The 48,023-nt window shown below is 71.5% G+C and carries 45 protein-coding genes and 1 pseudogene; 34 read left to right on the forward strand and 12 right to left on the reverse strand.

Annotation, left to right across the window (positions count from 1 at the left end; translation table 11 throughout):
- Positions 1-139 precede the first annotated feature (139 nt).
- Complete coding sequence (locus ABZW18_RS24425) at positions 140-343, reverse strand: hypothetical protein (protein ID WP_356190954.1); 204 nt, start codon at positions 341-343, stop codon at positions 140-142.
- Between the two features lie 242 nt (positions 344-585).
- On the opposite strand from ABZW18_RS24425, the gene ABZW18_RS24430 reads away from it, so the two are divergent.
- The 4 genes from ABZW18_RS24430 (at position 586) to ABZW18_RS24445 (ending at position 4,820) form a co-directional block, all read left to right on the forward strand.
- On the forward strand, positions 586-1,845 hold the full coding sequence (locus tag ABZW18_RS24430) for an NYN domain-containing protein (protein ID WP_356190957.1): 1,260 nt from the start codon (positions 586-588) through the stop codon (positions 1,843-1,845).
- 336 nt (positions 1,846-2,181) lie between these two features.
- The gene (locus tag ABZW18_RS24435) at positions 2,182-3,186 is read left to right on the forward strand and encodes an ABC transporter ATP-binding protein (protein ID WP_356191049.1); all 1,005 of its coding nucleotides are present in this window, start codon (positions 2,182-2,184) and stop codon (positions 3,184-3,186) included.
- Positions 3,187-3,303: 117 nt separating this feature from the next.
- Positions 3,304-4,152 carry an ABC transporter permease gene (locus ABZW18_RS24440; protein ID WP_356190960.1) on the forward strand — a complete coding sequence of 283 codons (849 nt, stop codon included), beginning with the start codon at positions 3,304-3,306 and terminating at the stop codon, positions 4,150-4,152.
- 71 nt (positions 4,153-4,223) lie between these two features.
- Complete coding sequence (locus tag ABZW18_RS24445) at positions 4,224-4,820, forward strand: DUF2567 domain-containing protein (protein WP_356191051.1); 597 nt, start codon at positions 4,224-4,226, stop codon at positions 4,818-4,820.
- Between the two features lie 491 nt (positions 4,821-5,311).
- Here the strand turns inward: ABZW18_RS24445 and ybaK are convergent, their stop codons facing one another.
- The 4 genes from ybaK to ABZW18_RS24465 form a co-directional block, all read right to left on the reverse strand.
- Complete coding sequence (gene ybaK / locus ABZW18_RS24450; protein WP_356190962.1) at positions 5,312-5,848, reverse strand: Cys-tRNA(Pro) deacylase; 537 nt, start codon at positions 5,846-5,848, stop codon at positions 5,312-5,314.
- A 17-nt stretch (positions 5,849-5,865) separates the two neighbouring features.
- Positions 5,866-6,603, reverse strand: a complete 738-nt coding sequence (locus ABZW18_RS24455) for an LON peptidase substrate-binding domain-containing protein (RefSeq protein ID WP_356190965.1) — start codon at positions 6,601-6,603, stop codon at positions 5,866-5,868.
- A gap of 11 nt (positions 6,604-6,614) precedes the next feature.
- Positions 6,615-7,745 (reverse strand): hypothetical protein, encoded by a 1,131-nt coding sequence (locus ABZW18_RS24460; protein ID WP_356190968.1) that lies wholly within the window; start codon positions 7,743-7,745, stop codon positions 6,615-6,617.
- Positions 7,746-8,184: 439 nt separating this feature from the next.
- Complete coding sequence (locus ABZW18_RS24465) at positions 8,185-9,786, reverse strand: oxidoreductase (RefSeq protein ID WP_356190970.1); 1,602 nt, start codon at positions 9,784-9,786, stop codon at positions 8,185-8,187.
- Between the two features lie 180 nt (positions 9,787-9,966).
- Here ABZW18_RS24465 and hisD point away from each other — a divergent pair.
- The 11 genes and pseudogenes from hisD to ABZW18_RS24520 all read left to right on the forward strand — a co-directional run.
- Positions 9,967-11,274 (forward strand): annotated as a pseudogene (gene hisD / locus ABZW18_RS24470) (histidinol dehydrogenase); the annotation flags it as partial.
- Positions 11,275-11,418: 144 nt separating this feature from the next.
- Positions 11,419-12,522 carry a histidinol-phosphate transaminase gene (locus tag ABZW18_RS24475; protein WP_356190973.1) on the forward strand — a complete coding sequence of 368 codons (1,104 nt, stop codon included), beginning with the start codon at positions 11,419-11,421 and terminating at the stop codon, positions 12,520-12,522.
- 5 nt (positions 12,523-12,527) lie between these two features.
- On the forward strand, positions 12,528-13,121 hold the full coding sequence (gene hisB, locus ABZW18_RS24480; protein WP_356191053.1) for an imidazoleglycerol-phosphate dehydratase HisB: 594 nt from the start codon (positions 12,528-12,530) through the stop codon (positions 13,119-13,121).
- Positions 13,118-13,285 (forward strand): hypothetical protein, encoded by a 168-nt coding sequence (locus tag ABZW18_RS24485; protein ID WP_356190975.1) that lies wholly within the window; start codon positions 13,118-13,120, stop codon positions 13,283-13,285. The genes hisB and ABZW18_RS24485 overlap by 4 nt, the downstream gene beginning before the upstream one ends.
- Positions 13,282-13,926, forward strand: a complete 645-nt coding sequence (gene hisH, locus ABZW18_RS24490; protein ID WP_356190977.1) for an imidazole glycerol phosphate synthase subunit HisH — start codon at positions 13,282-13,284, stop codon at positions 13,924-13,926. Before ABZW18_RS24485 ends, hisH begins: the two co-directional genes overlap by 4 nt.
- Positions 13,927-13,939: 13 nt before the next feature.
- Entirely contained in the window at positions 13,940-14,671 is a 732-nt protein-coding gene (gene priA / locus ABZW18_RS24495; protein ID WP_356190979.1) for a bifunctional 1-(5-phosphoribosyl)-5-((5-phosphoribosylamino)methylideneamino)imidazole-4-carboxamide isomerase/phosphoribosylanthranilate isomerase PriA, read from the forward strand.
- Positions 14,668-15,075 carry a RidA family protein gene (locus tag ABZW18_RS24500; RefSeq protein WP_356190982.1) on the forward strand — a complete coding sequence of 136 codons (408 nt, stop codon included), beginning with the start codon at positions 14,668-14,670 and terminating at the stop codon, positions 15,073-15,075. The genes priA and ABZW18_RS24500 overlap by 4 nt, the downstream gene beginning before the upstream one ends.
- Positions 15,072-15,842, forward strand: a complete 771-nt coding sequence (gene hisF / locus ABZW18_RS24505; RefSeq protein ID WP_356190985.1) for an imidazole glycerol phosphate synthase subunit HisF — start codon at positions 15,072-15,074, stop codon at positions 15,840-15,842. Before ABZW18_RS24500 ends, hisF begins: the two co-directional genes overlap by 4 nt.
- 282 nt (positions 15,843-16,124) lie before the next feature.
- Complete coding sequence (locus ABZW18_RS24510; protein WP_356191055.1) at positions 16,125-17,378, forward strand: helix-turn-helix domain-containing protein; 1,254 nt, start codon at positions 16,125-16,127, stop codon at positions 17,376-17,378.
- A 129-nt stretch (positions 17,379-17,507) separates the two neighbouring features.
- Positions 17,508-17,747, forward strand: coding sequence for a hypothetical protein (locus tag ABZW18_RS24515; RefSeq protein ID WP_356190987.1), 240 nt, complete (start codon positions 17,508-17,510; stop codon positions 17,745-17,747).
- Positions 17,744-19,351, forward strand: coding sequence for a cation acetate symporter (locus ABZW18_RS24520; RefSeq protein ID WP_356190990.1), 1,608 nt, complete (start codon positions 17,744-17,746; stop codon positions 19,349-19,351). The genes ABZW18_RS24515 and ABZW18_RS24520 overlap by 4 nt, the downstream gene beginning before the upstream one ends.
- Positions 19,352-19,449: 98 nt before the next feature.
- Here ABZW18_RS24520 and ABZW18_RS24525 read toward each other — a convergent pair whose 3' ends face one another.
- Positions 19,450-20,088, reverse strand: coding sequence for a TIGR03085 family metal-binding protein (locus ABZW18_RS24525; RefSeq protein WP_356190991.1), 639 nt, complete (start codon positions 20,086-20,088; stop codon positions 19,450-19,452).
- A gap of 59 nt (positions 20,089-20,147) precedes the next feature.
- Entirely contained in the window at positions 20,148-21,017 is an 870-nt protein-coding gene (locus ABZW18_RS24530; RefSeq protein WP_356190994.1) for a hypothetical protein, read from the reverse strand.
- A 154-nt stretch (positions 21,018-21,171) separates the two neighbouring features.
- On the opposite strand from ABZW18_RS24530, the gene hisI reads away from it, so the two are divergent.
- From hisI to ABZW18_RS24595, 13 genes are all read left to right on the forward strand, one after another.
- Positions 21,172-21,543 (forward strand): phosphoribosyl-AMP cyclohydrolase, encoded by a 372-nt coding sequence (gene hisI / locus ABZW18_RS24535; protein ID WP_356190996.1) that lies wholly within the window; start codon positions 21,172-21,174, stop codon positions 21,541-21,543.
- A gap of 35 nt (positions 21,544-21,578) precedes the next feature.
- Positions 21,579-23,117: an anthranilate synthase component I gene (locus tag ABZW18_RS24540; protein ID WP_356190999.1), complete on the forward strand. Its 1,539-nt coding sequence runs from the start codon at positions 21,579-21,581 to the stop codon at positions 23,115-23,117.
- A 115-nt stretch (positions 23,118-23,232) separates the two neighbouring features.
- On the forward strand, positions 23,233-23,868 hold the full coding sequence (locus tag ABZW18_RS24545) for a TIGR02234 family membrane protein (RefSeq protein ID WP_356191002.1): 636 nt from the start codon (positions 23,233-23,235) through the stop codon (positions 23,866-23,868).
- Between the two features lie 132 nt (positions 23,869-24,000).
- Entirely contained in the window at positions 24,001-24,234 is a 234-nt protein-coding gene (locus tag ABZW18_RS24550) for an HGxxPAAW family protein (RefSeq protein WP_356191004.1), read from the forward strand.
- Positions 24,235-24,386: 152 nt separating this feature from the next.
- Positions 24,387-24,821 carry a DUF2752 domain-containing protein gene (locus ABZW18_RS24555; RefSeq protein WP_356191007.1) on the forward strand — a complete coding sequence of 145 codons (435 nt, stop codon included), beginning with the start codon at positions 24,387-24,389 and terminating at the stop codon, positions 24,819-24,821.
- Positions 24,822-25,002: 181 nt separating this feature from the next.
- Positions 25,003-25,812 carry an indole-3-glycerol phosphate synthase TrpC gene (trpC, locus tag ABZW18_RS24560; protein WP_356191009.1) on the forward strand — a complete coding sequence of 270 codons (810 nt, stop codon included), beginning with the start codon at positions 25,003-25,005 and terminating at the stop codon, positions 25,810-25,812.
- 452 nt (positions 25,813-26,264) lie between these two features.
- Positions 26,265-27,530, forward strand: a complete 1,266-nt coding sequence (trpB, locus tag ABZW18_RS24565) for a tryptophan synthase subunit beta (RefSeq protein ID WP_356191011.1) — start codon at positions 26,265-26,267, stop codon at positions 27,528-27,530.
- The gene (trpA, locus tag ABZW18_RS24570) at positions 27,530-28,345 is read left to right on the forward strand and encodes a tryptophan synthase subunit alpha (RefSeq protein WP_356191013.1); all 816 of its coding nucleotides are present in this window, start codon (positions 27,530-27,532) and stop codon (positions 28,343-28,345) included. Before trpB ends, trpA begins: the two co-directional genes overlap by 1 nt.
- A gap of 70 nt (positions 28,346-28,415) precedes the next feature.
- The gene (locus ABZW18_RS24575; RefSeq protein WP_356191016.1) at positions 28,416-29,195 is read left to right on the forward strand and encodes a thioredoxin domain-containing protein; all 780 of its coding nucleotides are present in this window, start codon (positions 28,416-28,418) and stop codon (positions 29,193-29,195) included.
- A gap of 84 nt (positions 29,196-29,279) precedes the next feature.
- Positions 29,280-30,338: a prolipoprotein diacylglyceryl transferase gene (lgt, locus tag ABZW18_RS24580; RefSeq protein ID WP_356191018.1), complete on the forward strand. Its 1,059-nt coding sequence runs from the start codon at positions 29,280-29,282 to the stop codon at positions 30,336-30,338.
- Positions 30,339-30,608: 270 nt separating this feature from the next.
- Positions 30,609-31,340, forward strand: coding sequence for a VIT1/CCC1 transporter family protein (locus ABZW18_RS24585; RefSeq protein ID WP_356191020.1), 732 nt, complete (start codon positions 30,609-30,611; stop codon positions 31,338-31,340).
- A 301-nt stretch (positions 31,341-31,641) separates the two neighbouring features.
- Positions 31,642-36,282 carry a glutamate synthase large subunit gene (gltB, locus tag ABZW18_RS24590; RefSeq protein WP_356191022.1) on the forward strand — a complete coding sequence of 1,547 codons (4,641 nt, stop codon included), beginning with the start codon at positions 31,642-31,644 and terminating at the stop codon, positions 36,280-36,282.
- The gene (locus ABZW18_RS24595) at positions 36,275-37,735 is read left to right on the forward strand and encodes a glutamate synthase subunit beta (RefSeq protein WP_356191025.1); all 1,461 of its coding nucleotides are present in this window, start codon (positions 36,275-36,277) and stop codon (positions 37,733-37,735) included. The genes gltB and ABZW18_RS24595 overlap by 8 nt, the downstream gene beginning before the upstream one ends.
- 137 nt (positions 37,736-37,872) lie before the next feature.
- Here ABZW18_RS24595 and ABZW18_RS24600 read toward each other — a convergent pair whose 3' ends face one another.
- From ABZW18_RS24600 to ABZW18_RS24615, 4 genes are all read right to left on the reverse strand, one after another.
- A complete protein-coding gene (locus tag ABZW18_RS24600) occupies positions 37,873-38,331 on the reverse strand; it encodes a hypothetical protein (protein WP_356191028.1) in 459 nt (152 codons plus the stop codon).
- Positions 38,332-38,414: 83 nt separating this feature from the next.
- Entirely contained in the window at positions 38,415-38,852 is a 438-nt protein-coding gene (locus ABZW18_RS24605) for a CBS domain-containing protein (RefSeq protein WP_356191030.1), read from the reverse strand.
- Entirely contained in the window at positions 38,831-39,301 is a 471-nt protein-coding gene (locus ABZW18_RS24610) for an SRPBCC family protein (protein WP_356191032.1), read from the reverse strand. The genes ABZW18_RS24605 and ABZW18_RS24610 overlap by 22 nt, the downstream gene beginning before the upstream one ends.
- A gap of 108 nt (positions 39,302-39,409) precedes the next feature.
- Positions 39,410-40,309, reverse strand: coding sequence for a hypothetical protein (locus tag ABZW18_RS24615; protein ID WP_356191034.1), 900 nt, complete (start codon positions 40,307-40,309; stop codon positions 39,410-39,412).
- Positions 40,310-40,551: 242 nt separating this feature from the next.
- Between ABZW18_RS24615 and ABZW18_RS24620 the strand changes: the two genes are divergently transcribed.
- Both ABZW18_RS24620 and ABZW18_RS24625 read left to right on the forward strand, forming a co-directional pair.
- Entirely contained in the window at positions 40,552-41,352 is an 801-nt protein-coding gene (locus tag ABZW18_RS24620) for a serine protease (protein ID WP_356191036.1), read from the forward strand.
- A 283-nt stretch (positions 41,353-41,635) separates the two neighbouring features.
- Positions 41,636-41,959: a chorismate mutase gene (locus ABZW18_RS24625; protein ID WP_356191038.1), complete on the forward strand. Its 324-nt coding sequence runs from the start codon at positions 41,636-41,638 to the stop codon at positions 41,957-41,959.
- 44 nt (positions 41,960-42,003) lie between these two features.
- Here ABZW18_RS24625 and ABZW18_RS24630 read toward each other — a convergent pair whose 3' ends face one another.
- Complete coding sequence (locus ABZW18_RS24630) at positions 42,004-42,141, reverse strand: hypothetical protein (RefSeq protein ID WP_356191039.1); 138 nt, start codon at positions 42,139-42,141, stop codon at positions 42,004-42,006.
- 174 nt (positions 42,142-42,315) lie between these two features.
- Between ABZW18_RS24630 and ABZW18_RS24635 the strand changes: the two genes are divergently transcribed.
- The 4 genes from ABZW18_RS24635 to ABZW18_RS24650 form a co-directional block, all read left to right on the forward strand.
- Positions 42,316-42,822, forward strand: a complete 507-nt coding sequence (locus ABZW18_RS24635; RefSeq protein ID WP_356191041.1) for a cupin domain-containing protein — start codon at positions 42,316-42,318, stop codon at positions 42,820-42,822.
- 137 nt (positions 42,823-42,959) lie between these two features.
- Complete coding sequence (gene pepN, locus ABZW18_RS24640) at positions 42,960-45,473, forward strand: aminopeptidase N (protein WP_356191043.1); 2,514 nt, start codon at positions 42,960-42,962, stop codon at positions 45,471-45,473.
- A 359-nt stretch (positions 45,474-45,832) separates the two neighbouring features.
- Positions 45,833-47,254, forward strand: coding sequence for a pyridoxal-dependent decarboxylase (locus tag ABZW18_RS24645; protein ID WP_356191045.1), 1,422 nt, complete (start codon positions 45,833-45,835; stop codon positions 47,252-47,254).
- Positions 47,251-48,023 (forward strand): SidA/IucD/PvdA family monooxygenase (locus tag ABZW18_RS24650; protein WP_356191047.1); only part of this gene is annotated, 773 nt, incomplete at its 3' end. The genes ABZW18_RS24645 and ABZW18_RS24650, both read left to right, overlap by 4 nt.

The raw sequence follows: 48,023 nt of genomic DNA on the forward strand, positions 1-48,023 counted from the left end.
GTGATGGGCGCGGGTCGCCGGGGGGCGGGGGCCGGCGCCCCCCGCGGCAGGGCCGCGGGGGGGGCGGCGGGGTTTTCGGACCGGGGGGGGGGGGCCCGGTACCGGGCGCGCCCCTCCTTCGCGCGGTGGCTTCCGTCGGTCAGTTGTGGCCGAACCGCTTCTGGTGCTTGCGGGCGACATCGCGCGGGCTGACCTGGGTCGGTGACTGCGGCGCCTGAGGTGACTGCGGTGACTGCGGCGTGCCCTGGGGCTGCATCGGCGAGCTCTTCGCCTGCTCCTCGCTGCGCTCTGCGGAGCTGCGGGGCCGCTGCTGACTGCGATCTCGGTTCTTGTTCTTTGCCATGATCGTGCCTCCTATGGCGGGAACTCGGGCCGCTACGCGAATCAACGCTCGCATGAGGCGACAATGAACGCATTTCGGGTAATTACCCTGAGTGAGAAGGGTGGCTGCGGCCAGCGGCCCGTATCCGCCACGCCGATGATCGAGTTCCGACTGATAACCCCCGTACGGTCGGGCAGACTCGAAGAAAACCCGAAGCAAAAACCGTTCCGGGGGCGACGGACTTCACGAAAGAGGGTGCGAACGTGGACCGCTGCGTCGTCCTGGTGGATGCCGGCTACCTGTTGGGCGCCGCGGCGAGTCTGCTCGCCGGAGAACCCGCCCGCTCCCGCATCAGCGTCGACCACGCCGCGCTCATCCAGGGGCTCAGGGAGCGCGCCGAGGCCGACACCGAGCGCCCCCTGTTGCGTATTTACTGGTTCGACGGGGCTCCGGACCGCGTGCCACAGCCGGAGCACCGGCGGCTGCGCGTCATGCCACGCGTCACTGTCCGGCTCGGCGCTCTGACCCGCAGCGACGGGCGGTGGGCGCAGAAGGGCGTCGACGCGGCGATGCACGCCGAGCTCACCGAACTCGCCCGCAACCGCGCCTGTTCCGACATCGTTCTGGTCACCGGCGACGGCGATCTGCTGCCCGGTCTGATGGACGCCAAGGAGCACGGTGTCGCCGTGCATCTGTGGGCCGTGCAGGCCGCCGACGGCGACTACAACCAGTCCGAGGACCTCGTCGCCGAGGCCGACGAGCGCCGGGTGCTCGACCGCGAGTGGATCGTCCGTGCCGTACGGGCCAAGGACCTCGTCGGGGCCTGCGCGCCGCGACCGGAGATCGCGGCCATCCTCTCGGCCCCACTGCCGGAGTCGGCGGTTCCCGGCGCGGGCCGGGCCACGACAGTGAGCCCCCCGTCGGCCAATGGCTCCGCGGCCACGACCGAGGTGCCCGCGCCTGCCGACGCCGGCCCCGGCACCTCCGAGAGCGCCGGTCCCAGAGGCGTGCCGACCCCGAAGGATCTCGCCGGCCTCGGCCGTGCGCACGCCGGTCCGGGCATGCCGGGACCGCAGCAGACGGCCGCCGGTGCCACCCTTCGCTGGTCCTCGGACAAGGGCTGGGTCGAGCGGAGCGGCCCGGCGGAGCCGTCCGAGACGGCGGCCCTGCCCACCCTCGCCCAGCTCACCAGTGCGGAGCAGCGCTGGGCGGACCGGGAGGAGGACATCACGGCGGTGAGCGGCGACCCCTTCGAGGTGGGCCAGGTCTTCGCCCGGCGCTGGACCGAGCGGCTGTCCTCCCCGGCCCACCTCCAGCACCTCTCCACGGAGTACCCGCGCATTCCGCACCGCATCGACGGCGAGCTGCTGCGCTATGCGGCACGCTTCGGCCTTCTCGCGCACAAGGACGACCAGATCGACGAGCACGACCGCTATGCGATCCGCGCCGGATTCTGGCGCGAGGTCGACTCCCGTACGGCCTCGGACCGGTCCCCGGCCGGGGACCCGACGAGCAAGTCCTGAGTGCCGTTGCCGGCCCCGGAGCCCGGAGCCACGCTCCGCCCGCCGCGGGCGGCTGCCGGGCGCAGCGCGGACGAGCGGAACAAGCGGACGCCCCGACGAGCTGGATGAACCCGGCCGGCCCGGCATGAGGCCGTACGGAGCGGCCGGGCCGCGCAGCGCGGACGGGCGGCCTTCCAGGGCCGGACGAGCGGCCCCGCGAGTCCGGGCGGGAGCCCGGGAAGCCCGCCCCTTGGCCGGGCGGAGCCGGGCCGGATCCGCCCCCGAGGGCCGGGGGGCGGCGCCGGACGCGTACCCTCGTAGCTCGTGAGCACGGGCACAGCGCAGGCGGGGCACGGCATGGGAGCCGGAGCGGCGGAAGCCGCGGCCGCGTGCGCCGTACGTGACCTGGTCAAGACCTACCCAGCGGCCCGCGCCCGCCGCGGCGCCGAGCCCGCGCCGGCCGTCCGCGCAAGCGACGGCATCAGCCTCGAGGTGCGGCGCGGCGAGATCTTCGGACTGCTCGGCCCGAACGGAGCCGGGAAGTCCACTCTCGTCCGCCAGCTCACCGGACTGATGCGGCCCGACTCCGGCACCGTCCGCGTACTGGGCCACGATCTCGTACGGCACCCGGAGCGGGCGGCGCGCCTGGTCGGCTTCCTCGGCCAGGAGTCCACCGCCCTCGACGAGCTGACCGTCTCCCTCGCCGCCGAGACCACCGGGCGGCTGCGCGGCCTCGATGCCCGCACGGCACGCGCCGAACGCGATGCGGTCCTCGACGAGCTGGGGCTGACGGAGATCGCCGGACGGCCCCTCAAAAAACTCTCCGGCGGGCAGCGGCGGCTCGCCTGCTTCGCAGCTGCGCTGGTCGGCGACCGGCCCGTGCTCGTCCTGGACGAGCCGACGACCGGCATGGACCCCGTCGCCCGGCGGGCCGTCTGGGAAGCCGTGGACCGGCGACGCAGCGAGCGCGGTGCGACCGTACTGCTCGTCACCCACAACGTCATCGAGGCGGAGACCGTCCTGGACCGGGTCGCGGTGCTGGAGCGCGGCCGGGTCATCGCCTGCGACACCCCGAGCGGGCTGAAAGCCCTCGTCGCAGGCGAGGTGCGGCTCGAACTGGTCTGGCGCGACCAGGCGCCGCTCGACGTGCCCGAGGTCGCGGCGCTGCGCGCGTCCGCCCGGGAGTCGGGCCGCCGCTGGGTGCTGCGGCTCGCCCCGGAGGAGGCCCGGGCGGCGGTCGCCGCCGTCACCGGCGGGTCGGCCTTCGCGGCGCTCGACGACTTCACGCTCACCACGCCCAGCCTGGAAGAGGTCTATCTGGCCCTCGGCGGGCGTGCCGAAGGGCTGGTGAAGAGTGACTGATCGCCCGCTGATCCTCGCGGACGCCCCGCGAAGATCCGCCGGACGGGCCCCGGGCCGTACCGGACGAGCGTCCCGCCGTGCCGACCGCCGGCACGTACCGAACAGGAGCAGCGCAACGTGAGTGTCGTGCCCGCGGAGGTGGTGTCCGGGAGGCTCCGGGTCGAGGCCGGTCCCGACGGCGGGGCCCGTTCGTGGTCCGCGGACGACGGAGCCGCCCCGCTCGCGCCCCGGGCCCGTCTGCTGCCCGCGCTGGCCGCCGTCTACCGGGCCCAGCTGTCGCGGGCCCGGGTCGCCCGTATCCCGCTGCTCTTCGTCGCGACCTTCCAGAGCGTCGGGATCATGGTGCTGATGCGCGGTGTCGTCGACGGTGGCGACGAGGCGCGGGCCGTCGTCGCCGGGTCGAGCGTGCTCGTGGTGGCCTTCGTCGCGCTCAACCTGCTGGCCCAGTACTTCGGCCAACTGCGCGCGAGCGGCGGGCTCGACCACTACGCCACTCTGCCGGTGCCGCCCGCGGCGGTGGTGCTCGGAGCGGCGGGCGCGTACGCCTCCTTCACCGTGCCCGGCACGGTCGTCACGGCCGTCGTGGGCAGCATGCTCTACGGGCTGCCGCTGGCGAATCTCTGGGTTCTGGCGGCCGTCGTCCCGCTCGCGGGTGCGGCGCTCGCCGGTCTCGGCGCGGCTCTCGGCCTGCTCGCCCCCCGCCAGGAACTCGCCACGCTGCTCGGCCAGTTGGGCATGTCCGCGGCGCTGCTGCTGGGCGTGCTGCCTGCCGCGCATTTGCCCGGCCCGGTGTCCTGGGCGCGCGACCTGCTGCCGTCCACGTACGGGGTCGAGGCGCTCGCTCGCAGCTTCGGCCCGCGGCCCGACTGGGCAGCGGTCGGCGGCGATCTGGCGGTCTGCGCGGCCGTGGGTGTGGCCTCGCTGGCGGTCGCCACGTGGGCGTACCGTCGGGCGGCCGTCCGATGACGCGCCCGCACCGGCGTCCTGCTGACCCCGGCACCCCGCGGGCCTGGCACGATGGCGGGGTGACCGCACCGATGACTCCGCATGAGCAGCCTTCGCACGACCCCTGGCAGAAGCCGCCCGCCGGCGGCGGCCACGCGGATCCCGGTACGTACGACGGACCCGGGCTGCGGATCGAGCTGCGGCAGGCGGCGCTGGTGGCGGTGGGCGTAACCGTCGCGGGTGTGCTGCTGGGGCTGCTGTGGCTGTGGCTGGCTCCCCGCGTCCCGCTGGTCTCGGACGGCAAGGCCGTCTACTTCAAGAACTCCGAGGGCGAGGAAGCGGCCGGTGCCGACGGCACGTTCGTGCTGCTCGCGCTGGGCTTCGGTGCTCTGACCGCGCTGGTGGTCTTCCTGTTCTTCCGGCGCGGAGGCGTCGCGCTGGTGGTGGGAATGGTGGTCGGCGGTCTGCTCGCCTCGCTGGTGGCGTGGCGGTTGGGCGTGTGGCTCGGTCCGACACAGGACGTGGCCGCGCACGCGCGAGCGGTGGGCAAGGGCGCGGTGTTCGACGCGCCGCTGCAGTTGCGGGCGAAGGGCGGGCTGTTGGTGTGGGCCGTCGCGGCCGCAGCGGTCCATCTGGCCCTGACGAGCCTCTTCGGCCCCCGCGATCCCGAGCCTTCGGCGGAGTACTAGTGCCCTTCCCGGCAACGTTTGCCCCGTCGCGCCGCCCAGCACGCACTCCCCACCCTTCGGCCGGGTGGGGGCACCCCCCAGCGGTTGGCTGGGGGAGTGCCCCCAGCCGCGTTGGCCACAAGCCCCAGTAGCTCGGCTACGAGGGCTTCCGGCCGCCTTGCGATCGCACGCACCGGACCACGCTCCTTGACGGGCAAACGGTGCCGGTCGCGGCACTGGGCCGGTCCGGGCGGACGCCCGGGGGAGCCCCCCGGGCACCCGGCTTCCCCCTCGCCTTCGGCCGGGTGTGCCGTCAAGCGCGTTGCACGGTCGCTCGAGTACGACTCGGTACACCGGACGCGGCACGGGCGGAACCTGAGCCATACGGGCAGAGCGGGCCCCGCCGCGCCAACCGTCCAGAGGCCGCGCACGGTTGACACACAGCCGCACAGCCGCACAGAAGCCGGGCAAGACCGGCAGGGGGCGCCAACGCAGGCGGCGGCGCCGGGCTGCTACGCGCGGGCGATCGGAGCCAGTACGGCGCCCGTGAGTGTTGCCAGGTCCGCCGCGGGCAGCTCGACCTCCAGCCCCCTTCGGCCCGCCGAGACACAGACGGTCTCGTACGCCGACGCGGAGGCGTCCAGCACCGTCGGCAGCTGCCGCCGCTGCCCCAGCGGCGAGATCCCGCCCCGTACGTACCCCGTGGCGCGCTCGGCCGCCGCCGGGTCCGCCATCACCGCCCGCTTCCCGCCGACCGCGGCTGCCAGCGCCTTGAGGTCGAGCGACCCCGCCACGGGGAGGACGGCGACCGTGAGCACACCGTCGACCTCGGCGAGCAGGGTCTTGAACACCCTCTCCCGGCCTTCGGTATCGGGAATTCCGAGCGAGGCCGCCAGCGCCCGCGCCGCCTCCTCGCCGTACGAGGGGGCGGCCGGGTCGTGCTCGTAGGAGTGCACCGTGAAGGTCACACCGGCCTCGGTCAGGGCGACCGTCGCGGGCGTGCCGCCACCGGCCCGCTTCTGCGTCCGTGTCTGCTTCTTCTTCGCCAAGGTGCGAGCGCCTTCGCTCAGTTGGGGCTGGTCGGCTGCCGCGTCAGATCCACCGCGGGCAGCGAGGGGATGTTACGGATCACCGCACTCTCCGCGCGCAGGATTTTCAGCTCCTGCGCGAGCCGGGCCGCCGTGTCCGGGGCCTCCAGCAGCTGCTGCTTCCCTGGGGTGTCGAGCACGGCCGCAGCAGCGACCAGATACGACAGCACGCTCGGTTCGTCCGGCAGATCCTGCTCGGTGGTCGACCGCTCGTTCGCCCCGGCCAGCCGCTTCTGGTACGTACGGAAGGCCCGTAGGACACCCGAGGCGAGCGCGCCCGCGCCTTCGCCCTGAGTCTCCGGGAGCTCCTCGACCTCGCCGACCAGATACGGACCGGAGGCGTCGACCGACAGCAGCCGGAAGCGGGTGGTGCCGGTGGCCAGTACGTCGAAGCCGCCGTCGTCCTTCTCCCTGATGGTCGCCGCGTCCGCGACGCAGCCCACCGGGTGGAAGGCCTTCATCGGGTCCTCGCCGAAGCCCGCCGCCGCACCCCGCTCCGGCAGCGCGGTGGCGTCCGGCAGGCCGGGAGCGCTGGCCGCCACCTCGAGGCCGTCGCGGATGGCGACCACCCCGAAGCGGCGCGGGGCGTCCTCGTCCAGCTTCAACAGGTCGCGCATCATGGCGCGATACCGCTGTTCGAATACGTTCAGCGGCAGCACGAGGCCCGGGAACAGCACCGCGTTCAGCGGGAAGAGTGGAAGGCGCGCGATGGTCACAACGCTCAAGCCTAATGGCCGGAGGCGGGGGCTCTTCCCGTCCGTCGTCTCAACGGCAAGGTGGAGGCGACCTCGATGCGGACGCCGTCGCGCAGTTCGAGGAACTGGCCGAGCGGATCGTTGGAGACATGGCTCCATGGGAAGGCCGTCGCGCACGGGCCGATGAGCCGGAACTGGTCGAGGGCCTCGGCCCAGCGGCCCCGGGCGATCAGGACGTACGCGAGGAGGTTGCGGACCTCGGCGGGCCAGGGGTCGCCGGGCTCGTAGTGGGCGGACATCCCGATGGCGAGGTCGGCGGCCGCGTCGATCCGGTCGCCGAGAACTTTTGCGGAGTCGGAAGAGTCGGAAGAGCCGGAATAATCGGAGGAACCCGAGGAGCCGGCGGAATCCGCGGAAGTGGCGGAAGCGGCGGAATACGCGGAGCCGAAGGCACCGGAGCCGTCGGGGTCTTCCTCCCTACCCAGCAGGACGGCGAAAGCCGCCCGGAGGGGCAGGGCGTGCAGCAGCGAGCCGGGCAGGGCCTGTTCCGCGGCCTTCTCGGCGAAGTCGAAGCACTCGCGGTGCGAGCCGTACACCTGGGCACTCAGATACCGGAGCGCGGCGACGTGACAGCCGTAGTGGTGCGCGGACCGGCGTACCGCCTCCTTCCACAGCACGTCGAAGCCGGCCCGCGAGACGTGTCTGCCGCGCGCCTGGTCCAGTGCGATGCGCCACGGAACGGGGTCGCGCGGCGTTGCCTGTGCGGCCGCCTCGATGAGCGGCGCCGTCTCGCGCAGCGGCCCCTCTCGACCCGGCCGCTCCCACGCTCTGCGCACCGCCAGTTCGGCCTTCACCAGCGCAGCGTCCGGATCGTGCGGCGCGGACGCGGCCCAGTCCGTGAGCCAGTCGGAACGGGACTGCGCGAAGACGGCGAGCCGTGTGGTGTAGCGGTCGCGCGACTCCCACTCCATGGCCTCGCGGGTGGTGGCGAGCAGGGCGGCGGCCGGCCGGTGGTCGCCGCGGCCGGCCGCGACCAGGGCCGGGGCCAGCCGTTCGTCGGGTGCGTCGAGCAGCACCTCGTCGTCCGGTGGCAGCAAGGCGGCGAGACCGGGGGTGTGGCGGATCATGCGGGCGGTACTGATGAGAGCCCGGAGGATGACCATGGGCGACGGAGCCTCCGGGTGGTAGGGGAGCGCGGACGAAGGTCGAGGTGTACTGCCCGCTGGGCGCGCGGTGTCGTGCCCGCCGACCGCCGGGCGGCCGGTGAGCCATGCGTCTCGTATCGGCTCCAGCAGCTCCACCATTGAAAACTGCAGGTCGGAGGCTTACCAGCGGATTTCGGTGACGCTTCGGTATCAGCGCGAAGGTTGCCTGCGGAATGGTCAATGCCGGGTAAAGAAGCTGTGCCCGCACGGCTCCACCACCCGCGCAAGTGCCGGTGCGTACTTCGCGCTCCATTCGTACGGGGGCGGGTTCCGGTCCCACCGCGACCACGAGGTCGGCGCCCGCACCGGTGACGAGGCGGACGGGAGCGGGCGGTCCGCGCCGCGGGGCGCGGACCGTGGACCGGGATGCGCGCCGTACGGTCACCCGGCGCACCCTTCAACTGCGGCGCAGCAGCCGCGACGCTCCGGCGGCGACCGTGGTGGCCAGGACCCAGCCCAGCAGGATCATCGCGGCCGCCGCCCACTGGAAGCGCCCCTGCGGTTTCCAGTGGCCGTCCTGCCCCAGGTCTATGACCGGCAGCAGCAGGTCCAGGGTGTACAGCACGGAGTTCCAGTGCGGCGACTCGCCGCCCTTCATCTCCGCCGGCGGATTCAAGTCGAACAGCAGCGCGCCGACCGCCCACAGCACGGCCATCCACAGCGCCGCCCGGCCCGGCTTGTATCCGTAGGCCACCGTCCAGTCCTGCAGATAGCCCCAGAGCTTCCCGGCCAGTGGCAGCGTCTCCCTGCGCCGTCGCTGCTTGGCCAGCAGCACCTGGCGGGCCTCCGCGTCCTCGCCGCTGGCCCGGAGCGCGTTCGACAGTTGCTCATACGGTTCCGGCGCGTACTCCGGTGTCGCCGCGGCCACCCACTCCAGCCGCTCCGACAGCGGGAAGCGGCCACGCGGAATCAGCGTCTCGTAACCGAAGCCGGCCATCGCCAGCCCTCCGGGACCCGGCCAGCTCGACGACCGGTCGACCAGGTTGACGACCTTGGCACCCGACAGCACCACCCGCCCCTGCTGCGGCCGCTCGCCGAGGAAGCGCAGCTCCGGCGTCTGGATGCGGCGCAGGGACAACTCCTGGTCGGCCTCCATGACGAATCTGGCCTGGTAGAAGTCGACCGCGTCGCCGAACCGCCCGTCGTCGAGCCGTACGCCGCCCTCGCACTCGAAGGGCTGCATCCGCGTGCCGCGGGTGGGGGTGTTGGTGATGCCGTACGGCGGCGTGGTGCCGCTGACGAACGACGAGCTGCTGAGCCCCGCCGCCGTCATGTAGAGCGTCCGCTCGACGGTCAGCTGCGGGGCGTTGAGCGCCCGTCGGCCGTACGGATTGCGCAGCTGGCTGCCGCGCAGACTCAGCGACACCCCGATCTGCGCCCCGCGCAGGCTGATCTCGCCGTACGACTCCATCATCTCGGCCTGGAAGTCCTGCGCCACGGTCAGTCCGTCGGCGGCGATCGACCGGCCCTTGCGGTCCTTGTGCACGGTGAGCTGGTTGAGCAGGAGATCGGTGCCGATGTGCGCGTCGGTGAGCCGGATACCGCCCCGCACCATGCAGCGCGGCAGATGGAGATCGCCCTCGGTGGCCAGCCGCGCGGCCTCCAGCCGGGGGATCGCGCAGCTCACCATGCGCAGCGTGGTGAAGTGGCACTCGGGCAGCAGGACCTCGTGCTGGAAGCGGCAGCCGTACAGCTCGACGTACGGCTCGACGCTGCCGCCGGACAGATCGAGCGTGCCGGTGATGTACGCACCGCTCAGTTTGAGCGCGGAGACCCGGCCGGGCTGCGCCTGCGGTCCGTCGAGCAGCAGCAGGGCGACGACCCGGGCGCGCACGCTGCGGTCGGGTCCCCAGTGGTACTGACCGTTCGCGTCGTCATGCACCGGATTGCGGGTGCGAAGGTCGTGCGTACTGCCGTTGCGGAACGCCTGCCACATGCCCCACTCCGCCGGGGTCAGCTCAAGTCCCTCCGGCGGATCGCCCTCACCCGGCTCGGACACCCCCGCACCCCCCTTCCGGTGTCGCACGGCCCATCAGGCTCGTACAAGCCCCCTATTCCCGTTCCGTAACGGGCTGAACGCTAACGGTCAGGGGTAACGGCCGGTTCAGGACGGGATACGTATCAGCCATTGATACGGGCGACCGGCCGCCGGACCGGGTCTGAGACAATTGATCGCGTGCTGCAATCTCTCGCTTTGGCCCGAATCGATCTGCGCGGTGACGCCCTCCCCGAGGGCGGCGCCCTGCGCGATCTGCTGCCCCGTGCCGAGTTCGACGTCGAGGCCGCCCTGGAGAAGGTGCGGCCGATCTGCGACGACGTACGCCATCGTGGCACCGCGGCGCTGATCGATTACGCGCAGAAGTTCGACGGTGTCTCGATCGAGCGGGTACGGGTGCCCGCGGAGGCGCTGGAGCGTGCCCTCAAGGAGCTGGACCCGCAGGTGCGGGAGGCTCTCGAGGAGTCGGTGCGGCGGGCCCGCCTGGTCCACCGCGAGCAGCGGCGCACCGACCACACCACCCAGGTCGTACCCGGCGGCACGGTCACCGAGCGCTGGGTGCCGGTCGAGCGGGTGGGGCTGTACGTCCCCGGCGGCCTCGCCGTGTACCCGTCGTCCGTGGTGATGAACGTGGTACCGGCGCAGGAGGCGGGCGTCGGCGGCATCGCCGTCACCTCCCCGCCGCAGACCGATTTCGGCGGACTGCCGCACCCGACGATCCTCGCCGCCTGCGCGCTGCTGGGTGTCGACGAGGTGTACGCGGCGGGCGGCGCCCAGGCGATCGCCATGTTCGCGTACGGCACCGAGGAGTGCCTGCCGGTCAACCTGGTCACCGGCCCCGGCAACATCTATGTCGCCGCGGCGAAGCGCCTGCTCAAGGGCCGTATCGGTATCGACGCCGAGGCTGGCCCGACCGAGATCGCGGTACTGGCCGACGCCACCGCGGACCCGGTGCACGTCGCCGCCGACCTGATCAGCCAGGCCGAGCACGACACGCTGGCCGCGGCGGTCCTGGTCACCGACTCCCCGGAACTCGCCGAGTCCGTCGAGGGCGAGCTGAGGACCCAGGTCGCCGCCACCCGGCACCGTGAGCGGATCACCGCGGCGCTGTCCGGACGGCAGTCCGCGATCGTGCTGGTCGACGGCGTGGACGAGGGCCTGCGAGTCGTCGACGCGTACGCCGCCGAGCACCTGGAGATCCAGACCGCCGACGCCTCCGCGGTCGCGGCCCGGGTGCGCAACGCGGGTGCGATCTTCGTCGGCCCGTACGCCCCGGTCTCGCTCGGCGACTACTGCGCGGGCTCCAACCATGTGCTGCCCACCGGCGGCTGCGCCTGCCACTCCTCCGGCCTGTCCGTGCAGTCCTTCCTGCGCGGCATCCATGTCGTGGACTACAGCCGCGACGCCCTGGCCGACGTGACCCGCATGGTGGTGGCGCTCGCCGAGGCCGAGGACCTGCCGGCGCACGGAGCCGCCCTGAAGGCGCGTTTCGCCGGAGGCGAACCTGATCAGCAGCGTGCCGGAGGCGAACCTGATCAGCAGCGTGCCGGAGGCGAACCTGATCAGCAGCGTGCCGGAGGCGAACCTGACCGGCACCGTGCCGACCGGCAGACCGACGGGAAGGTGCCGAGTTAAGTGACCGGCATTGACGATCTCCCCATCCGGGACGAGTTGCGCGGCAAGACCCCGTACGGGGCGCCGCAGCTCGATGTGCCCGTACGCCTGAACACCAACGAGAATCCGTACCCGCTGCCCGAGCCGCTGGTCCTCCGGATCGCCGAGCGCGTCACCGAGGCCGCGCGGAACCTCAACCGCTACCCCGACCGGGACGCGGTCGAGCTGCGCACCGAGCTGGCGAGGTATCTCACCCGCACCGCCGGGCACGAGGTCGGCCCCGCGGGCGTCTGGGCGGCCAACGGCTCCAACGAGGTCATTCAGCAGCTGCTGCAGACCTTCGGCGGACCGGGCCGCACCGCCATCGGCTTCGAGCCCTCGTACTCGATGCACGCGCTGATCTCGCGCGGCACCGGCACCGGCTGGATCTCCGGGCCGCGCCACGACGACTTCACCATCGACGTCGAGGCGGCCGTCCGGACCATCGCCGAGCAGCGGCCGGACGTGGTCTTCATCTGCTCGCCGAACAACCCGACCGGCACGGCGGTCGAGGCCGGCACGGTCCTCGCGCTGTACGAGGCCGCGCAGGCGGCCAAGCCGTCGCTGGTCGTGCTCGACGAGGCCTACGGCGAGTTCAGCCACCGCCCGTCCCTGCTGCCGCTGATCGAGGGCCGTCCGAACCTGGTCCTCAGCCGCACCATGTCCAAGGCCTTCGGCGCCGCCGGCCTGCGCCTCGGCTATCTCGCCGCCGACCCGGCGGTCGTGGACGCCGTACAGCTGGTCCGGCTGCCCTACCACCTGTCGGCCGTCACACAGGCCACCGCGCTCGCGGCGCTGGAGCACACCGATACGCTGCTGGGGTACGTAGCGCTGCTCAAGGCCGAGCGGGACCGTCTGGTCACCGAGCTGCGCGCGGCGGGCTGCGAAGTGACCGACTCGGACGCGAACTTCGTGCAGTTCGGCCGCTTCGACGACGCCCATGCGGCGTGGCAGTTCCTGCTGGACCGGGGTGTCCTGGTCCGTGACAACGGCGTACCGGGCCGGCTGCGGGTCACCGCGGGCACCCCGGCCGAGAACGACGCGTTCCTCGACGCGGCACGTGCATTGATGAAGGAGAACCGATGAGCAGCCTGTCCCGCGTAGGACGCGTGGAGCGCGCCACCAAGGAGACCTCCGTCCTCGTCGAGATCGACCTCGACGGCACCGGCAAGGTCGATGTGTCGACAGGTGTCGGCTTCTACGACCACATGCTTGACCAGCTGGGCCGCCACGGTCTCTTCGACCTCACCGTGAAGACCGACGGCGACCTCCACATCGACAGCCACCACACGATCGAGGACACCGCCCTCGCGCTCGGCGCCGCTTTCAAGCAGGCGCTGGGTGACAAGGTCGGCATCTACCGCTTCGGCAACTGCACGGTGCCGCTGGACGAGTCCCTCGCCCAGGTGACCGTCGACCTCTCGGGCCGCCCGTACCTGGTGCACAGCGAGCCCGAGAAGATGGCGCCGATGATCGGCGAGTACGACACCACGATGACCCGGCACATCCTGGAGTCCTTCGTGGCGCAGGCGCAGATCGCGCTGCACGTCCACGTGCCGTACGGGCGCAATGCCCACCACATCGTGGAGTGCCAGTTCAAAGCCCTGGCACGGGCCCTGCGGTACGCCTCGGAGCGCGACCCGCGTGCCGCCGGAATCCTCCCGTCCACCAAGGGCGCCCTGTGAACACTCTGTCGACCATCCTGATCGTCGTCGGGCTTTTCCTCCTCGGCGGAGTCATCTCCTTCTCCAAGCAGAAGCTGCCCAAGGGCGCGATCGTGCTGCTCGGCATCGCCTCCGCGATGTGCCTGGTGGCCGGTGTCATGCGGCTCCAGGGGGTGTGGGCATGACCGCTCCCGCCAAGCGTGTGGTCGTCTTCGACTACGGATTCGGCAATGTCCGCTCCGTGGAGCGGGCGATGGCCCGGGCCGGCGCGGATGTCGAGATCACCCGCGAGTTCGACACGGCCATGAACGCGGACGGGCTGCTGGTGCCGGGCGTCGGCGCCTTCGCCTCCTGCATGACGGGCCTCAAGGAGGCCCGCGGCGACTGGATCGTCGGCCGCCGGCTGTCTGGCGGCCGGCCCGTCATGGGCATCTGTGTGGGCATGCAGATCCTCTTCGCCCGCGGCATCGAGCACGGCGTCGAGACCGAAGGCCTGGACGAGTGGCCCGGCACGGTCGAGCCCGTACGGGCGCCGGTCGTCCCGCACATGGGCTGGAACACGGTCGAGGCGGCCGAGGACTCGCAGCTGTTCGCCGGCCTCGACGCCGGCGCCCGCTACTACTTCGTGCACTCCTACGCGGTGCGCACCTGGGACTTCGAGGCGGGCAACGCCCATCTCCGGCCCCCCAGGGTCACCTGGTCCACGCACGGCGAGCCGTTCGTCGCGGCCGTGGAGAACGGCCCGCTGTGGGCCACCCAGTTCCACCCCGAGAAGTCCGGCGACGCCGGAGCCCAGCTGCTGTCCAACTGGCTCGAGACCCTCTAGGACGTACGACGCAATGAGCACGCACCGCCTCGAACTCCTCCCCGCCGTCGATGTCCGCGACGGCCAGGCCGTACGCCTGGTCCACGGTGAGTCCGGCTCGGAGACCTCCTACGGCGACCCGCTCCAGGCCGCCCTCAGCTGGCAGCGGTCGGGCGCCGAGTGGCTGCATCTGGTGGACCTCGACGCCGCCTTCGGCACCGGTGACAACCGGGCGCGGATCGCCGAGGTCGCCCGCTCGATGGACATCAAGGTCGAGCTGTCCGGCGGCATCCGTGACGACGACACCCTCGCCGCGGCCCTGGCCACCGGCTGCACCCGGGTCAACCTCGGCACCGCCGCCCTGGAAACCCCGGAGTGGGTCGCCAAGGTCATCGCCGAGCACGGGGACAGGATCGCCGTGGGCCTGGACGTCCGCGGCACGACCCTGCGCGGCCGCGGCTGGACCCGTGACGGCGGCGACCTGTACGAGACCCTCGCCCGTCTCGACTCCGAGGGCTGCGCGCGCTACGTGGTCACCGACATCGCCAAGGACGGCACGCTCCAGGGCCCCAACCTGGAGCTGCTGAAGAACGTCTGCGCGGCGACCGACCGGCCCGTCGTCGCCTCCGGCGGCGTCTCCTCCCTCGACGACCTGCGTGCCATCGCGAGCCTCGTACCCGAGGGTGTCGAAGGCGCCATCGTGGGCAAGGCCCTCTATGCCAAGGCATTCACCCTGGAAGAGGCGCTGGAGGCTGTGTCCCGATGACCGACATAGAGCGTGTGCAGAGCGACAGTCCCTGGGAAGAGACCATCGGATTCGCGCGTGCCGTCGCGGCGGGGGACCGGGTACTGGTCTCCGGCACGATGCCGTTCTCCGGCCGGGTGCTGTACGGCGAGGGCGACCCGTACGAGCAGGCCAAGGTCGCCTTCGGCAACGCCCTGGCCGCGCTCGAGAAGTTCGGCCTCGGCCCCGAGGACGTCATCCGCACCCGGATGTACCTCACCCACGCGCGCGATGTGGACGCGGTCGGCCGCGCCCACAAGGAGCTCTTCGACGCCGTACGCCCGGCCGCGACGCTCGTCGTGGTCTCCGGCTTCGTCGACTCGCGCGTCCTGGTCGAGGTCGAACTCGAAGCTTTCCGCGATACGCAGAGGAGTCCGAACGCATGACGCTGGCGGTCCGAGTCATTCCCTGTCTGGACGTGGACGCCGGCCGGGTCGTCAAGGGCGTCAACTTCCAGAACCTGCGGGACGCGGGCGACCCGGTGGAGATGGCCAAGCTGTACGACACCGAGGGCGCCGACGAGCTCACCTTCCTGGACATCACGGCCTCCTCGGGGGACCGCGAGACGACCTACGACGTCGTACGGCGCACCGCCGAGCAGGTCTTCATCCCGCTGACGGTCGGCGGCGGCGTCCGGACCCCCGGGGACGTCGACCATCTGCTGCGCGCCGGAGCGGACAAGGTCGGGGTCAACACCGCCGCGATCGCCCGGCCCGAGCTGATCCGCGAGATCTCCGAGCGCTTCGGCAGCCAGGTCCTGGTCCTGTCGGTGGACGCCCGCCGTTGCCCCGAGGGGACGGTGACGGAGTCCGGCTTCGAGGTCACCACGCACGGCGGCCGCCGCGGCACCGGCCTGGACGCCATCGAGTGGGCCCACCGCGCGGCGGAGCTGGGCGCGGGCGAGATCCTCCTCAACTCGATGGACGCGGACGGCACGAAGGACGGCTACGACACCGAAATGATCGCGGCGGTGCGCGGGCGCGTCACGATCCCGGTGATCGCCTCGGGCGGCGCGGGCAAGCTGGACCACTTCGGCCCCGCGGTCGCCGCGGGCGCGGACGCGGTGCTCGCGGCATCGGTCTTCCACTTCGGCGACCTGCGGATCGGCGAGGTCAAGGAAACCCTGCGCGCCGCGGGCCACCCGGTCCGCTGACCTCGCGCGCGCGTCCCCGTGCTTCGTACGCACCGCCTTCGTACGCACCGCCTGCCCTGACTCCGTACTCGCCGCGTCCCCGTACGCCGTCCCCACCCGGACTTGCATCCCGGCGGGGCGGCCCGCCGGTGCATCAAATCGAGAGGAATGCCGCCCACCTCTAGGTACCGACTGGACGGTATGGAATCCTGCCCACAGCAGGACATGTTCGGCCCGGGAGGGCCGCCCGCTCATCCGCCGGAGCGAGCCTCCCCTGCCGTCCGCACAGGGGGAGGATCCGTGATGCAGCCAGTCGTACGAACCCGTGTCCGGGCACGGTCCGGTCTGCCGACCGCAGCGTCGCCCGTCAGGTCCCTGGCGGGCGACGCTGCCGACGTTCTGCACGGCGCGGCCCGCGTCCTGCTGAACGATCTGCCTCAGCTCACCGACCGCCTGGTGGCGGCCCTGCGGGAGCAGGAGCCCGCCTTTCGCGCGGCCGTCGACGCCGAGCCCGACGAGGTCCGGCAACAGGTCCACCGGTCGCTCCGGCACAGTATCGGCGCCTTGCTCGGCCCCAGGGAGCGCGCGGACGCCGCCCGCCGCTTCAGCTGGCAGCTCGGCGGCGACCTCGCCCGGCAGGGGCTGCCGCTGGACGCGCTCCAGCACGCCTTCCGGCTCGGCGGCTCCATGATCTGGCAGGCGCTGGTCGACGTGGCGGGGCGGCGGGACCCCGACGACGTCCGCCTGCTCGTCCATGTGGCCGCCGACATCTGGGATTTCGTCGACGAGCACTGCACGATCGTCGCCGGCGCCTACCGCCAGGTGGAGCGGCAGGTCTCCTGGCGCCGGCAGAACCGGCTGCGGCTGATGGCCGGTTCGCTGCTGGACGGCACCACCCGCATCGCCGATCTCCCCGAGGTCGCGGCGGCTCTCGAACTCCCGGAGGAGGGGCGGTACGCCGTCGTCGCCGTCGCGGGCGGCAACAGCCGCGCGTACGGCGGTGCGCAGCCTCCGCGTACTCCGCCCGGCCTGCGGGTCCTCTGGCACAGTGAGCCCGACGCCGCCCATGGCATCGTCCTCATCGGCGAGGGCAGCGTGACGGAACTCGGCCGGGCCCTGCGCGTACCGCCCGGCGGCCGCATCGGCATCAGTTCGGCCGTCGAAGGCCTCGCCTCGCTGGGGGAGGCCCGCCGCCTCGCCGAGACGGCGCTGCGCTCCTGCCCCGGGGGAGGCGGACCCGCGCTGCTCGACGAGCATCTGCCGGCCGCCCTCGTGGTGTCCTCGCCCGCCCTCGGCACAGCCCTGGCGGACCGGGTGCTCGGTCCGCTGCTCCGGCTGGAGCCCAACGACCGGGCCACGCTGCTCGAAACCCTCACGGCATGGCTGGAGTGCGACGGCTCCGCGCAGCGCACCGGCAACCGGCTGTACTGCCACCGCAATACGGTTCTCAACCGGCTGCGCCGCTACGAGCAGCTCAGCGGCCGCTCCCTCGGCCGGCCCGGCGATGTGGTGGAGCTGTCGCTGGCACTCGCGGCCCGGCGGCTGTTGCACGTATGACAAGGTGAACGCGGCCGTGTGGCGGGGGGGTTGGGCGGAGGCACAAGCGGGGGGACCCCCGCTGGGCACCGGCACCGACCTGATCCACGGCCCTGTACCCGCGGTAAGCCCTATGGTGCGGTGGTCGGCATGCCCTATGCCTCGTCCCAACCCCGTGCGCCCCATCGCACCGAACCATCCGCGCAGCGCGCGGCGGTCTTCATCCTCGTCCTCCATCTGGCCGTCGTGGCGGCCGGGCCCTGGGCCGGCGACGCCGCCGGCGATCTGCCCGGCGTGCTCGCGGTGCTGGACTGCGGCGCCATCCTGTGGGCGACGGTCCGGTACACCGTCCAGCGGCACGCCGACGAGGACGAGGCGGACGTGCGATGAACGGCGCGGGGTTCGACGGGGACTCGATCGCGCTGGTGATCTTCGCGGCCTTTCTCGCGGTCTCGGTCCTGCTGTGCGGGCTGGCCGCCACCGACATCGACGAGGCCGAGCAGTTCTACACCGGCAAGGGATCGCTCGGGCCGGTGCAGAACGGTCTGGCCATCGCCGGTGACTACATTTCGGCGGCCACCGTGCTGGGCACCACCGGCTCCATCGCGCTCGCCGGATACGACGGCATCATGTTCGCCTGTGCCACCGTGCTGTCGCTGGTGCTTCTGATGCTCGTCATGGCCGAGCCCCTGCGGAGCGCCGGCCGGTACACCCTCGGTGACGTCCTGGCCCGGCGGCTGCGCGAGCGGCCGGCCCGTATCGCCATGGGCACCGCCACGGTGCTGGTGCTGTTCCCGCTGCTGCTCATCCAGCTCACCGCGGCAGGCAAGGTCATGTCCGCGCTGCTCGGCCTCTCCGGCGGCGGAGCCCTGACGGCCTGCACGGTCTTCACCGGCACTCTGATGGTCTGCTACGCGGCCTTCGGCGGAATGCGCGGTACCGGGCTCGTCCAGATCCTCAAGACCGTGGTCGTCCTCGCCGCCATCGCGGTGCTCGCGGGCATGGTGCTCGACCGTTTCGACTGGAGCCTCGGCCGGCTCTTCGACGCGGCGGCCGAGGGGAACGGCAGCGGGGACGCGTACGGCAAGCCCGGTCTGCAGTTCGGCGACTCCACCGCCGGCCGGTTCGACACGTTCAGTTTCCAGCTCACCCTGGCCGTCGGCGCCGCCTGCATGCCGCATGTCACCATGCGGCTCTACGCGGCGCGCAGTGCCAGAGCTCTGCGCACCTCCATGACATGGGCCATCGGTGCGGTCGCCGCCCTGTGCGCCGGTGTCGTCGTCATCGGTATAGGGGCGGCCGCACTCGTCGGCAGCCGCGTCATCCACGCCTCGGACCGGTCGGGCGACACCGCCCTGATGCTGCTGTCCGGGGCGCTGGACCCGGGTGCCGGTACCGCCGACAACAGCCTGCTGTTCTCGTTCGTCGCCTGCGCCGTGTTCGCCACCACCCTGGCGACCGTCGCCGGGATCACTCTGGCCGCCGCCTCGACCCTCGCCCACGACCTGCTGGGCCGCAGCGCGCTGGGCGGCAAGCTGTCCGTCACGCGCGAAGTCACCCGCGCGCGCCTGGCGGTGGTCGCGCTGGGGTCGGTCGCCGTACTGCTCGCGGTCTTCACCCGGGACTGGAACTCCGAGGTGCTGATCTCCTACACCTTCGCCAACGCCGCGTCCGCTCTGCTGCCCGTTCTTCTCTACTCACTGTTCTGGAAGGGGTTCACCACCACCGGCATGTGCTGGACCCTCTACGGGACCCTGGCGCTCGTCCTGATCCTGATTGCGGTCTCCCCGGGGGTCTCCGGCAGTCCCGTCGCGATCTTCCCCGACTGGGACTTCAACCTGTTCCCGCTGCAAGCCCCGGGCATCGTGACGATTCCGGCGGGCTTCGCCTTCGGCTGGCTCGGCTCCGTCTTCGGCGGCGGCCGGCCGGAACCGGAGGAGAAGGAATGGGCAGCCGCACAACCGCCCGTTGCCGATACCGGCTTCCGGTTCTGACCCGCGCCGGACCTGACAGCACGCCCCCGGGCTCGGTCCCGGGGGCGTGCCGGCGTGGGCCCGCCCCGAGGGCGGACGGCGCTCCTCGTGAAACCGCCCTAGAGAGGCAGCCCGAGCTGTGCCTCGCGCACCTTGGCGATCGCGTCCTTCTCGCCGTCCAGATCCACCCGGGCCACGTCCTGGCGGCCGAAGATGAAGAGCGTCAGCTCACCCGGCTCGCCGGTCGCCGTGACGACCGGCGCGCCGCGGTGTGCGACCGCCGTCTGACCGTTGGGGCGGCGAAGCACCAGCCCGACCGGGGAGTTGCGGCCGAGCAGCCGGGCCGCCTTCTCCAGGCGCGACCAGAGCGCGTCCGCGAACACCGGATCGATCTCGCGTGGCGTCCAGTCGGGCGAGGCGCGGCGGACGTCCTCGGCGTGGACGAAGAACTCCACGGTGTTCGCCGCCTCGTCGACCTGCTTCAGCGCGTACGGCGACATCCGCGGCGGCCCGGTGCGGATGAGCTGGATCAGCTCCTCGTACGGCTTCGCAGTGAACTCGGCCTGCACTCGGTCCCTGCGCGCGGCCAACGGTTTGAAGAGGATGCCCGCTGCCGCGTCGGCGCGGCGCTCGCGCATCACCACATGCGCGGCGAGGTCCCGGGTGGTCCAGTCGTCGCACAGCGTGTGGGCGGTCGGGCCCGCGGCTTCCAACAGATCGGCGAGGAGCAGGCGTTCGCGCTTGGCATGGGTCGACATACGGCCAGCGTACGACCGGTGCCCGAACCGTGCCACGGTGCCGCGCCCGGCGTCCGGGTTCAGCGCGGCAGAGGGGCCGTCAGCTTCTTCCCGCTGGGAGCGTCGCTGAGCGTCAGCGCGCAGGAGATCCGCTTCTCATCCCGTATTCGATAGGTGTCCAGCGAGGGGTACAGCGCGTAGTTGAAGTACTGCCGGCCGTCCTCGGGAATGGCCTTCATCCGCTCGGTCACCGCCGGCTCGCAGAGCTCGAGCGCCTTCGTCTGGAGCTGCTGCTCGGTGGTGAATGTGCCGGTCAGCGTCTTGTTGGCGATCACCTCGCCGTCGTGGGCCGCCCCGCAGGAACGGGCCTTGATCTGCTTGACGGTCACGTCGAGCGCGGGGTGGTCGAAGCACCGGCCCGGCTTGAGGACCACGAACGGCACCAGATCGCCCGGCGTGGGCGCAACGGACGGGGAGAAGGTGGGGGACGAGGGACTCGGAGCAGCCCCGTCCCCGGCGCCACCGGAACCCGCCGGCTCCCGGCCGTCGCCCCGCTCGCCGGGTGTGGAGCGCGGCTTGGCGTCGGCGGAGGCGTCGCCGTCGTCCGAGCCCTGGAGGATCAGGAGGCTTCCGACGGCGAGCCCGGCCGCCAGCACGCCGGCGATGAAGAGGGCGGCGATCTTCGGACCGCTGGGACCGGAGCCGGGCGGTGGCGGGGGCGGCGGATACGCCCCGTAACCGCTCTGCGGCGCTGCGTAGCCCGGCGCCTGTCCGTATGCCTGGGGCGAGCCGTACCCCTGCGGCTGTCCGAAACCCTGCTGGTGCCCATGGCCCGGGCCCTGGCCCGGCTCCGGGCCGTAGCCCTGCGCGGGGCCGAAGTCCTGCGGAGGCCCGAAGCCGCCCCCGGCAGCGGGCGGGGTTGAGTCGGGTGGCGGGGGCGGAGACGTCATGCGGAAAGCATGCCGTATCCCACTGACATTCCGTTCATCGGGCCATGCGATCCGGGCAGTTGAGGAACGACGAGCCCCCCGCCGGACCATGGCCCGGAGCAGGCCCTCCCGCCGGCGGCACAGCCACCCCGCGCGAAGCGGCACAATGGAGCCCATGTCCAGCACCGCGCGCCCTTCCGGCCTCGACCCGGCCATCGTCGCCCGCCTCAAGCGGAACGACGACGGTCTCTTCCCGGCCGTCGCCCAGCAGTACGACACCGGTGAGGTGCTGATGGTCGGCTGGATGGACGACGAGGCGCTGCACCGCACGCTCACCACCGGCCGTTGCACGTACTGGAGCCGCAGCCGCCAGGAGTACTGGGCCAAGGGCGACACCTCCGGGCACGTGCAGCACGTGAAATCCGTGGCCCTCGACTGCGACGCCGACACGGTGCTCATCAAGGTCGACCAGATCGGCGCGGCCTGCCACACCGGCGACCGCACCTGCTTCGACGCCGGGGACCTGCCGCTGAGCCCCCGGGCGTGAGCGGCCTCCCGCCCACGCCACTAGGATCCAGCCCCATGACCACGGGTGCTGCCACGATGGACCTCGAGACCTTCCGCAAGCTGGCGGCCGACCGCCGCGTCATCCCCGTCAGCCGCAGGCTGCTCGCGGACGGTGACACTCCGGTCGGGCTCTACCGCAAGCTCGCCGCGGAACGCCCCGGGACGTTCCTGCTCGAATCCGCCGAGAACGGCCGCTCCTGGTCCCGCTACTCCTTCATCGGCGTGCACAGCGCGGCCACCCTCACCGTCCGCGACGGAGACGCCCACTGGCTCGGCAGTCCTCCGGTGGGCGTTCCCACCGACGGCGATCCGCTGGAGGCGCTGCGCGCCACGGTCGAAGCCCTGCACACACCGCGTGACCTGGGCGGACTCGTCCATCTCCCGCCCTTCACCGGGGGCATGGTCGGTTACCTCGGCTACGACATCGTGCGCCGGCTCGAGCGGATCGGCGACAGCACCCGGGACGATCTGCGGCTGCCCGAGCTGACGATGCTGCTCACCTCGGACCTCGCGGTGCTGGACCACTGGGACGGCACGGTGCTGCTGATCGCCAACGCGATCAACCACAACGACCTCGCCACCGGCGTCGACGAGGCGTACGCGGACGCGGTGGCCCGCCTCGACGCGATGACCGCCGACCTCGCCCGGCCAGCCCCCTCCGGCGCCGCCGTGCTCCCCCCGTCGCAGCTGCCCGAGTACACCGAGCTGTGGGGCGGGGAGGCGTACCAGGAGGTCGTCGCGGACATCAAGGAGCGCATCCGCGCGGGCGAGGCCTTCCAGGTCGTGCCCTCGCAGCGGTTCGAGACGCCGTGCCCGGCCTCCGCCCTCGACGTCTACCGGGTGCTGCGGGCCACCAACCCGAGCCCGTACATGTACCTCTTCCGGTTCCCCGGCGTCGACGGGGACGAGGGCTTCGACGTCGTCGGATCCAGCCCCGAGGCGCTGGTGAAGGTCGAGGACGGCCGCGCCATGGTCCATCCCATCGCGGGCACCCGGCCGCGCGGCGCCACCCCGCAGGAGGACGCGGCCCTCGCCGAGGAGCTGCTCGCCGACCCCAAGGAGCGCGCCGAGCATCTGATGCTGGTCGACCTCGGGCGCAACGACCTGGGCCGGGTCTGCGAGCCCGGCAGCGTCGAGGTCGTCGACTTCATGTCGGTCGAGCGCTACAGCCATGTGATGCACATCGTCTCGACCGTCGTCGGCCGCCTCGGAGAGGGGCGGACGGCCTTCGACGTGCTCACGGCCTGCTTCCCCGCCGGCACCCTGTCCGGGGCCCCCAAGCCGCGCGCGATGCAGATCATCGAGGAGCTGGAGCCGACCCGGCGAGGTCTGTACGGCGGCTGCGTCGGCTATCTCGACTTCGCGGGCGACTCCGACACCGCCATCGCCATCCGTACGGCCCTGCTGCGCGGCGGTACGGCGTACGTCCAGGCCGGCGCGGGCGTGGTCGCCGACTCCGACCCGCAGGCCGAGGACACCGAATGCCGCAACAAGGCGGCGGCGGTTCTCCGCGCGGTCGCGATGGCCGGCGGCCTCTCCTCGCGGCAGCCCTGATCGGCCCGGAAGGCGGCGGGGGCTCGCGCCGTGAGCCGAGACGGACGGCCGGGGGCGACCGTCCCGCGGCCGACCCGCGTCATCGAGAGCCGGGGACACACGCGATAGTGGAGGGGTGAGTGCCGTACCCCATCCCCGTGCATCAGAAGACCAGGCGCAGCCGAGCGCGCGCCGGAGTCTCGCCGCCGCCCTCCTCCTCGGCGCGCTGGGGGCCGCCATCGCGCTGCTCTCCGGAGGGCAGATCTGGAGCGAGGGGACGGCGAGTGCCGCACAGGGCGCGCTGCCGCTGGCCGTCAGCGGGCGGGACGTCACCGGGCTGCCGGCCGCTCTCGCCGTGGTCGGACTGGCCGCGCTCGTCGCGGTGTTCGCCGTACGCCGGGCCGGCCGGACCGTCGTCGCAGGACTGCTCGCGCTGAGCGGCGCCGCGGCCGTGCTCACGTCCTTCCTCGGGGCCTCCGACACCGCCGCGCTCAGAGCCGAGGCGGCCCGGGCGACCGGTCTGGCCGAGGCCGGGGCCGAGCACGTCACCCACACCGCCTGGCCCTGGGTCTCCGCGGCCGGAGGCCTGCTGCTGCTGCTCGCCGGGCTGCTCGCGCTCCGTCACGGCCGGCACTGGCCCGCCATGTCGGGCCGCTACGAGCGCGACGGCCGCTCCGCCCCGGCCCGTACCCGGACCGCGCCAGACCCCGACCGGCCCGAGGAGATCTGGAAGGCGCTGGACCGCGGCGAGGATCCCACCCGCGACGGCTGATCCATCTGCGGCCACCCCCGCTCACAGCGCCTCCGGGCGTCGGGGACAATGACCGTGAGCGTTGACGCGCCCCGACCCGGGGGAGCTCCCGGATGGAGTCCGGGGGAGCACAACAGCAACGAGGAGTAACTCATGGCGGGCACAAGCCACGGACACACCCCGGCCGCGTGGACCGGCGTTCTCATCGCCCTCATTGGCTTCTGCATCTCCGGTGCGTTCACGGTGTTGGCCGAGCCGATCGGCTTCGTGGCGGGCCTCGTCGTCGTCGGGCTCGGCGGTGTCGTCGGCATGGCGATGCGCGCGGCCGGCAAGGGTCAGCAGAAGTCCCGGCCGCAGTCGCCGCGGCAGGCGCAGACCCAGAGCTGAGCTTCGCGGCGGGCGGGGCGCGCCGGCCGGGAGGCCGCCGTCCCGCCGTGCCGGTGTCCGAAGGCGCAGCCGGGCCCGTACACGCAGGCCCCACGGCCGTCCGAGCGGGTCCGGAGCTGCGCCTTCGCCCTTCTGCGGGGAGACTCGGCAGTGTGACCGACGAATCCGCCCAGCAGAAGCCGGTGGCAGGGCGCGCGGCCGCCGTGGCGGTCCCGCTCGCGTCCCTCGCCGCAGTCGTGGCCGCCTTCGGCTATGTCGGTGCGGTCGACCCGGGCGAGCCCGGCCACTACCCCGTCTGCCCGCTCCTGGCGTACACCGGGATCCTCTGTCCCGGCTGCGGCGGCCTGCGCAGCGCTCACGCCGTCGCGCACGGCGAGCTGGGCACCGCCATTGGGGACAACGCTCTCGCCGTGGCCGCCTTCACCGCCTTCGCCGTCCTCTGGGTGGTCTGGTTCGGACGGGCGGTACGGGGCGGGCCGCCCCTGGAGTTGCGGCCGCGTCCCGTCCACTGGTGGTCCCTGGCGGCTCTCGCGCTCCTCTTCACGGCCGTCCGGAATTCGCCCCTCGGCGCCGGGCTCGCGCCATGACCGGGACCGTGCGGCCTCCGGCGACCACCGTGAATGTCCAGGTCGTGGGACCGCCGTCCACCGGATGCGAGACCTGCGCCCGGGGCCGGATACCATCACAGTGCCTCACGCAGTGGCTGGTGGGGCAGCGCCGAACAGGCGCAGACCCATTGCTCCAGAATCCCGGAAGGGGGCCGCTCGCGTGAGTGTGCTCGACGAGATCATCGACGGAGTCCGCGCCGACCTCGCAGAGCGGCAGGCGCGCGTCAGCCTCGACGAGCTCAAGGAGCGGGCCGCGAAGGCTCCCCAGGCCAAGGACGGCATCGCCGCACTGCGCGGTGACAGCGTCAAGGTCATCTGCGAGGTCAAGCGCTCCAGCCCGTCGAAGGGCGCGCTCGCCGCGATCGCCGACCCGGCCGGACTCGCCTCCGACTACGAGGTGGGCGGCGCGGCCGTCATCAGCGTGCTGACCGAGGAGCGCAAGTTCGGCGGCTCGCTGGCCGACCTGGAGGCCGTACGGGCCAAGGTCGACATCCCGGTGCTGCGCAAGGACTTCATCGTCACCTCCTACCAGCTGTGGGAGGCCCGGGCGTACGGCGCGGACCTCGTCCTGCTGATCGTCGCCGCCCTCGACCAGGAGGCCCTGGTGTCGCTGGTCGAGCGGGCCGAGTCGATCGGGCTCACCCCGATCGTCGAGGTGCACGACGAGGAGGAGGCCGACCGGGCCGTGGACGCCGGGGCGCGGGTCATCGGCGTCAACGCGCGCAACCTGAAGACGCTCGAGGTGGACCGCGGGAACTTCTCACGCATCGCGCCGGAGATCCCCGACCACATCGTGAAGATCGCCGAATCGGGCGTGCGCGGGCCGCACGACCTGATCGCGTACGCCAATGAGGGCGCCGACGCCGTGCTGGTCGGCGAGTCGCTGGTCACCGGCCGCGACCCCAAGTCGGCGGTGGCCGATCTGGTGGCCGCGGGAGCCCACCCGGCGCTGCGGCACGGGCGGGGCTGAGGAACGGATGTGCGCGTACGCCCGGCTGGCTCGCGGCTGCAGGCCGCGCGGCTGCCGTGCGCCCGCGCGGCGCGTTCGTGGGCGCAGGGTGCGGTATGTGATCGGCTGTGTGCCGGGTCAGGTCAACGGAATGCGATGGCGCCGGGGCGCTGCGCTTTAGCCGTCCGGCTTCGGGCGGGTGACCGGTCCGCCGGTGCTTGTGTGGTTTCGGGGCCGGGGCCTCCGGGGTGGGGGCGTCCGGGAACGGATGTTTACGGGCCTGGCGGCCCACACATATCCGGCAGCTTCCCGGAACCCCCGTCCCCGCGACCCAGTCCCCTCCCGCCGGTGGCCTTCTTCGGGCCCCGTCATGGGGCAGCCCAGTGGCCCGGCCGCGGCGCAGTTGCTCTCGCGTACCGTGAAACTCATCCAAGACATTTTGGGGCATCAGTCCCCATCGAGGAGTACGTCGGATGTCGTCTGACTTCTTCATTCCGGACCCTGAGGGTCGCATTCCCAGTGCCGAGGGCTACTTCGGTGCCTTCGGCGGCAAGTTCATCCCCGAGGCGCTCGTCGCCGCGGTGGACGAGGTGGCCGCCGAGTACGAGAAGGCGAAGGGCGATCCCCAGTTCGCCGCCGAACTGGACGACCTGCTGGTCAACTACACCGGGCGGCCGAGCGCACTGACCGAGGTGCCGCGGTTCGCCGAGCAGGCCGGGGGAGCGAGGATCTTCCTCAAGCGGGAGGACCTGAACCACACCGGCTCGCACAAGATCAACAACGTGCTCGGGCAGGCCCTGCTCACCAAGCGCATGGGCAAGACCCGGGTCATCGCCGAGACCGGTGCGGGCCAGCACGGTGTCGCCACGGCGACCGCGTGCGCCCTGTTCGGCCTCGAGTGCACCATCTACATGGGCGAGATCGACACCGAGCGGCAGGCCCTGAACGTCGCCCGGATGAGGATGCTCGGTGCCGAGGTCGTGGCCGTGAAGTCCGGCAGCCGGACGCTGAAGGACGCGATCAACGAGGCGTTCCGCGACTGGGTCGCCAATGTGGACCGCACGCACTACCTGTTCGGGACGGTGGCGGGGCCGCACCCGTTCCCGGCGATGGTGCGGGACTTCCACCGGGTGATCGGCGTCGAGGCGCGGCGGCAGATCCTGGAGCGGACCGGGCGGCTGCCGGACGCGGTCGCGGCCTGTGTGGGCGGCGGCTCCAACGCCATCGGGCTGTTCCACGCCTTCCTCGCGGACCAGACCGTGCGGCTGGTGGGCCTGGAGGCCGCCGGGCACGGGGTCGAGTCCGGCGAGCACGCCGCGACTTTGAGCGTCGGCGAGCCCGGCATCCTGCACGGCTCGCGCAGCTACGTCCTGCAGGACGACGAGGGCCAGATCACCGAGCCCTACTCGATCTCCGCGGGGCTGGACTACCCGGGCATCGGCCCCGAGCACTCGTATCTGAAGGACTCGGGACGGGCCCAGTACCGGCCGGTCACCGACGACCAGGCGATGCAGGCGCTGCGCCTGCTGTCGCAGACCGAGGGCATCATCCCGGCGATCGAGAGCGCGCACGCGCTGCACGGCGCGATCGAACTCGGCCGGGAGCTGGGCACGGACGGGCTGATCCTCGTCAACCTCTCCGGCCGCGGGGACAAGGACATGGACACGGCTGCCCGCTACTTCGGGCTGTACGACCCGACCGACGCGGTCGAGGCCGACGAGACCGAAGGGGTCGAGTGATGGCGGGGAACGTGGAGTTGCTGGGGTCGGTGCTGGGCCGGGCCAAGGAGGAGAACCGGGCCGCGCTCGTCGGCTATCTGCCGGCCGGCTTTCCGACCGTCGACGCCGGCGTTCAGGCCGTCATCGCGATGGCCGAGGGCGGCTGCGACCTCGTCGAGGTGGGTCTGCCGCACAGTGACCCGGTCCTCGACGGGCCGGTCATCCAGACCGCCGACGACATCGCGCTGCGCGGCGGGGTGCGGATCGCCGATGTGCTGCGTACGGTCCGCGAGGCGCACGCGGCCACCGGCGTGCCCGTGCTGTGCATGACGTACTGGAACCCGGTGGACCGGTACGGCCCCGAGCGGTTCGCCGCCGAGTTGGCCGAGGCCGGGGGAGCGGGCTGCATCCTGCCGGACCTGCCGATCGAGGAGTCGGAGGTGTGGCGCAAGGCCGCCGAGCAGCACGGCCTGGCGACGGTCTTCGTGGTCGCGCCCAGCAGCCGCGACGAGCGGCTCGCCAGAATCACGGCGGCGGGCAGTGGCTTCGTGTACGCGGCGTCGCTGATGGGCGTCACCGGCACCCGCGAGTCGGTGGGCGAGCAGGCCCAGGACCTGGTGCGGCGCACCCGTGCGACGACCGCTCTGCCGGTCTGTGTCGGGCTGGGTGTGTCCAACCCGGAACAGGCCGCCGAGGTCGCGCAGTTCGCGGACGGGGTGATCGTCGGATCGGCCTTCGTCAAGCGGCTGCTGGACGCCCCGGACCTGGAGGCGGGCCTGGCCGGGGTGCGTACGCTCGCGGGCGAGCTGGCGGAGGGCGTCCGCCGCCGCACCTGACATAGCCCATAAGGGTGGATCTATGACCGGGGAGGCACGCTGCTGCCTCCCCGGTTCGTTCCTTCAGGGTGTGAGCGAGAAGAACCGAGAGGGAAAGCGCAGCGCCCGCGAGCGACTGCAGGAAGAGCGCGAGCGGGAGAAGGGCCGCGAGAAGCGCAAGCGGATGCTGCTGGTGGGTGTCGCCGCCATCGCGGTGCTGGGCATCGCGGCAGGAGTGGGCGTCGTGGTGTCCCGGACCGGCGGCAAGGAGGAAGCGGCCGGGCCGGTGGTCGCCCCGACCGGGGCGAACGGCGAGGACAGCCTCGCGATCCCGGTGGGGAGGACGGACGCCCCGTCCACCCTCACCATCTATGAGGACTTCCGCTGCCCGGCGTGCGCCCAGTTCGAGAACGGCTTCCGCGGCACCATCGATGAGCTTCGGAGAGCGGGCCAACTGAGAACCGAGTACCACCTGGTCACGATCATCGATGGGAACGTCGGCGGCCGGGGCTCGCTGAACGCGGCCAACGCGGCGGCGTGCGCGCAGGACGTCGGGAAGTTCCCGGAGTACCACGACGTGCTCTACAAGAATCAGCCGCCGGAGCAGGACGACGCGTTCGCCAGGAAGGACTATCTGATCGAGCTGGCGAGCCAGGTGAAAGGCCTGGTCACGAACACGTTCAAGAAGTGCGTCAACGACGGCGACCACGACGGCTGGGTGAAGAAGGCCAACAGCGCCTTCACCAGCTCCAGCCACCAGGGCACCCCGACCGTGCTGCTCAACGGCAAGGACGTCTATGCCGATCAGCAGAACCCGCTGACGCCGGACAAGCTGAAGAAGCTCGTCGGGGACGCCGCGAAGGGGCAGTAATGGGGCGGGAGTGACGCCTGTTACGCAGCCGTTGCCGGGCGGATTGCCGCATGTCCCGCCCGGCACGGTAGCGTCGGTCTAGCCATGGACCTCGCATTCATTCCCAGCCCGTCGACCGGCGTGATCCACCTCGGACCGGTCCCGCTTCGCGGCTACGCGTTCTGCATCATCATCGGCGTATTCGTCGCTGTCTGGCTCGGCGGCCGCCGCTGGGTCGCCCGCGGCGGCCTGCCGGGGACCGTCGCCGACATCGCCGTCTGGGCGGTGCCGTTCGGTCTTGTCGGTGGCCGCCTCTACCACGTGATCACCACGTACGAGCCATACTTCGGCGAGAACGGCCACTGGGTCGACGCGTTCAAGATCTGGGAAGGCGGTCTCGGCATCTGGGGCGCGATCGCCCTCGGTGCGGTCGGCGCGTGGATCGGCTGCCGCCGCCGGGGCATCCCGCTCCCGGCGTACGCGGACGCCGTCGCCCCGGGTCTCGCCTTCGCCCAGGCGATCGGCCGCTGGGGCAACTGGTTCAACCAGGAGCTGTACGGCCGGGCGACCGATCTGCCCTGGGCGCTCAGGATCGACGCCGACCCGGACATCGGCCGGGTCGCCGGGACCTACCACCCGACCTTCCTCTACGAGTCGCTGTGGTGCGTGGGCGTGGCACTCCTGGTCATCTGGGCGGACCGGCGCTTCACGCTCGGCCACGGGCGGGCCTTCGCGCTGTACGTCGCCGCGTACACGGTGGGGCGCGCCTGGATCGAGTACATGCGGATCGACGAGGCCCACCACATCCTGGGCCTCCGGCTCAATGTCTGGACCTCGATCGTCGTCTTCCTGGGGGCCATCGCCTACCTGATCATCTCGGCGAAGCGCAGTCCCGGCCGCGAGACCGTGGTCGAACCCGCGGCGGAGGCCGCTCGAGAGGCCGCAGCCGCGGGTGACGACTCGGATGCGGACGCCACGGAGAACGTGGATGCCACGGAGAAGGCGGACGCCACGGAGAAGGAAGCGGTCCCGGCAGACGAGACGGACACCACCGCCGCGCGCGATGACGCCGTGGACGGTGAGCCGGAGACCGCTGTCGCCGGCGAGCACGCCGGCGACGGCTCCGGAGCCGAGTCGGAGGCCGGAGCCCCGAAGAAGAGCTGACACCAGCGGTACGTCACAACGGCCGCCGGGCCCGCGCAAGCGGTCCGGCGGCCGTTGTGCGCGTCGAGGGGCGCCCCGCGCGGCCGGTGGCACAGGAGCGCCGCGAAGCCCACCGCCACGGCCCGGCCGGTGAAGATGCCCGAGGGCGAAGTCCCAGGTCAGAGAGGTAAGTTCGGCCTTCCTTGCTAGCGGATCAAGGTGAATCGTGCATACCTTCGAGGCACGGGGAGGCGGTCGGTCCGTCTTCCGGGGAAGAGGAGCACCAGCACCATGTCCGTCATCGACAACGCCGCCGCGCTGCACGAGGCACACCGCGACAACCACACCCACCGGGACGTCAACGGTGGCTGGCTGCGTCCCGCGGTCTTCGGCGCGATGGACGGACTGGTCTCCAACCTCGCGCTGATCACCGGTGTCGCGGGCGGCGACGTGGCCTCGAAGACCATCGTGATCACTGGGCTGGCAGGGCTGGCCGCCGGTGCGTTCTCGATGGCCGCCGGTGAGTACACCTCCGTGGCCTCCCAGCGTGAGCTGGTCCTCGCCGAGCTGGAGGTGGAGCGGCGCGAGCTGCGCAGCCACCCCAAGGACGAGCAGAAGGAGCTCGCCGCGCTCTACACCTCGCGCGGTGTCGAGCCCAAGCTCGCGGCCGAGGTGGCCAGGCAGCTGTCCAAGGACCCCGAGCAGGCCCTGGAGATCCACGCCCGCGAGGAGCTCGGGATCGACCCCTCGGACCTTCCCTCGCCCACCGTGGCCGCCATGTCCTCGTTCGCGGCCTTCGCCCTGGGGGCGCTGCTGCCCGTGCTGCCGTTCCTGCTCGGGGCCGCCGCGTTGCTGCCCTCCGTGCTGGTCGCGCTGCTCGGTCTCTTCGGCTGCGGCGCCGTCGTGGCGAGGGTCACGGCCCGCTCCTGGTGGTACAGCGGACTCCGGCAACTGATACTGGGCGGGACGGCGGCTGCGGTCACCTTCGGTCTCGGTACGCTGTTCGGCACCGCCGTCGGGTAGGGCCCCTGGTTCCGTACGCTGCGGAGCCGCACAGCTACAGGTTTCTCGTCGGTTTCAGCTCGTTTACCAACGGGCATGAGCCGGGGGCGCTCCAGGCAATGTCGCCTGCCGCGCCCAGGGTCGCGGACATCGCTCGTCCGTATTCGCCCGACATTCCACTTCCCGGCAGTGTCCGCATGCTGGAATGAAGTATCCGCTTCTTGGGAAGCGGGTCATCATGTAACCTGCACGAAAATTTTGACGCAGAGGGCCAACGTCGTCCCTCGGCACTGACACTGCCACGACGACGACGGGAGAGCCGATGCGTTCCGCGTCCACGCACTCCGCGACCGGCGGTAACACCGACGCCTGGTCGCCCATGGACGGGCGCCCCGCCCAGCAGGGGATGTACGACCCTCGCAATGAGCACGACGCCTGTGGCGTCGGTTTCGTGGCCACCCTCACGGGCGAGGCCGGCCACGAGCTCGTGGAGCAGGCTCTGACCGTGCTGCGCAACCTCGAACACCGAGGTGCCACCGGCTCCGAGCCGGACTCCGGCGACGGCGCCGGCATCCTGCTGCAGGTCCCGGACGCGTTCCTGCGTGAGACGGTCGCTTTCGAGCTCCCCGAGGCCGGTGCGTACGCCGTCGGCATCGCCTTCCTGCCCGCCGACGAGCCCGAGGGCGCGGCGGCCACCGCCCGCATCGAGGCCATCGCCGCGGAGGAGGGCCTGACCGTCCTCGGCTGGCGTGCCGTCCCCGTCGCCCCCGACCTGCTCGGCAAGGGCGCCCGGGCCACCATGCCCGCCTTCTCCCAGCTGTTCGTTTCAGACCAGCACGGCGTTTCAGACGGTGCGAGCACCGGCATCGCCCTCGACCGGAAGGCCTTCGTGCTGCGCAAGCGCGCCGAGCACGAGGCCGGGGTCTACTTCCCCTCACTGTCCGCGCGGACGATCGTCTACAAGGGCATGCTCACCACCGGGCAGCTGGAGCCGTTCTTCCCGGACCTGTCCGACCGCCGTTTCGCGACCGCCATCGCGCTGGTCCACTCGCGGTTCTCGACCAACACCTTCCCGAGCTGGCCGCTGGCCCACCCGTACCGCTTCGTCGCGCACAACGGCGAGATCAACACGGTCCAGGGCAACCGCAACTGGATGCGGGCCCGCGAATCGCAGCTGTCGTCCGACCTGTTCGGCCGCGCCGGCCGGAGCAGCGATGAGACCGGCAGCCTCGAGCGGATCTTCCCGGTCTGTACGCCCGACGCCTCCGACTCCGCGACCTTCGACGAGGCCCTGGAGCTGCTCCACCTCGGTGGCCGGTCCCTGCCGCACTCGGTGCTGATGATGGTCCCCGAGGCGTGGGAGAACCACGCCTCCATGGACCCGGCCCGCCGCGCCTTCTACCAGTACCACTCCACGATGATGGAGCCCTGGGACGGCCCCGCCTGCGTCACCTTCACCGACGGCACCCAGGTCGGCGCGGTCCTCGACCGCAATGGTCTGCGCCCCGGCCGCTACTGGGTCACCGACGACGGCCTCGTCGTCCTCTCCTCCGAGGTTGGCGTCCTGGACATCGACCCGGCCAAGGTCGTCCGCAAGGGCCGCCTCCAGCCGGGCCGGATGTTCCTCGTCGACACCGCCGAGCACCGCATCATCGAGGACGACGAGATCAAGGCGCAGCTCGCCGCCGAGCAGCCGTACGGCGAGTGGCTGGAGAGCGGTCTGATCGAGCTGGCCGACCTGCCCGAGCGCGAGCACATCGTGCACACCCACGCCTCGGTCACCCGCCGCCAGCAGACCTTCGGCTACACCGAGGAGGAGCTGCGCGTCCTGCTCGCGCCGATGGCCCGGACGGGCGCGGAGCCGATCGGTTCGATGGGTACGGACTCGCCGATCGCCGCGCTGTCCGACCGGCCGCGGCTGCTCTTCGACTACTTCACGCAGCTGTTCGCGCAGGTCACCAACCCGCCGCTGGACGCGATCCGCGAGGAGCTGGTCACCTCGCTGATCTCCGCGCTCGGCCCGCAGGGCAACCTGCTGGAGCCGACCTCGGCGTCCTGCCGCAGCGTCACCCTGCCCTTCCCGGTGATCGACAACGATGAGCTGGCCAAGCTCATCCACATCAACGCCGACGGCGACCTGCCCGGCTTCAAGGCCGTCACCCTCTCCGGTCTCTACCGGGTCGGCGGCGGTGGCGAGGCGCTGGCCGCACGTATCGCCGAGATCTGCGCCGAGGCCGACTCCGCCATCGCCGGCGGGGCCCACCTGATCGTGCTCTCCGACCGGCACTCGGACGCCGAGCACGCGCCGATTCCGTCGCTGCTGCTCACCTCCGCGGTCCACCACCACCTCATCCGCACCAAGCAGCGCACCCGGGTGGGCATGCTGGTCGAGGCCGGTGACGTCCGTGAGGTGCACCATGTCGCGCTGCTCATCGGCTACGGGGCCGCGGCCGTCAACCCGTACCTCGCGATGGAGTCGGTCGAGGACCTGGTCCGTGCAGGCACGTTCCTGCCCGGCGCCGAGGCCGAGGACGCCATCCGCAACCTCATCAAGGCGCTCGGCAAGGGCGTCCTCAAGGTGATGTCCAAGATGGGCATCTCCACCGTCGCCTCCTACCGCGGTGCCCAGGTCTTCGAGGCCGTCGGCCTGGAGGAGTCCTTCGTCGACACCTACTTCCACGGCACCGCCACGAAGATCGGTGGCGCGGGCCTGGACGTGATCGCCAGGGAGGTCGCCGAGCGGCACGCCAAGGCGTACCCCGCCTCCGGCATCGCCCCGGCCCACCGCGCCCTGGAGATCGGCGGCGAGTACCAGTGGCGCCGCGAGGGCGAGCCGCACCTCTTTGACCCGGACACGGTCTTCCGGCTGCAGCACTCCACGCGCGCCCGCCGCTACGACATCTTCAAGCAGTACACGCAGCGGATCGACGAGCAGGCGGAGCGGCTGATGACGCTGCGCGGCCTGTTCAGCTTCAAGAGCGACCGGCAGCCGATCTCCATCGACGAGGTGGAGCCGGTCAGCGAGATCGTCAAGCGTTTCTCCACCGGCGCCATGTCGTACGGCTCCATCTCCAAGGAGGCGCACGAGACCCTCGCCATCGCCATGAACCAGCTGGGCGGCAAGTCCAACACCGGTGAGGGCGGTGAGGACGCGGACCGCCTGTACGACCCGGCGCGACGTTCCTCGATCAAGCAGGTCGCCTCCGGCCGCTTCGGCGTGACCAGCGAATACCTGGTCAACTCCGATGACATCCAGATCAAGATGGCGCAGGGTGCGAAGCCCGGCGAGGGCGGCCAGCTGCCCGGTCACAAGGTGTACCCATGGGTGGCCACGACCCGGCACTCCACGCCCGGCGTGGGGCTGATCTCCCCGCCGCCGCACCACGACATCTACTCGATCGAGGACCTCGCCCAGCTGATCCACGACCTGAAGAACGCCAACCCCCAGGCGCGTATTCACGTCAAGCTGGTCTCCGAGGTCGGCGTCGGCACGGTCGCCGCGGGTGTCTCCAAGGCGCACGCCGATGTCGTCCTGATCTCCGGCCACGACGGCGGTACGGGTGCCTCGCCGCTCACCTCGCTCAAGCACGCGGGCGGCCCCTGGGAGCTCGGCCTCGCCGAGACCCAGCAGACCCTGCTGCTCAACGGCCTGCGCGACCGTATCGTCGTGCAGACCGACGGCCAGCTGAAGACCGGCCGCGACGTGCTCATCGCCGCGCTGCTGGGCGCCGAGGAGTTCGGTTTCGCCACCGCTCCGCTGGTGGTCTCCGGCTGCGTGATGATGCGCGTCTGCCACCTGGACACCTGCCCGGTCGGCATCGCCACCCAGAACCCGGTGCTGCGCGAGCGGTTCAACGGCAAGGCCGAATTCGTCGTGAACTTCTTCCAGTTCATCGCCGAAGAGGTCCGTGAGCTCCTGGCCGAGCTGGGCTTCCGTACGCTCGAGGAGGCAGTCGGCCACGCCGAACTGCTGGACACCGCGAAGGCCGTGGACCACTGGAAGGCCCAGGGCCTGGACCTGGAGCCGCTGCTCCATGTGCCGGACCTGCCGGAAGGCGCGGTGCGCCACCGGGCCATCGACCAGGACCACGGCCTGGAGAAGGCGCTGGACAACGAGCTGATCAAGCTTGCGGCCGACGCTCTCGCCGCGCCGACCGCCGAGGACGCGCAGCCCGTCCGCGCCCAGGTCGCCATCCGCAACATCAACCGCACGGTCGGCACCATGCTGGGCCACGAGGTGACGAAGAAGTTCGGTGGCGCGGGCCTGCCCGACGACACGATCGACATCACCTTCACCGGCTCCGCGGGCCAGTCGTTCGGCGCGTTCGTACCGCGCGGCGTCACGCTGCGGCTGGAGGGTGACGCCAACGACTACGTCGGCAAGGGCCTCTCCGGCGGCCGCGTCATCGTCCGCCCGGACCGGGGCGCCGACCATCTGGCCGAGTTCTCCACCATCGCCGGCAACACGATCGCGTACGGGGCGACCGGCGGCGAGATCTTCCTCCGCGGCCGGGTCGGCGAGCGCTTCTGCGTCCGCAACTCCGGCGCCACCGTCGTCTCGGAAGGCGTGGGCGACCACGGCTGCGAGTACATGACCGGCGGCAGTGCGGTCGTGCTCGGCGAGACCGGCCGCAACTTCGCGGCCGGCATGTCCGGCGGTGTCGCGTACGTGATCGACCTCGACACCGACAACGTCAACGGGGAACTGGTATCCGCCGTTGACCCGCTGGACGCCGACGACCGGGAGCGGCTGCACGACGTCGTGCGCCGCCATCACGAGGAGACCGGCTCCACCGTCGCCGAGAAGCTGCTCGCCGACTGGGAGACCTCGGTGACCCGCTTCAGCAAGGTCACTCCGGCCACCTTCAAGGCCGTGCTCGCCGCCAAGGACGCCGCCGAGCGAGCCGGACTCTCCGAGTCCGAGACCCACGAGAAGATGATGGAGGCGGCGACCCATGGCTGACCCCAAGGGCTTCCTGACCACCGGGCGCGAGGTCGCCAAGACCCGCCCCGTCGACGAGCGCCTCAAGGACTGGGACGAGGTCTACGTCCCGGGCTCGCTGCTGCCGATCATCAGCAAGCAGGCCGGGCGCTGCATGGACTGCGGCATTCCGTTCTGCCACAACGGCTGCCCGCTGGGGAACCTGATCCCCGAGTGGAACGACTTCGCCTACCGCGAGGACTGGCAGAACGCGAGCGAGCGGCTGCACGCGACCAACAACTTCCCGGAGTTCACCGGGCGGCTGTGCCCGGCTCCCTGTGAGTCGGCGTGCGTCCTGGCCATCAACCAGCCCGCGGTGACCATCAAGAACGTCGAGGTCACCATCATCGACAAGGCGTGGGAGACGGGCGACGTCACCCCGCAGCCGCCGGAGCGGCTGTCCGGCAAGACGGTCGCCGTCATCGGTTCGGGCCCGGCCGGCCTCGCGGCTGCCCAGCAGCTGACCCGCGCCGGTCACACGGTCGCGGTGTACGAGCGCGCGGACCGTATCGGGGGTCTCCTCCGCTACGGCATCCCCGAGTTCAAGATGGAGAAGCGCCACATCAACCGCCGTATCGAGCAGATGCGGGCGGAGGGCACCAAGTTCCGTACGGGCGTGGAGATCGGCCGGGACATCGACGCGGCGAAGCTGCGCAAGCGCTACGACGCGGTGGTCATCGCGGCCGGTGCCACGGTGTCGCGCGATCTGCCGGTGCCGGGGCGCGAGCTCAGCGGCATCCATCAGGCGATGGAGTACCTCCCCCTCTCCAACAAGGTGCAGGAGGGCGACTTCGTCACCCCGCCGATCACCGCCGAGGGCAAGCACGTCGTGGTCATCGGCGGTGGCGACACCGGCGCGGACTGCGTCGGCACCGCCCATCGCCAGGGCGCGGCCTCCGTCACGCAGCTGGAGATCATGCCCCGTCCGTCGGACGAGCGCCCCGGCCACCAGCCGTGGCCGACGTTCCCGATGACGTACAAGGTCACCTCGGCCCACGAGGAGGGCGGCGAGCGCGTCTACGCCGTCTCCACCACCCACTTCGAGGGTGACGAGGACGGGAACGTGCAGTTCCTGCATCTGGTCGAGGTCGAGTTCAAGGACGGCAAGTTCGAGCAGAAGCCGGGCACCGAGCGGAAGATCCCGGCGCAGCTGGTCACGCTCGCCATGGGCTTCACCGGCACCGACCAGGAGAACGGCCTGGTCCAGCAGTTCGGCCTGGACCTGGACGAGCGCGGCAACATCGCGCGCGACGCGGACTTCGCGACCAACGTGCCCGGCGTCTACGTCGCCGGTGACGCGGGCCGCGGCCAGTCGCTGATCGTCTGGGCGATCGCCGAGGGCCGCTCGGCCGCCCGCGGCGTGGACCGCCATCTGACGGGCGACAGCGCGCTGCCGTCCCCGATCCGCCCGACGGACCGAGCGCTCACCGTCTGAGCCTCCCGACTGTCCCGTACAACGTCGTACGGAACATCCGCGGCGCCTGCCCCTCCCCGACCGGAGGCAGGCGTCGCGGCATGTTCGAACCCGCTGCGCCCGGGGTCCGTGCCGGGAGCTTCCGGATACGGAGCGGCTCAGTGGTCGAGCAGCTGCTTGCCGGTCGCCGCGTCGACGACGCCGCGCTCGCCGAGGTCCTGCTTCAGCCGCACCTTCACCCGGTCGACCAGGAGCTGGTCGGTGCAGACATCGACGTCCTTCTCGACCGCCCAGCCGGCGACGACCACGAGCTTGTCCGTCTCGTGCACCAGGGCTCCGTAGTCCGCGTCGCAGGCACCGTGTCCGACGCGCAGGGTCAGCACCTTGACCTTGCCCGCCGCTGCGTCACGCGGGTGCTCGACGCCCTCCAGCGGCAGCATGTCGTCGTGGTGGCCGCTCACCGGCCGTATTTTCGGCCAGTCCCGCACGACCTCGGTGGACCGCTCCTCGAAGCGGTCGCGGTCCGGCCGCGTGCTGACCGTTGTCTCTTCCTCACCGCAGCCCGCCGCCGACAACGCGGCAAGGGCGAGCAGAGCGGCCGCCACACCTGTTCGCATCATTCCTCCCGATGTCGCAGGTGTGACGCCCGCGTCCCGTTCCGGGTTCCCGCCGTTGCCGGCCCCGGGGCTGCCGACGGCCGTCAGGCCGCGTAGACGCGCTCGACGAACTCCGCGAGCTGCTCGTCGGGGATGTTCCGGGCGAGATTGGCCTCGCTGATCATCCCGACCAGGCGGTGGCCGTTCCGGACGTCGATGACCGGGAGGCGCTTGATCTGGTGCGTCTCCATGATTTCCAGGGTCTCGGTGATGGGCGCCTCGGCGTCGATCCAGTGCAGCTCTCCGGCGAATTCGGACGCCATCACGCTCGCCGGTTCGCGGCCCTCGGCACAACAACGGACCACGATGTCACGGTCTGTGATCATTCCCTTCAGCCTGTCGTCGCTGCCGCAGATCGGAACGCAACCGACGTTCAGGTCGCGCATCATCCGTGACGCGTCCAGCAGCGTCTGGTTCTCGCCGACGCACTGCGTGCCCGCGTGCATGACATCGCGGGCCTTCATGGATTCTGTGGTGGCCATGGCCGGTCCCTTCCTTCCGTACGATCTTTCTCCGCCAGGTCCTTCAGCTGCCGCAGGTCGCCCCGGACGAGCCGTTCAATGGCGCTGGCCTGCGCGAACCCCTTCGGGCCGCCGAATTCCTCCTTGACGGTTTCCGGGTCGTACTCCACCCGGATCTGCACCCGGGTGTGCTCCGGGTCGAGCGGCAGGACGGAGAAGGTTCCGGCCAGGTGTGCGCCGCTCACGGTCCGCCACATCATCAGCCGGCCCTGGCCCCGGTCGAGTATCTCGGCGTCCAGTTCATAAACCCGGTCGCTGGTTTTGATGGCGAGATGCGCCCGGTGCTTGCCCTCCGTCCGGGCGTGACGGACGCCGTCCACGAATTGCGGGTAGTCCTCGACACGATGAAGGCAGTCCCAGGCAACCTTCGCGGGGACGTCGATGTCGATCTGCTCTTCGAGCGTGCTCATCGAAAAGACCTCCAACCTGGTTTCCAGGTTGCGCCGCTCCGCCGATGGATGCGAATCGGCTGGGCTGTGCGGGGGCCGTGCGGCCGCGGGCGCGGCCGGGGCATCGGGTCAGGTGTCGCAGTCCAGGACGGTCCGGCACAGCCCGCAGCGTGCCCGCACCCTTCCCCGCACGGGTACGCGGATGCGCTGGTGGCAGGTCGGGCACGGAAAGGTCACCCGCAGCGGTGCCTGCCCCTCGAAGGCGTAGCCGCCGCCCTCGGGCGCCGGTGCGGCGGCGCTTCCGCGGTGGTCCTGGACGGACCGGCGGTCCTTGGCGTACCGCCGGCGGCCCGCCCAGCCACAGGCGGTCAGCGGCGGCTGCTCCCCGTCTCGGCGGGCCAGGGCGAGCCCCTTGGTGTACGCCGTGTACGCCTGCGGGCTGGTGAACCAGGGGGAAGGGTCCTCACCGAAGGCCAGGGCGCGCTTGGCCAGGACGTAGCCGAACTCCTCCGGCGTGAGATACCCCAGCTTCTGCGACGTCACGGAGTCCTCGCGATAGGCGTCGAGGAGCAGCCAGCCCGCACCGAGGTATGTCGTGGCGGTGTCGGTCAGGATCTCGTTGTCGCGCGTGCCGGGGAAGGAGAGGTCGAGGCGGTGCAGATAGATGTGCATCACCTCGTGGGCGAGGGCGGCGCCGATGTCCTGGCGGTGTGTCCTGAACCGGCTGTTCAGTTCGATGAAGTACTCAGGTCCCGCGGCGAGTTCGACGTTCGCCGCGTGGCGCATGTCGCGGAAGCTCACGATCATGCGGGCTTCCGGCAGATGCAGATGCTGCACCATGGCGCGGGCGACACGCTGCACTCCGAGGTGGAGGTCGTCCATGTCGGCGAAGGCGACCTCGGCCGGGAGGACGCTTGTGGCGAAGGTGCTCACGGTGTCGTACGACAGCCGACGGTAGAGCGCGGTGATGGCGGACCGCACGGTCTCGATGTGCGGATAGCCGTGCACGACCTCGCTGCCCGTTCCCACGCGTCAACTCTACGGGCCTGGCCGGAAAGCGGGCATGAAACTGGCTTGTTGGCGACCCTTGTCACGTACGTCACTTACTCCACATAATCCAAAGGCGCTTTTGCGGACTCGCCCCCAGGGGTCCGGACGCCTTGCGGTGTGCTGCCGTCGCTCTGCGGAACCTCTTTCGGCGGTGTCTTCCGGATCTTGAATTGGCATGAGCCTGCCAAGAGCGAGAGGAACCCCCCACGAAAGGACGTCCGTTGAAGACCCTCGTCAAGATTCTCAAGAGATCCACCGCGGTCGGCGCGGTCGCACTCGCCGCGTTCAGCCTGCAGCCCGGCGCGGCGCAGGCACAGATGGCTCCCGGTCCGAGCGCCGCTCCCCCCGTCGTCGGCGGAACGCCCGCCGCCAAGGGCGAGTTCCCCTGGATGGTCCGGCTGTCCATGGGCTGTGGCGGCGCCCTTTACACCAAGAGCATCGTCCTCACCGCCGCCCACTGTGTGGACGGATCCGGTGCGGACACCAGCATCACCGCCACCGCGGGAGTGGTGGACCTCAACGACTCCGGCGCCATCAAGGTCAAGTCCACCCAGGTCCTCCAGGCCCCCGGCTACAACGGCACGGGCAAGGACTGGGCGCTGATCAAGCTCGCCAAACCCATCGACCTGCCGACCCTGCCGACGGCAACGACGTCCGCGTACGACAAGGGCGACTTCACCGTCGCGGGCTGGGGCGCGGCACGCGAGGGCGGCGGCCAGCAGCGGTACCTGCTCAAGGCGCAGGTGCCGTTCGTCGATGACGCCACCTGCAAGAGCGCGTACTCGGACCTGGTGGCGGGCGAGGAGATCTGCGCTGGGCTCATGGACACGGGCGGCGTGGACACCTGCCAGGGTGACTCGGGTGGTCCGATGTTCCGCAAGGACGACTCCGGGGCCTGGATCCAGGTCGGAATCGTCAGCTGGGGCGAGGGCTGTGCCCGCCCGGGCAAGCCCGGTGTCTACACCGAGGTGAGCCACTTCGCGGGGGACATCAAGGCCGGCGCGGACCAGCTCGGCAGCTGACCGCTGCGGGGAAATGATCCGGCGTCCGCGCTCCGCGCGCGGGCGCCGGATCGTGCTGTGCGGCAGTCGCCCCGCCCCCGGGCGCAACCGGCGCGGTCAGTCCGACAGTGAGGCCGTGAGACAGGCGCACCGGCCTGTCTTCCGAGTACCCGGGCGGTAGCGGCGGGGTACCCGGAGTCGTCCCGCCAGGGGCGGGCGGCGAGCGCGGACGGCGCGCACGGGGCCGCTCCTGTTACGGTGCAGGTGCCTCCGCCAGTGATACGCAAAACGGGAGACCGGCTCGATGACCGACCAGTCCGTGACCAGCAACGACCTCGACGACGAGGGTGTCCGGGCCGAGCTCGAGCGGCTGCGCAACAGCATCGACAACATCGACGCGGCGGTCGTCCACATGCTGGCCGAGCGTTTCAAGTGCACACAGCAGGTCGGCCGCCTCAAGGCCGACTACCGGCTCCCCGCGGCCGACCCCACCCGCGAGGCCCTCCAGATCGCCCGCCTCCGGGAACTCGCCGAGAGCGCGAAGCTGGACCCGGCGTTCGCGGAGAAGCTGCTGAACTTCATCATCGCCGAGGTCATCCGCCACCACGAGACCATCGCCCGCGGCTAGGCCTCGGCTGGGCCGCGTCTTCCGGATCGCCGTGCGGTCGGTCATCACTGGGTGATCACTCCACCGCCCTGCCCGAACACGAGCAGGCTGATCTCGGGGCTCCACGGGACGTACTCGAACTCGACACCGGCCTGATGACCGGCATGGGAGCCGCGCCCCGCCGGGACCTCGAAGTGAGGCACAGTCAGTTCCCGGACGCCGGTTCGATCGGCGGCTCTCACGCCTTCCACCGTCGCGGCCGCCCGCCCCGGGCAGCGGACGCCGCTCGCCATGAGCCGCGGCCCTCCGCCGGGCGCCTCCCGGGCACCCGGCATAGGGTGGCAGAAGATGATGAAAGCGACACCTGGGAGGCCGTGATGAAGGCTCTCCGCTTCGTGATCGAACCGGATGAGGGCAAGTCGATCTGGCTCGCGGGCATCGGGGTCGACTTCAGGATCTGGGGTGAGGAGACCGGCAACCAGTTCTCGGTCGTCGAGCACCCGATCGAGCCCGGCCGTCTCGTACCGCCGCACGTGCACAGCCGTGAGGACGAGTTCTCCTACGTCCTGCAGGGCCGGGTCGGTGCACGGGTGGGCGACCAGGAGGCCACGGCAGGCCCGGGCTCGTACATCCTCAAGCCGCGGGGGATCCTGCACACCTTCTGGAACGCCGGACCGGAACCGGCCAGGATCCTGGAGATCCTCTCTCCCGCAGGCTTCGAGCGGTTCTTCGAGGAGATGGGCACGATCGCCGAGACGGCGGACAGTCCTTCCGAGTTCGTCCAGCGCCGCGCAGAACTGGCGGAGCAGTACGGTCTCGCGTTCTCGGACGAGTGGGTCGCCGAACTGACCGACACATACCGGCTCAAGCTCGTCGGTGAATAGCTGAACAGCCGCCCCGACCCGGCACGATGACACCGCACAGCACTGCCGTCCCGGCGCGTGCACTGCGCCTGCGGCGGGCTCGGCGGGCTCGTCGACCCACCTGCGCCGCCCGCAGGGCGTACGGCAGCATGGCAGCCATGTCCGTACTGACGCGCGACGAAGCGCAGACCCGAGCCCGCCTCCTCGAGGTGCACCGCTATACCGTCGACCTCGATCTGACGCGCGGGGACGAACTGTTCGGCTCGAGTACCGTCATCGACTTCACGGCGCGCACAGCCTGCGACACCTTCGTCGAACTGCGGCCCGCCGTCCTGCACCGCGCCGTACTGGACGGACACGCGCTCGACCCGGCCGACGCCGCAGAGGGGCGGCTGCCGCTCACCGGACTCGCGGCCGGCGAGCACCAACTGCGCGTCGAGGCCGACATGCGCTACTCGCAGACCGGCGAGGGCATGCACCGCTTCACCGATCCCGCCGACGGCGAGACGTACCTCTACACGATGTGCTGCATGTCCGACGGCCCGCAGGTTTTCGCGGGCTTCGACCAGCCCGACCTCAAAGCGGTCTTCGAGGTCGCCGTCACCGCCCCGCCGTCCTGGACCGTGCTCGGCAACGGCATCGCCGTGCAGCGGGACGAAGGGCGCTGGGAGATCGCGCCCACCCCGCCGATCAGCACCTATCTGATGGCGCTCGCCGCCGGCCCGTACCACTCCGTACGGACCGAGCACACCGGCGTCCCGCTCGGGCTGCACGTCCGCAAGTCCCTCGGACAGCACCTGGACGCCGACGCCGAGGAACTCTTCGACATCACCCGCCGCTGCTTCGACCGCTACCACCAGATCTTCGACGAGCCCTACCCCTTCGACTCCTACGACCAGGCATTCGTCCCCGAGTTCAACTCCGGCGCGATGGAGAACCCGGGACTCGTCACCTTCCGCGACGAGTTCATCCACCGCTCCGCGGTCACCGACACCGAGCGGCAGACCCGCGCCATGGTCATCGCCCACGAGATGGCCCACATGTGGTTCGGCGACCTCGTCACCATGGAGTGGTGGGACGACATCTGGCTGAACGAGTCCTTCGCCGAGTACATGGGCTTCCAGATCCTCACCGAGGCCACCGGCTTCACCGGCACCTGGACGGACTTCGCGGTCGCCCGCAAGAGCTGGGGCTACGACGCCGACCAGCGCCCGTCCACCCACTCCGTGGCACCCGAACCCGAGGTGGTCCCCGACACCGAGGCCGCCCGCCTCAACTTCGACGGCATCTCCTACGCCAAGGGCGCCTCCGCACTGCGCCAACTCGTCGCCTGGCTCGGTGAGAAGGACTTCCTGGCGGGCATCAACGACCACTTCGCCCGGCACCGCTTCGGCAGTGCCACCCTCGCCGACTTCCTCGACTCGCTCGCACGCGCCACGGACCGCGACGTTCACGCCTGGGCCGAGCGCTGGCTCCGCACCACCGGTGTCGACACGCTCACCCCGCAGGTCAGCAACCACGGCGACGAGTGGCATGTCGACATCGTGCACACGGGGTCGCGGCCGCACCGTATCGCCATCGGCGCCTACGACCGTGCGTTCACCGACCCCGAACGGCTCGTGCTGCGCGACCGGTTCGAGGCCGATCTGGGGGCGGAGGACGGTGCGGTGACGACCCTCGCCTTCCCGGGCAACCGCCCCGACCTGCTACTGCTCAACGACAGCGACCTGAGCTACGCGAAGATCCGCCTCGACCCCGGCTCCTGGGAGACCGTCGTACGCTCCCTGTCCGCGGTCCCCGATCCGCTGGCCCGCGCCGTCATCTGGAACGCGGCCCGCGACATGGTCCGGGACGGCGAACTCCCGCCCGCCGCCTACCTCGACGCCGCCCGGGGCCACCTCCCGTACGAGCGCGACAACGCCGTCGTCCAGGGTGTGCTGGCCTTCGCCCGTGTCCACATCGCCGACCGCTTTCTGCCGCTGGACGCCCGGCCGATAGCACTGTCCACTCTCACCGCCGTCTGCCGCGACCTCATCCGGCTCACCGAGGACGGCTCCGCGCCCGGCCTGCGGCTCACCGCCGTACGCACCTTCATCGACAGCTCCGTCGACCCCGACACCCTGCGCGACTGGCTGTCCGACAGCATGGTGCCGGGCGGCCCCGAACTCGACCCCGAGCTGCGCTGGCGGACCCTCGGCCGACTCGCCGTACTCGGCGGCGCGACGACCGCCGACATCGACGCGGAACTGGACCGGGACCCGAGCGCCACAGGCCAGGAAGGCGCCGCCCGCTGCCGGGCCGCTCTCCCGGACGCGTCGGCCAAGGAAGCCGCCTGGACAGCCCTGTTCGAGAACGACGAGCTCTCGAACTACCTCGTCAACGCCATCGCCGCGGGCTTCTGGCACCCCGAACAGCACGCCCTCGTCCAGGACTACGTGCCCCGTTACTATCCGGCCGCCGTCGCCGCCTCCGCCCGCCGTGGCCCGGCCATCGCCGAGGCCCTCGGCCGCTTCGCCTTCCCCGCCGCAGCGGTGAACGAGAAAACCCTGCGCCTGGGGGAGGAGTGCTTGCGCGACGGCGACCCGGTCCCGGCGCTGCGCCGCCGGCTCGAGGACCAGCTGGACGACCTGCGGCGTGCGCTGCGGATCCGGGCCAGCTCGGATGCCGGATGACACGAGGCCGCCTGCCGCGAGCGAGGCTCCCCGTACGGCTGGTGTGGGCGCAAGACGTGCGCGGCAGCGAGCGAGAGGGCGAGCGTGAGGTATACGCGGCAGCGAGCGAAAGGGCGAGCGCACTGCATACGCGACAGCGTGCGCAGAGGCGGGCGCGACGCCCGCCCGCGGCTGTTCACCCCTCCCCACCCCGGCCTGTACAGCGTCAGGCCCCCTACCAGCCCGCGGAATGCGACACCCATTCCACCGGGCTGCACTACCCCTTTCGGGTTCCGATCACCCCGCAGACCGGACGCGCCCCCGCATCTCCGCTCACACTGAGGGCGCGCCCGGCCGAAGCACTCCTCTAAGGACACGACATGCCGATGCCGCCCGACGGCACTCCCACCACCCCGCTCGCCGGAGGCACGGACGGCCCGCGGCAGTTGCGTCCTCTCCTCGACACCGTCCTGGAAGCGCTGGCCGACGGCGCCGCCGCCCGCGGCGGCCCCTTCCCGGCAGGCGGACCGGAAGCGGTCACCCACCGCCTACGGGTCGCGGCCGAGCCCCTCATCCCCGAGACCGGCATCGGCTCGCACGCCGCGCTGCGCACTCTGGTGCACGCCCTCGCCGAAGGCGCCGCTGACCCCGCCGACCCGCGCTGCGCCGCCCATCTGCACGGCCCGCCGCTCGCCGTCGCCACAGCCGCCGACCTCGCCGCCAGCGCGCTCAACCCCTCCATGGACTCCTGGGACCAGGCCCCCGCCGCGTCCGCGCTCGAACAGCTGGTCTGCCGCGGTCTCGCCACCGAAGTGTTCCCGCACGGCACCGCGCCCGACGCACTCGTCACCACCGGCGGCACCGAGTCGAACCAGATCGCCATCCTCCTCGCCCGCGAACTGAGCCGGGACCAGGGCCCCGTACAGATCGTCTGCGGAAACAACGCCCACCACAGCATCCGGCGCGGCGCCTGGCTCCTCGGGCTGCCCGAGCCTGTCACCCTGCCCACCCCGGCAGGACTCCTCAGCCCCGCCGCCCTGGACTCCGCGCTCGCCGCCCTGCGCGGCCCGGTGCTGGTCACCGCCACAGCCGGTACCACCGACACCGGCGAGATCGACCCGCTCCCGCAACTCGCCGACGTCTGCGCCGCCCACTCCGCCCGGCTCCATGTCGACGCCTCCTACGGTGGCCCCCTTCTCTTCAGCCACACCCTGCACAACCGCCTCGACGGTCTCGCCCGCGCCGACTCCGTCACCCTGGACCTGCACAAGATGGGATGGCAGCCGATCGCCGCGGGCTTCCTCGCCGTCCCCGACACCCACGCCCTCGCCCCACTCGGCCACCACGCCGACTACCTCAACGCCGACGACGACACCGAGGCCGGTATCCCCGATCTCCTCGGCCGCTCACTCCGTACGACCCGCCGCCCCGACGTCGTGAAGGTCGCCGTCACCCTCCGCGCGCTCGGCCGCACCGGTCTGGCCGCGCTCGTCGAGCACACCTGCGCCGCCGCCCAGCGCCTCGCCGACCTCGTCGAAGCCCACCCGGACTTCCAGCTGTACGAGCGGCCCACGCTCAGCAGCCTCCTCTTCCGCCCCGAGGGCGCCTCCGACGAGCGCGTCGCCGAGATCCGCCGCGGCCTGCTCACCGACGGCCGGGCCGTCCTCGGCCGCGCGCACGCCACCGACCACCGCGACGGAACCCGCCGGCTCTGGCTCAAGGCCACCGTGCTCAACCCGCACACCCGGCCCGCCGACCTCGAAGCCCTCCTGAAAATCGTGGAAGGAAGCGCCGCCAGATGACGTCCGACCCGACCGAACAGCCGCTGGACCTGGTGGGCATCGGCATCGGCCCGCTCAACCTCTCCCTCGCCGCACTCGCACACGGCGTGCCCGGGCTGCGCACCGCCTTCTACGACCAGCGGCCCGCCTTCCACTGGCACCCCGGCCTGCTCGTCGACGGGGCCGCCCTCCAGGTGCCCTTCCTGGCCGACCTGGTGAGCCTCGTCGCACCGAGCAGCCCCTGGTCCTTCCTCAACTTCCTGCGCGCCCGCGACCGGCTGTTCCCCTTCTACTTCGCCGAGCGCTTCCACATCCAGCGCGCCGAGTACGACGCGTACTGCCGCTGGGTCAGCGAGGAACTGCCGGGGATCCACTTCGGGCACCAGGTCGACCTCATCCGCTGGAACACCGAACGCGAGCTGTTCGAAGTGGATTTCACCCAGGTCGACGCGGACGGCGAAGCCGAGGCCCTGGGCCGGATCTACGCCCGGAACCTCGTCCTCGGCGTCGGCACCGTCCCGTACGTACCGGAGACGCTGCGCCCGCTCGCCGACGCTCCGGCCGTCCCCGTCATCCACTCCTCGGACTACCTCGCCCACCGGGAGCGGCTGCTGGCCGGCGAGCACGTCACCGTCGTCGGGTCCGGGCAGTCCGGGGCCGAGGTGTTCCTGGATCTGCTGCGGGCGCGGCCCGTGGGGCGGGAGGGGCTGAGCTGGCTGGCCCGTACCCCGGCGTTCGCACCGATGGAGTACAGCAAGCTCGGCCTGGAGCACTTCACCCCCGACTACGC

It is taken from the genome of Streptomyces sp. NPDC004647, from assembly GCF_040609575.1.
Lineage (GTDB): Bacteria > Actinomycetota > Actinomycetes > Streptomycetales > Streptomycetaceae > Streptomyces.

Bases quoted from the DNA above. Each gene is read 5' to 3' on its own strand.
- ABZW18_RS24425 (WP_356190954.1), bottom strand. From the start codon at position 343: ATGGCAAAGAACAAGAACCGAGATCGCAGTCAGCAGCGGCCCCGCAGC.
- trpB (WP_356191011.1), top strand. From the start codon at position 26,265: ATGTCGTCTGACTTCTTCATTCCGGACCCTGAGGGTCGCATTCCCAGT.
- gltB (WP_356191022.1), top strand. From the start codon at position 31,642: ATGCGTTCCGCGTCCACGCACTCCGCGACCGGCGGTAACACCGACGCC.
- ABZW18_RS24540 (WP_356190999.1), top strand. From the start codon at position 21,579: ATGACCACGGGTGCTGCCACGATGGACCTCGAGACCTTCCGCAAGCTG.
- ABZW18_RS24635 (WP_356191041.1), top strand. From the start codon at position 42,316: ATGAAGGCTCTCCGCTTCGTGATCGAACCGGATGAGGGCAAGTCGATC.
- ABZW18_RS24445 (WP_356191051.1), top strand. From the start codon at position 4,224: ATGACTCCGCATGAGCAGCCTTCGCACGACCCCTGGCAGAAGCCGCCC.
- ABZW18_RS24595 (WP_356191025.1), top strand. From the start codon at position 36,275: ATGGCTGACCCCAAGGGCTTCCTGACCACCGGGCGCGAGGTCGCCAAG.
- ABZW18_RS24460 (WP_356190968.1), bottom strand. From the start codon at position 7,745: ATGGTCATCCTCCGGGCTCTCATCAGTACCGCCCGCATGATCCGCCAC.
- ABZW18_RS24605 (WP_356191030.1), bottom strand. From the start codon at position 38,852: ATGGCCACCACAGAATCCATGAAGGCCCGCGATGTCATGCACGCGGGC.
- ABZW18_RS24530 (WP_356190994.1), bottom strand. From the start codon at position 21,017: ATGACGTCTCCGCCCCCGCCACCCGACTCAACCCCGCCCGCTGCCGGG.
- ABZW18_RS24585 (WP_356191020.1), top strand. From the start codon at position 30,609: ATGTCCGTCATCGACAACGCCGCCGCGCTGCACGAGGCACACCGCGAC.
- ABZW18_RS24525 (WP_356190991.1), bottom strand. From the start codon at position 20,088: ATGTCGACCCATGCCAAGCGCGAACGCCTGCTCCTCGCCGATCTGTTG.
- ABZW18_RS24510 (WP_356191055.1), top strand. From the start codon at position 16,125: ATGCAGCCAGTCGTACGAACCCGTGTCCGGGCACGGTCCGGTCTGCCG.
- ABZW18_RS24600 (WP_356191028.1), bottom strand. From the start codon at position 38,331: ATGCGAACAGGTGTGGCGGCCGCTCTGCTCGCCCTTGCCGCGTTGTCG.
- trpA (WP_356191013.1), top strand. From the start codon at position 27,530: ATGGCGGGGAACGTGGAGTTGCTGGGGTCGGTGCTGGGCCGGGCCAAG.
- pepN (WP_356191043.1), top strand. From the start codon at position 42,960: ATGTCCGTACTGACGCGCGACGAAGCGCAGACCCGAGCCCGCCTCCTC.
- hisH (WP_356190977.1), top strand. From the start codon at position 13,282: ATGACCGCTCCCGCCAAGCGTGTGGTCGTCTTCGACTACGGATTCGGC.
- lgt (WP_356191018.1), top strand. From the start codon at position 29,280: ATGGACCTCGCATTCATTCCCAGCCCGTCGACCGGCGTGATCCACCTC.
- ABZW18_RS24515 (WP_356190987.1), top strand. From the start codon at position 17,508: ATGCCCTATGCCTCGTCCCAACCCCGTGCGCCCCATCGCACCGAACCA.
- ABZW18_RS24610 (WP_356191032.1), bottom strand. From the start codon at position 39,301: ATGAGCACGCTCGAAGAGCAGATCGACATCGACGTCCCCGCGAAGGTT.
- ABZW18_RS24645 (WP_356191045.1), top strand. From the start codon at position 45,833: ATGCCGATGCCGCCCGACGGCACTCCCACCACCCCGCTCGCCGGAGGC.
- ABZW18_RS24435 (WP_356191049.1), top strand. From the start codon at position 2,182: ATGGGAGCCGGAGCGGCGGAAGCCGCGGCCGCGTGCGCCGTACGTGAC.
- ABZW18_RS24550 (WP_356191004.1), top strand. From the start codon at position 24,001: ATGGCGGGCACAAGCCACGGACACACCCCGGCCGCGTGGACCGGCGTT.
- priA (WP_356190979.1), top strand. From the start codon at position 13,940: ATGAGCACGCACCGCCTCGAACTCCTCCCCGCCGTCGATGTCCGCGAC.
- hisF (WP_356190985.1), top strand. From the start codon at position 15,072: ATGACGCTGGCGGTCCGAGTCATTCCCTGTCTGGACGTGGACGCCGGC.
- ABZW18_RS24625 (WP_356191038.1), top strand. From the start codon at position 41,636: ATGACCGACCAGTCCGTGACCAGCAACGACCTCGACGACGAGGGTGTC.
- hisI (WP_356190996.1), top strand. From the start codon at position 21,172: ATGTCCAGCACCGCGCGCCCTTCCGGCCTCGACCCGGCCATCGTCGCC.
- ABZW18_RS24500 (WP_356190982.1), top strand. From the start codon at position 14,668: ATGACCGACATAGAGCGTGTGCAGAGCGACAGTCCCTGGGAAGAGACC.
- ABZW18_RS24520 (WP_356190990.1), top strand. From the start codon at position 17,744: ATGAACGGCGCGGGGTTCGACGGGGACTCGATCGCGCTGGTGATCTTC.